The organism is Bradyrhizobium neotropicale, from assembly GCF_001641695.1.
Taxonomy (GTDB): domain Bacteria; phylum Pseudomonadota; class Alphaproteobacteria; order Rhizobiales; family Xanthobacteraceae; genus Bradyrhizobium; species Bradyrhizobium neotropicale.
In genome coordinates this window covers 168,297-221,623 of the sequence record NZ_LSEF01000058.1, presented here as the reverse complement: position 1 = coordinate 221,623, position 53,327 = coordinate 168,297, and the positions used below count along the sequence as shown (strand labels likewise).

At 64.1% G+C, this 53,327-nt stretch carries 52 protein-coding genes and 1 tRNA gene; 16 read left to right on the top strand and 37 right to left on the bottom strand.

The window, feature by feature from the left end; all coding sequences use genetic code 11:
* Nucleotides 1-232 precede the first annotated feature (232 nt).
* Complete coding sequence (locus AXW67_RS19430; RefSeq protein ID WP_063676386.1) at nucleotides 233-1,267, bottom strand: IS110 family RNA-guided transposase; 1,035 nt, start codon at nucleotides 1,265-1,267, stop codon at nucleotides 233-235.
* A gap of 231 nt (nucleotides 1,268-1,498) precedes the next feature.
* On the opposite strand from AXW67_RS19430, the gene AXW67_RS45055 reads away from it, so the two are divergent.
* A complete protein-coding gene (locus tag AXW67_RS45055; RefSeq protein ID WP_082907960.1) occupies nucleotides 1,499-1,804 on the top strand; it encodes a recombinase family protein in 306 nt (101 codons plus the stop codon).
* Nucleotides 1,805-1,944: 140 nt separating this feature from the next.
* Here the strand turns inward: AXW67_RS45055 and AXW67_RS19420 are convergent, their stop codons facing one another.
* From AXW67_RS19420 to AXW67_RS19400, 5 genes are all read right to left on the bottom strand, one after another.
* Nucleotides 1,945-3,732: an adenylate/guanylate cyclase domain-containing protein gene (locus AXW67_RS19420; RefSeq protein WP_063679142.1), complete on the bottom strand. Its 1,788-nt coding sequence runs from the start codon at nucleotides 3,730-3,732 to the stop codon at nucleotides 1,945-1,947.
* 65 nt (nucleotides 3,733-3,797) lie between these two features.
* On the bottom strand, nucleotides 3,798-5,570 hold the full coding sequence (locus tag AXW67_RS19415) for an adenylate/guanylate cyclase domain-containing protein (protein WP_063679141.1): 1,773 nt from the start codon (nucleotides 5,568-5,570) through the stop codon (nucleotides 3,798-3,800).
* A 458-nt stretch (nucleotides 5,571-6,028) separates the two neighbouring features.
* Nucleotides 6,029-6,105: transfer RNA gene (locus AXW67_RS19410), tRNA-His, on the bottom strand.
* Between the two features lie 192 nt (nucleotides 6,106-6,297).
* Entirely contained in the window at nucleotides 6,298-6,732 is a 435-nt protein-coding gene (locus AXW67_RS19405) for a phasin (protein WP_063679140.1), read from the bottom strand.
* 428 nt (nucleotides 6,733-7,160) lie between these two features.
* Entirely contained in the window at nucleotides 7,161-7,544 is a 384-nt protein-coding gene (locus AXW67_RS19400; protein ID WP_063679139.1) for a phasin family protein, read from the bottom strand.
* Nucleotides 7,545-7,909: 365 nt separating this feature from the next.
* Here AXW67_RS19400 and AXW67_RS19395 point away from each other — a divergent pair, with 365 nt between their 5' ends.
* The gene (locus AXW67_RS19395; RefSeq protein ID WP_063679138.1) at nucleotides 7,910-11,350 is read left to right on the top strand and encodes a PAS domain-containing protein; all 3,441 of its coding nucleotides are present in this window, start codon (nucleotides 7,910-7,912) and stop codon (nucleotides 11,348-11,350) included.
* A gap of 115 nt (nucleotides 11,351-11,465) precedes the next feature.
* On the top strand, nucleotides 11,466-11,687 hold the full coding sequence (locus AXW67_RS19390; RefSeq protein WP_027551819.1) for an invasion associated locus B family protein: 222 nt from the start codon (nucleotides 11,466-11,468) through the stop codon (nucleotides 11,685-11,687).
* A 103-nt stretch (nucleotides 11,688-11,790) separates the two neighbouring features.
* On the opposite strand, the gene AXW67_RS19385 is transcribed toward AXW67_RS19390, so the two are convergent.
* A complete protein-coding gene (locus AXW67_RS19385; RefSeq protein ID WP_027551820.1) occupies nucleotides 11,791-12,969 on the bottom strand; it encodes a cytochrome P450 in 1,179 nt (392 codons plus the stop codon).
* 15 nt (nucleotides 12,970-12,984) lie between these two features.
* The gene (locus tag AXW67_RS19380; protein ID WP_063679137.1) at nucleotides 12,985-14,193 is read right to left on the bottom strand and encodes an ABC transporter substrate-binding protein; all 1,209 of its coding nucleotides are present in this window, start codon (nucleotides 14,191-14,193) and stop codon (nucleotides 12,985-12,987) included.
* Nucleotides 14,194-14,319: 126 nt separating this feature from the next.
* Here AXW67_RS19380 and AXW67_RS19375 point away from each other — a divergent pair, with 126 nt between their 5' ends.
* Nucleotides 14,320-14,775 (top strand): MarR family winged helix-turn-helix transcriptional regulator, encoded by a 456-nt coding sequence (locus AXW67_RS19375; protein WP_027551822.1) that lies wholly within the window; start codon nucleotides 14,320-14,322, stop codon nucleotides 14,773-14,775.
* A 67-nt stretch (nucleotides 14,776-14,842) separates the two neighbouring features.
* On the opposite strand, the gene AXW67_RS19370 is transcribed toward AXW67_RS19375, so the two are convergent.
* Both AXW67_RS19370 and AXW67_RS19365 read right to left on the bottom strand, forming a co-directional pair.
* Nucleotides 14,843-16,015 (bottom strand): thiolase family protein, encoded by a 1,173-nt coding sequence (locus AXW67_RS19370; RefSeq protein ID WP_063679136.1) that lies wholly within the window; start codon nucleotides 16,013-16,015, stop codon nucleotides 14,843-14,845.
* Nucleotides 16,016-16,134: 119 nt separating this feature from the next.
* Entirely contained in the window at nucleotides 16,135-17,034 is a 900-nt protein-coding gene (locus AXW67_RS19365; RefSeq protein ID WP_063679135.1) for a LysR family transcriptional regulator, read from the bottom strand.
* 121 nt (nucleotides 17,035-17,155) lie between these two features.
* Here AXW67_RS19365 and AXW67_RS19360 point away from each other — a divergent pair, with 121 nt between their 5' ends.
* From AXW67_RS19360 to AXW67_RS19345, 4 genes are read left to right on the top strand one after another with little or no spacing between them, the layout of a single operon-like run.
* Nucleotides 17,156-18,529 (top strand): 2-hydroxycarboxylate transporter family protein, encoded by a 1,374-nt coding sequence (locus tag AXW67_RS19360; protein WP_082907959.1) that lies wholly within the window; start codon nucleotides 17,156-17,158, stop codon nucleotides 18,527-18,529.
* 14 nt (nucleotides 18,530-18,543) lie between these two features.
* Nucleotides 18,544-19,407 (top strand): HpcH/HpaI aldolase/citrate lyase family protein, encoded by an 864-nt coding sequence (locus AXW67_RS19355; protein WP_245315623.1) that lies wholly within the window; start codon nucleotides 18,544-18,546, stop codon nucleotides 19,405-19,407.
* Nucleotides 19,404-20,669 (top strand): CaiB/BaiF CoA transferase family protein, encoded by a 1,266-nt coding sequence (locus tag AXW67_RS19350; protein ID WP_035684576.1) that lies wholly within the window; start codon nucleotides 19,404-19,406, stop codon nucleotides 20,667-20,669. Before AXW67_RS19355 ends, AXW67_RS19350 begins: the two co-directional genes overlap by 4 nt.
* 12 nt (nucleotides 20,670-20,681) lie before the next feature.
* Nucleotides 20,682-21,617 (top strand): amidohydrolase family protein, encoded by a 936-nt coding sequence (locus AXW67_RS19345; protein ID WP_082907958.1) that lies wholly within the window; start codon nucleotides 20,682-20,684, stop codon nucleotides 21,615-21,617.
* Nucleotides 21,618-21,656: 39 nt separating this feature from the next.
* On the opposite strand, the gene serA is transcribed toward AXW67_RS19345, so the two are convergent.
* The 10 genes from serA to AXW67_RS43240 form a co-directional block, all read right to left on the bottom strand.
* The gene (serA, locus tag AXW67_RS19340) at nucleotides 21,657-23,246 is read right to left on the bottom strand and encodes a phosphoglycerate dehydrogenase (RefSeq protein WP_027551829.1); all 1,590 of its coding nucleotides are present in this window, start codon (nucleotides 23,244-23,246) and stop codon (nucleotides 21,657-21,659) included.
* A gap of 198 nt (nucleotides 23,247-23,444) precedes the next feature.
* Nucleotides 23,445-24,617, bottom strand: coding sequence for a phosphoserine transaminase (locus AXW67_RS19335; RefSeq protein WP_063679134.1), 1,173 nt, complete (start codon nucleotides 24,615-24,617; stop codon nucleotides 23,445-23,447).
* A gap of 79 nt (nucleotides 24,618-24,696) precedes the next feature.
* Nucleotides 24,697-24,903 (bottom strand): hypothetical protein, encoded by a 207-nt coding sequence (locus tag AXW67_RS19330; protein ID WP_027551831.1) that lies wholly within the window; start codon nucleotides 24,901-24,903, stop codon nucleotides 24,697-24,699.
* Nucleotides 24,904-25,060: 157 nt separating this feature from the next.
* Nucleotides 25,061-25,525 (bottom strand): GNAT family N-acetyltransferase, encoded by a 465-nt coding sequence (locus AXW67_RS19325; RefSeq protein ID WP_063679133.1) that lies wholly within the window; start codon nucleotides 25,523-25,525, stop codon nucleotides 25,061-25,063.
* Between the two features lie 15 nt (nucleotides 25,526-25,540).
* On the bottom strand, nucleotides 25,541-26,131 hold the full coding sequence (locus tag AXW67_RS19320) for a glutathione S-transferase family protein (protein WP_063679132.1): 591 nt from the start codon (nucleotides 26,129-26,131) through the stop codon (nucleotides 25,541-25,543).
* 72 nt (nucleotides 26,132-26,203) lie between these two features.
* Nucleotides 26,204-27,082: an outer membrane protein gene (locus AXW67_RS19315; RefSeq protein ID WP_027551834.1), complete on the bottom strand. Its 879-nt coding sequence runs from the start codon at nucleotides 27,080-27,082 to the stop codon at nucleotides 26,204-26,206.
* A 169-nt stretch (nucleotides 27,083-27,251) separates the two neighbouring features.
* On the bottom strand, nucleotides 27,252-28,121 hold the full coding sequence (locus AXW67_RS19310; RefSeq protein ID WP_145927720.1) for an outer membrane protein: 870 nt from the start codon (nucleotides 28,119-28,121) through the stop codon (nucleotides 27,252-27,254).
* 216 nt (nucleotides 28,122-28,337) lie between these two features.
* The gene (locus AXW67_RS19305) at nucleotides 28,338-29,591 is read right to left on the bottom strand and encodes an MFS transporter (protein ID WP_063679131.1); all 1,254 of its coding nucleotides are present in this window, start codon (nucleotides 29,589-29,591) and stop codon (nucleotides 28,338-28,340) included.
* Between the two features lie 97 nt (nucleotides 29,592-29,688).
* On the bottom strand, nucleotides 29,689-31,032 hold the full coding sequence (gene glmM, locus AXW67_RS19300) for a phosphoglucosamine mutase (protein WP_063679130.1): 1,344 nt from the start codon (nucleotides 31,030-31,032) through the stop codon (nucleotides 29,689-29,691).
* 221 nt (nucleotides 31,033-31,253) lie between these two features.
* Nucleotides 31,254-31,421 carry a hypothetical protein gene (locus AXW67_RS43240; RefSeq protein WP_201723691.1) on the bottom strand — a complete coding sequence of 56 codons (168 nt, stop codon included), beginning with the start codon at nucleotides 31,419-31,421 and terminating at the stop codon, nucleotides 31,254-31,256.
* Nucleotides 31,422-31,525: 104 nt separating this feature from the next.
* Here AXW67_RS43240 and AXW67_RS19295 point away from each other — a divergent pair, with 104 nt between their 5' ends.
* Nucleotides 31,526-32,662, top strand: coding sequence for an alpha-hydroxy acid oxidase (locus AXW67_RS19295; RefSeq protein ID WP_063679129.1), 1,137 nt, complete (start codon nucleotides 31,526-31,528; stop codon nucleotides 32,660-32,662).
* Between the two features lie 131 nt (nucleotides 32,663-32,793).
* Here AXW67_RS19295 and AXW67_RS19290 read toward each other — a convergent pair whose 3' ends face one another.
* From AXW67_RS19290 to AXW67_RS19255, 8 genes are all read right to left on the bottom strand, one after another.
* A complete protein-coding gene (locus AXW67_RS19290; RefSeq protein ID WP_063679128.1) occupies nucleotides 32,794-33,420 on the bottom strand; it encodes a single stranded DNA-binding domain-containing protein in 627 nt (208 codons plus the stop codon).
* 77 nt (nucleotides 33,421-33,497) lie between these two features.
* Entirely contained in the window at nucleotides 33,498-34,124 is a 627-nt protein-coding gene (locus AXW67_RS19285) for a hypothetical protein (protein ID WP_027551840.1), read from the bottom strand.
* A 57-nt stretch (nucleotides 34,125-34,181) separates the two neighbouring features.
* A complete protein-coding gene (locus AXW67_RS19280; RefSeq protein ID WP_063679157.1) occupies nucleotides 34,182-35,015 on the bottom strand; it encodes a shikimate dehydrogenase in 834 nt (277 codons plus the stop codon).
* Between the two features lie 172 nt (nucleotides 35,016-35,187).
* Entirely contained in the window at nucleotides 35,188-36,942 is a 1,755-nt protein-coding gene (locus AXW67_RS19275) for a SulP family inorganic anion transporter (RefSeq protein ID WP_063679127.1), read from the bottom strand.
* Between the two features lie 93 nt (nucleotides 36,943-37,035).
* Entirely contained in the window at nucleotides 37,036-37,308 is a 273-nt protein-coding gene (locus tag AXW67_RS19270) for a helix-turn-helix domain-containing protein (protein WP_027551843.1), read from the bottom strand.
* A 368-nt stretch (nucleotides 37,309-37,676) separates the two neighbouring features.
* Entirely contained in the window at nucleotides 37,677-39,725 is a 2,049-nt protein-coding gene (locus tag AXW67_RS19265) for an elongation factor G (RefSeq protein WP_063679126.1), read from the bottom strand.
* Between the two features lie 231 nt (nucleotides 39,726-39,956).
* Nucleotides 39,957-40,436, bottom strand: a complete 480-nt coding sequence (locus AXW67_RS19260) for a DUF992 domain-containing protein (protein ID WP_063679125.1) — start codon at nucleotides 40,434-40,436, stop codon at nucleotides 39,957-39,959.
* Nucleotides 40,437-40,608: 172 nt separating this feature from the next.
* On the bottom strand, nucleotides 40,609-41,811 hold the full coding sequence (locus tag AXW67_RS19255; RefSeq protein ID WP_027551846.1) for a pyridoxal phosphate-dependent aminotransferase: 1,203 nt from the start codon (nucleotides 41,809-41,811) through the stop codon (nucleotides 40,609-40,611).
* A gap of 549 nt (nucleotides 41,812-42,360) precedes the next feature.
* Between AXW67_RS19255 and AXW67_RS19250 the strand changes: the two genes are divergently transcribed.
* The 6 genes from AXW67_RS19250 (at nucleotide 42,361) to AXW67_RS19235 (ending at nucleotide 46,301) form a co-directional block, all read left to right on the top strand.
* Nucleotides 42,361-43,011 (top strand): glutathione S-transferase family protein, encoded by a 651-nt coding sequence (locus AXW67_RS19250; RefSeq protein ID WP_063679124.1) that lies wholly within the window; start codon nucleotides 42,361-42,363, stop codon nucleotides 43,009-43,011.
* Nucleotides 43,012-43,189: 178 nt separating this feature from the next.
* Nucleotides 43,190-43,366 (top strand): hypothetical protein, encoded by a 177-nt coding sequence (locus tag AXW67_RS43235; protein ID WP_198024695.1) that lies wholly within the window; start codon nucleotides 43,190-43,192, stop codon nucleotides 43,364-43,366.
* A gap of 86 nt (nucleotides 43,367-43,452) precedes the next feature.
* A complete protein-coding gene (locus AXW67_RS42005) occupies nucleotides 43,453-43,599 on the top strand; it encodes a hypothetical protein (RefSeq protein ID WP_201723693.1) in 147 nt (48 codons plus the stop codon).
* 127 nt (nucleotides 43,600-43,726) lie between these two features.
* Nucleotides 43,727-44,539 (top strand): PAS-domain containing protein, encoded by an 813-nt coding sequence (locus AXW67_RS19245; RefSeq protein WP_063679123.1) that lies wholly within the window; start codon nucleotides 43,727-43,729, stop codon nucleotides 44,537-44,539.
* A 96-nt stretch (nucleotides 44,540-44,635) separates the two neighbouring features.
* Nucleotides 44,636-45,091, top strand: coding sequence for a GNAT family N-acetyltransferase (locus AXW67_RS19240; protein WP_027551849.1), 456 nt, complete (start codon nucleotides 44,636-44,638; stop codon nucleotides 45,089-45,091).
* A gap of 268 nt (nucleotides 45,092-45,359) precedes the next feature.
* The gene (locus AXW67_RS19235; protein WP_063679122.1) at nucleotides 45,360-46,301 is read left to right on the top strand and encodes an aldo/keto reductase; all 942 of its coding nucleotides are present in this window, start codon (nucleotides 45,360-45,362) and stop codon (nucleotides 46,299-46,301) included.
* Nucleotides 46,302-46,380: 79 nt separating this feature from the next.
* Here the strand turns inward: AXW67_RS19235 and hmuQ are convergent, their stop codons facing one another.
* From hmuQ to AXW67_RS19215, 5 genes are all read right to left on the bottom strand, one after another.
* Nucleotides 46,381-46,704 carry a heme-degrading protein HmuQ gene (gene hmuQ, locus AXW67_RS19230; protein ID WP_063679121.1) on the bottom strand — a complete coding sequence of 108 codons (324 nt, stop codon included), beginning with the start codon at nucleotides 46,702-46,704 and terminating at the stop codon, nucleotides 46,381-46,383.
* Between the two features lie 69 nt (nucleotides 46,705-46,773).
* The gene (locus tag AXW67_RS45050) at nucleotides 46,774-46,902 is read right to left on the bottom strand and encodes a DUF559 domain-containing protein (protein ID WP_430648725.1); all 129 of its coding nucleotides are present in this window, start codon (nucleotides 46,900-46,902) and stop codon (nucleotides 46,774-46,776) included.
* A complete protein-coding gene (locus tag AXW67_RS19225; protein WP_430648723.1) occupies nucleotides 46,899-47,144 on the bottom strand; it encodes a DUF559 domain-containing protein in 246 nt (81 codons plus the stop codon). The genes AXW67_RS45050 and AXW67_RS19225 overlap by 4 nt, the downstream gene beginning before the upstream one ends.
* Before the next feature lie 70 nt (nucleotides 47,145-47,214).
* Nucleotides 47,215-48,429, bottom strand: coding sequence for a DUF1501 domain-containing protein (locus AXW67_RS19220; RefSeq protein ID WP_145927717.1), 1,215 nt, complete (start codon nucleotides 48,427-48,429; stop codon nucleotides 47,215-47,217).
* Between the two features lie 4 nt (nucleotides 48,430-48,433).
* On the bottom strand, nucleotides 48,434-49,999 hold the full coding sequence (locus AXW67_RS19215) for a DUF1800 domain-containing protein (protein WP_063679119.1): 1,566 nt from the start codon (nucleotides 49,997-49,999) through the stop codon (nucleotides 48,434-48,436).
* A gap of 114 nt (nucleotides 50,000-50,113) precedes the next feature.
* On the opposite strand from AXW67_RS19215, the gene AXW67_RS19210 reads away from it, so the two are divergent.
* Nucleotides 50,114-50,302 carry a cysteine-rich CWC family protein gene (locus AXW67_RS19210; RefSeq protein WP_063679118.1) on the top strand — a complete coding sequence of 63 codons (189 nt, stop codon included), beginning with the start codon at nucleotides 50,114-50,116 and terminating at the stop codon, nucleotides 50,300-50,302.
* Between the two features lie 116 nt (nucleotides 50,303-50,418).
* Here AXW67_RS19210 and AXW67_RS19205 read toward each other — a convergent pair whose 3' ends face one another.
* The 4 genes from AXW67_RS19205 to AXW67_RS19190 all read right to left on the bottom strand — a co-directional run bounded on the left by AXW67_RS19205 (nucleotide 50,419) and on the right by AXW67_RS19190 (nucleotide 53,108).
* Nucleotides 50,419-51,117 carry a glutathione S-transferase family protein gene (locus AXW67_RS19205; RefSeq protein WP_063679117.1) on the bottom strand — a complete coding sequence of 233 codons (699 nt, stop codon included), beginning with the start codon at nucleotides 51,115-51,117 and terminating at the stop codon, nucleotides 50,419-50,421.
* Nucleotides 51,118-51,246: 129 nt separating this feature from the next.
* Entirely contained in the window at nucleotides 51,247-51,954 is a 708-nt protein-coding gene (locus AXW67_RS19200) for a glutathione binding-like protein (protein WP_063679116.1), read from the bottom strand.
* Between the two features lie 147 nt (nucleotides 51,955-52,101).
* Complete coding sequence (locus AXW67_RS19195; protein ID WP_063679115.1) at nucleotides 52,102-52,332, bottom strand: hypothetical protein; 231 nt, start codon at nucleotides 52,330-52,332, stop codon at nucleotides 52,102-52,104.
* Complete coding sequence (locus AXW67_RS19190; protein ID WP_063679114.1) at nucleotides 52,329-53,108, bottom strand: sulfite exporter TauE/SafE family protein; 780 nt, start codon at nucleotides 53,106-53,108, stop codon at nucleotides 52,329-52,331. The genes AXW67_RS19195 and AXW67_RS19190 overlap by 4 nt, the downstream gene beginning before the upstream one ends.
* Nucleotides 53,109-53,327 lie beyond the last annotated feature (219 nt).

Below are 53,327 nucleotides of genomic sequence, written 5' to 3'. Positions count from 1 at the left end.
TGTCGATGTCGCTCACGGGCTCGCGCTTCTCTTCGGAATCGGCACCAGGGCCCTTCCATCATGGGATTCGAGGACGAAGTAGAACAATCTTTTGCGCGGCCTTGTCGTTAGTTTGAACGACAGGTTCAAGCGGACATGCGAACTCACCTCATCCATCGTCCCGCGAGGGACATCTTTCCACTGCTGGGTGGATCTCGAGTTTCCTCCTATCGGCTTTGATCCTGAACGGTTTTCATGCTGCTGTCGCGGTTGGCTCCCGGGTCCACCGGAACTCGGTGCCATCGACCCATATGCGGTGCATGATGACGGCCAGCCGACGGGCCAGGGCCACGATCGCCTTCTTCATTCCGCGACGCCTGGCGATCTGCATGGCCCAGGCCTTGAGCCAGGACCATTTCTTCGAATGCAACATGCTCTGCGCTGCTTCGTAGAGCATCACCCGCATCATCTCATCCCCGCAGCGCGATATCCTGCCGCTCCAATCGATCTCGCCTGATTGATATCTGGAGCTCGTCAGCCCAAACACTGCCCCGACCGACTTGGATTTTCGGAATCGGGCTGGCACATCGACGGTCGCGCGATAGGTCAGCGCCACCACCGGGCCGACACCGGGGGTCGTCATCAGGCGCCGGCACACCTCGTCGTCGCGCACGATGGCCAGCAAGCGGCGGTGCAGGATGATGATCTGTTCGCGTAGCGCCCGCCGCACGACGAGCAGCGGTTCCACCAGGATCGCCAAGTCGGGAATAGTCTCGACAAGCTCCTGGATGCGGGCCTCGAACCTCACCATTCCGACTATGCCCACCTTGAGGCCGAAGTTACGCAAAGTCCCTCGCAGATCGTTCTCGATGGCGATGGCCTTCGACTGCAATAGCTTGCGATGGGTTAGCAGCATACGCAGTTTCTGGCTGCGTAGCGTCTTCACATGCACCGGGCGATACACTCCCACCCGCATCATCTGAGCGATGCCGCGCGCGTCATTGCGGTCGGTCTTGTTGATCTGCGCCTTCAGCACCGCCTGCATGTGCCGAGTCTCCACACAGATCACTGGTAACTCGGCTTCGGCGAGAGCGCTGAACAGCCATTGCGATAACGGCCCGGCTTCCAGTCCGATCCGCTTGAAGCGGTAGGCGGGATTCCCCAGAACCTTCAGAAGCGCTTGGGGCTCACTCGCCACCTTCACTTCCTTCAAGATCTTGCCCGTATCATCCAAAATGCAGACACTCGTCTCCTTGACCGATACGTCCAGTCCGGCAAAATGGTCCATGCTGCGCTTCTCCTGATGCTTGAGGCCGTCACCACGGACCTCGTTTTCACCATCAGCCTGAAGCGCAGCACCTTAAATATTCAGCTATCCACAAGCTGGGCCGGCCGATTACCCCATCTTTTATGCCGCTGTTGAGGGACGAGCGGACATCTGGGCCGCCCAAATCAAGCGCTTGAGTGATGAGTACACGCCCTGGCTCCGCAAGATGCCGCGCCATCTGCTCAGCGTCTCATGCCAGCGATGCAATCGGACTGGGGAAGTCCGGATAGCGGTCGCGCAGCGCCCAGGCTTGGGCATTTAGGCGCCCACTTCGCGGCTACCGAGGGACACGAGGTGGCCCGCGAGCTCGTTCAGGTCGAGACGTGCAAGGGCTCGCACGCGCTGGACCGCAGGCCCCAGCTAAAGGCCGCCCTGACTGCAGCCCGAAAGCTCAAGTACCATGTGGGTGTGACGAAGCTCGACCGGCTCAGCCGCGACGTTCACTTCATTTCCGGCCTCAAGGCCCACAACGTGCCCTTCGAGCATAGGGCGTGTTGATTTGGGTCCCCTTCCGGCGGGACCTACGGCGCAGGAATCTCCGACCCCTCCGCTTCAAAGACACGGGCTTCGCTGGCGAACGTTTGTCGAGCTGAAACGAGCCGCGTGTTCGCCACAGGCAGCGAGGCGGAGTACCGGTTTCATTCAGGCAACCCCGCGAGCCGGAGGCCTTGAGCATACTTTTCGACAAATTCGGGCTTTTGATACGGGCCGAGGTAGGACGCCAGACGCGAGACACGAAACTCCGGATCGATGGCGCGCAATCGCGCACCCATTTCGCAGGCGGTGCCTGTCATCTTGGCAACTCCGGCGCTAGCAGCGAAGATCCGCAGGGTTGCATGCCCATTAGGATTTTCCCGAAGCACGCTTTCGGCCCAAGCCATTGCCTCGTCATACTTGTCCAGAAAGAATAGGGCGTGCGCCATTCCATTTCGCATGGACGAATCATGGCATCCGTGCAGCGGGTCGTGCCGCATGGCGCGGGTCAGATGCTCCACGGCCACGGCCGGATTGCCTGACCACAGGTTGATCCAGCCACTGGTTCTCCAAGCATGCGCCAGGTTGGGATTCATCGCTAAAGCGCGATCGACCAGCGACTGAGCATGTGAGAGGTCACGCAAGATGTAGGCGACGGCCCAACTCGTACTACCGAGTGCCGCCGCGTCATCCTCGCCAGTTCGCAGAACGATCCGGGCGAGGTGGGCGACCTCCGCCTTCTCGTCAGCATCCGGTACGTGCCCCCAGCCCCTCCGGTGGGCGTAACACTGCGCAATCAGGCCGTAAGCTGCGGCAAACTCGGGATCGAGTTCGACGGCGTGCCTCAAAAGCGGCATCGCCTCTTCAAGGCTCTGTTTTGATGGGTACTGCAAGTGGGGCAGACTTCGAAGATAGCAATCGTATGCGCTAAGATTTCCAGCCGCCTTGTGCTTCGAACGGTCAATCTCGGCTTGCTCAAGACGCGGCGCAAGGGCCGTGACGACTTTCTCTGTGACCTTATCCTGCAGTTCGAAGACATCTTCGAGGGCGCCGTCGAAGCGGTCTGCCCAAAGATGTGCGCCGGTGCTGGTATCGATAAGCTGACCAGTGATTCTTAGTCGACTGCCTGCCCTACGCACGCTGCCTTCGAGGACGTATCTCACACCGAGGTCGCGGCCCACTTGTCGTATATCGGGCGACTTTCCCTTGTAGGAAAATGATGAGTTCCGCGCTATGACGAACAGCGACTTAAAGCGCGACAGTGCGGTGGTGATGTCTTCCACCACGCCGTCTGCAAAATATTCCTGCTGCGGGTCACCTGACATGTTTTGGAATGGTAGCACCGCGATAGAAGGCTTGTCAGGCAACGGAGGCGGGCTCTCAATCTCAGCAACACGCGCAGGAGCAGCCTCTCGCGACTCGCTTGGCGCACCCACTTGATAGACCCTGACTGGCTCTTGAATGTTCTTCACCTGCTGAACACCAAGGTCCGCGAAGGTCATCGGCAAGACCTTGCGCACCTGATCGTACGTGGCCTCGGAGATGCACACGGCTCCTGGGTTCGCGATGGACTGCAACCGCGCGGCTATGTTCACGCCGTCGCCGAACAAATCCCCAGCGCGCACCATCACGTCACCGATGTGCACGCCAATACGGAAGTTGATGCGGCGATCAGTTGCGAGACCGGCGTTCGCTTCGGCCAACGCAGTCTGCGCATCCACCGCGCACTGCACCGCCTCTACAGCGCTCCCAAACTCGGCAAGTACACTGTCGCCGGCCGTGTTCGCTATGCGGCCCCTGTATTCCCCAATGAGCCTGTCGAGGATAGCGCGCCGTTCGGTCAGTCCTTTGAGCGTGCCGACCTCGTCAGCGCCCATGAGGCGGCTATAGCCTTCGACATCAGCTGAGAAGACCGCGACGAGGCGTCGGATGACGGCTGCAGGGTCTGACATGCGTGCCTCAGTGCCAACTTGTGGCCATCAGTTTGTGTCCCGGTATCCGCCTCAACTAACGAACGTCAGCCCTCAGGCACCCCGGCCAAGCGCATGCCCTCAATGGCTCGGTCGCGCCCAGCAAGGAAGGTCGGGTTGCTGCTCGGCAAATTGGTGCGATAGCGGCGGATGGTGAAATCCGCAAAATACGCAAGTCCCGTTTCAGTAGCGGCCTTTGCCTGATCCAACTGACCGAGAAGCGCCAAAGCAGCTGCAAGAAGGAAATGCGGAAGAGGAAAATCTCGGTAGGTCTCTATACTGCGACGTAACCATACGACCGCCTCGGCATCGGCACCGAGCAACAGCTTGGCGACACCGACGAACGTCATCCATCGAAAGACAAAGGTATCACGCGGAGAAAGTCGGAGCGCCTCTTGGACGTGAGCCTCCGTTTCAGCAGAACGACCCAAATAAACCTTGGCAAGGCCAATCCAACCATGGGCAACAGCCAGATTACGGTCCAAGGCCAGAGCGCGCTCACATTCAGCGATGCCTTGGGCTGCTCGGTTCGATTGAATTTGGATCAGTCCTAACACCGCGTGGGCTAAGGCATGTTGTGGGGCTATAGACAAGGCCCTCACCACGAGCGGTTCAGCTGCCACCAGCCGCGCTGCGCGTTTGTCGTCGAAATAATTCTGAGCGATTGAGGTTTCCGCCAATCCTGTCCCAATGAGTGCCTCGATGTTCTCAGGATCGAGTGCGAGGCAACGCTTAAAGAAATTGAGAGCTTGCGCCATGTTTTCGGGTGTCACACCCCTATTTATGGAAGCTTTGCCTTGGAAACACAGGTCCATCGCATCAGGGTGCGGCGAACGCTCTGCTCGCCGAGCCTCGGCAGTAATGAGTTGGGCATCGAGCGTGTTGGCGAGCCTCGCGACTATTTCATCTTGCACATCGAACAGGTCGGCAACGGGCTTGTCGAAGCGCTCAGCCCAGAGATGATTGCCAGTTTCGGCGTCAATCAACTGCACATTCACGCGGATCCGGTTGCCGCCGCGTTGGACTGAGCCTTCGAGCACATACCGGACGTTCAGCTCATGCCCCAGCTTCTTTACGTCTACGGCCTTCCCTTTGAACGTGAACGCGGTGTTGCGCGCAATCACGAACGCGCCGTTGATGCGCGATAAGTCCGTGGTGAGGCTCTCGGTCACTCCATCCACGAAGTAGTCTTGCTCTGGATCGCCGCCGATGTTGGCGAAAGGTAGAACCACGATGGACAGGTGCGGAGCCGAGAATGGCAGATGAGTGGTTTGCTGAGCGTTCGCGCTTGGGCCAACCGCATATGCACGGATCGGCCGGGCGATGTTCTTGAGGGTCTGCTCGCCAAGATCAGTGAAATCGACCAGGACCTTGCCGTGAACCTGTTCGTAAGCAGAAGAAGAGACACAGATGCCCCCCGGCTCCGCTATACCCTCAAGTCGAGCTGCGACGTTGACGCCATCGCCAAGAATGTCATCCCCGTCAATCAGGATGTCTCCGAGATTGATCCCGATCCGAAACAGCATGCGCCGGTCCAGCGGGATACCTTCGTTCCTCTGGGCCATCACCGCCTGCACCGCCACGGCGCATTCGACCGCATCGACCATCGAGGGAAACTCAAGCAACACGCCATCGCCCGTGGTCTTGACGATGCGCCCCCCGTGTTTTGCCACAAGGGCGTCGGTAACCTTGCGATGTTCTCGGAGTGAGCGGGCGGTGCCGACCTCGTCCAGGCCCATCAGCCGCGAGTAGCCTGCCACGTCAGCCGCAACTATCGCTGCCAACCGGCGTCCGACCCGAACTGGCTGCTCCTGCTCCATGGCCAAGCCGCCCCCAGCGACATCTCGTTTCGTTGCCCGAGATCGCCTTGCTGGCAAGTCTGAGCTTGGCGGCGCGCCTCGTCAACAGATCGAACCTGTGGCTTCCCGTGGCTTGGGCGTGGTCGTGCCAAGGTACGACTTGGAGACCCTGCCGCTAATGGGCCGCAATCCGGCGGCGTGCTCTGCTGCGCCCTAAGCCTCCAGAAGAATCTAGGGAATCCACTGATGGCCGTTTGGGCCGGCCGGCTTCAGATGGGCCTCGCGCTTCACGCCGTATAGCCGCTGGTATTCCTCGCGAACGTCCTCCGGACGACATTGCGGGCGAACCATCAATTGTCTGGAAGTCGGTTGAGCACGACCATTCGCAACGCCATTCGTGCAGCCTTTTGTATTTTAGGCGGCGCAAATACTACTGGTCTATCAGTAAGATGCTGAGAACACGGTGTTATCCGCAATCTTGGTACAGTTGGGTGGGCTCGAACCACCGACCTCCTGTTCCACAGACAGGCGCTCTAACCAACTGAGCTACAACTGCATCCTTGCGAGCCGCCTTTAGGGGGCCTTGAGCAGGCCGAGGCCAAGGGGGCTGGACGGGGCGGAAACTAGGTGCAACGGCCGTTTTTGGCAAGGCCGCATTCCCCTCGAATCACCCCTTAAACGACGTTATTTCCAAAACAAAACCCGGGCCGCTGGGCCCGGGTTTCTTAATTTGAACGGACCAAATCGGTCAGGCAGCGGGCTTGCCGAACTTGGCGGCGCTGGCCTTGATCGGCTCGGCGGTCTCGGTGGCGACGCGCTGGCCGATCTCGAGGAGCTCCTTGGCCTGGGCCTGGAGGGTCTCGAACTGCTTGCGGGTATGGCCGGTCCACAGCTCCATCGCCTCCGTCGGCGACTTGCTGCCGAGCAGCTCCTGGGCGAAGTCCAGATGGGCGCTGGTGTTGGCCTTCATGAACTCCATCAGCTTGGCGGTGTATTCGCTCGCGCCCTTGCTGGCGGTGGTGAACACGGCCTCGATGGTGCCGTTCTGGCTTTCGGCCGCGTCCTTGAACTTGGCGTAGCTTTCGCGGGCCTGCGAAACGCCCTTTTCGGCGAACGCCCGCATCTGTTCCGGAACCTCGAACGGAATGATCGAGGCAGAAAATGGATCAGTCGCACCTGTCATGATTGTCCCTCACGATTAAGTTGCAAATCGAGTGAGCCGTCTGGCGCGCCCGCCGGCCAAGTCGGCGGGTACGAAAACTGCTAACGCTTCAAACGAGAGATGGCTCGCCCAGCGCCAAGCATTCTTCACGGCTATCATGTCAACATTGTGCAACGCAATGTGATCAGAGGTGCGCCGCGAAAATTTAACCCGGCCGGGATGCAGATCCTGGCCCGGGGGAACCCATGGTTGCGGTATCTCGATGCCCTCAGTGCTTGGGTTTGGTCGCGTCGATCGCGGCACGGCGGTGACCTGGAAGCGCGACGGTCAATTCCGTCATTCCGGGGCCCGAGCGCAGCGAGGGAGCCCGGAATCCATCGGGCCGCGGAGCAGGTGGATGAATGGATTCCGGGCTCGCGCCAAGGGGCGCGCCCCGGAATGACATCCCCCTAGTGCTTGGGCCTGGTCGCGTCGATCGCGGCGCGGCTGACGGCCTGGCTGATCTCGCTGGCCTGCTCGGCGAGGGCGCGCATCTGCGCCTGCACATATTCACTGTGCAGCCGCATCACCTCGGAGACGTCCTTGGCGTGGACCAGCGACTGGGCGTAGTCGAGGGAGGCCTCCACATTGGTCGCGGCGAAGGCGATCGCCCTCGTGCCGACGTCCCTGGCGCCGGCGCGCATGGTCGCACCGCGCTCCTCGAACGAGCCGGCCGCGGCCTCGGCGCCGGCGAGCAGTTTCTCGAATGTCTCGCGCGCCTGCTTGAAGCCGGTTTCCGCCATGGATCGCATCTCGGGCGGAATCTCAAAACGTTCATGCGCCTGCTGGGTCATCCCTACCACTCCTGTCCTGTTGGTTTTTTTCGGCCTTTTGCGGCCGTCCCCGACGCGCCCCGGGCCGTCCCTGACGTGCCCACAGTGAGACTAGCAGCGCCGGGTATTGCCGGTGTGACGCGGCGGCCCGGTCCTCGCGAATCTCAGGGGGCTAACGCAGGCGCGCCCTTGCGGGTTCATCCGGATTAAGGTTATCGCGGCTTTGGGGCGCCCCTTCGGCCCTGCGGCCGTGGACCTGCCCGCGCCCGCGGGCGATACTAACCCTTTCTTAAGGCTGCCATTCCGGCAGCGCCCGAAACCCCGACGCCCAAGACACGTGAGAGACACGTGGGAGACGCGTGAGAGCTTGAGAAGCAGCCGGTTGGATGAGTAGTTCGGATTTCCAGTTGCGAGGCGTCGGTGATCCGCGGCTGGCCGTGCATGCGACCTCTCCACTGCCCGCGTGGCTCTGGTCGATCGACGGAACGCGCGTGCTCTGGGCCAATCCGGTCGGCGCAAGGCTGTTCGGCGCGCCCAATGCCGTTGTGCTCGCGGCAAAGGCGTTCGGGCCCGCGGACCCACATCGCCGCCAGGTCGCCCGCCTCGCGCGCCAGCTCGCTGCCAGCGGCGCGGTCCGGCTCGAGCGGCTGCGCGGCTTCGGCGCCCCGCTCGGCGTCCTCATGACCTGCGCCTGCGCGCGGCTCGAATTTCCCGACGGCAGCCACGGCGTGCTCGTCACCGCGATGGACCCGACCGGCCGCGGCATGCCGTTGGTGGAGCGCCTGCAGCGTTTGGTCGAAGGTGTGCACGTGCCGATGGCGGCGTTCACGCCCGACGGCCCGTTCATCGGCGCGAGCGAGGCCGCCCGCCCCCTGCTCGGCCTTCGCGATCTCGGCGAGGCCGGCCTCGATGAAGCCCGCAGCGAGGCGCTGCGGCAGGGCCATGTCGAGACGACGACCGGCATCGGCCACATGGTGCTGTACAGGGTCGGCGTGGGTGCCGATGTCGGCCTCGTTGCGCTGATCGCGCCTTTCGTCCGGCCGGCGGAGCCCGAGGCGGACGAGGTTGCTCCTGAGGTCGTCCAGGATATCGCACACCAGGACTCCGCGCAGCCTGAACCCGAGGCCGCGCCGCCCGCATCTGCGGCCGCGGTGCCGGACTATGAGCAACCGGCGTTGTCGAACGAGGCCCCTGCCGAATTCGCGCTGTTCGATGCGTTTGCCGAGCCGGATGAGCTGCCTGCTCCCGCGCTGAGCGAGCCGGAGCCGGCGCAGGCTGCAATCAAATCTCCGGTTGAAATCCTCAAGCAAGCCATTGTCTCGCCCCAAGCCGAGCCGATCACGGCTGGCATGGTCGAGCCGCCGTCACGACATGCGGAGCCGCCCGCACCGCGCCATCACCCGCTGCGCTTCCTGTGGCAGATGGATGCGCAGGGGCGCTTCGTGCTCGGCTCCGACGAGTTCATCCGCCTGATCGGCGCGCATACGGCAGCCGGCTTCGGCCGGCCCTGGCACGAGATCGCGGAAGAGTTTTCGCTCGATCCGGACGGGCACGTCGCGCAGGCGCTGGCGAGCCGCGACACCTGGGCCGGGATCACCGTGAACTGGCCGGTCGATGGCGACCAGCACCTGCCGGTCGAGCTCGCCGGCCTGCCGGTCCATGACCGCGCGCGCAATTTCGCGGGCTTCAAGGGCTTTGGCGTGTGCCGCGATCTCGACGGCCTCAACCGGCTCGATGCGCTGCGCCGGTTCGAGCTGTTCACCGAGCCGCCGACGCCGCAGCGTCTCTCCGCCGACATTGTCGCGCCCGAACCGGAGGCGCCGCCTGCTCCGGATGAGCTGGCCTCGGCCGCGCCTGAACCGTCCGAGCCTGAACCGCTCGAAGCCGAACCGCCCCAAGAGGAATTGCCCCAAGACGAACTGCCCCAAGACGATTTGAACAAAGCCGAACTGAACAAAGCCGAACTGAACAAAGCCGAACTGCCTGAACCAGCAACCGACGCGAATTCACACCCAACCGATTTGGAAAAATCCGTGGACACGCCAGTGGAAACGCCTCCCAACGTTGTGCCGTTCCGCCCGCACGGCGATGCGAGATCGCCGACGCTCACGCCTGTCGAGAACAGCGCGTTCAACGAGCTCGCCCGGCAATTGTCGGAGCGGCTCGAGCGAGAGCGAGAGACCATTGCGGGCGCATCGTCCGAGCCACTGACGAGCGAGACCGCCGCCGAGCCGCCGCCTGAGGCGGAGCCACCGCGCCTGCCGGCCGGATGGCTGACCGAGCCCGAGCCGCCGGCGCGCGGCGACAGCGCGCGCGACCGCACGCTGCTCGACCTGTTGCCATCAGGCGTCCTGATCTATCGCCTCGACCGCCTGCTCTACGCCAACCCCGCCTTTCTCGCGCGCATCGGCTATGCCGATCTGAGCGCGCTGGAGAATGCCGGCGGGCTGGATGCCCTCTACATCGAGGTGGGCGTCTCCGCGGCGAGCAGCACGTCGCAAGCCGGCACGCCGGTGACGATCAGCGCGAGCGTCGCCGATGGCGACGAGCCGCTAGCGGCCACCGAGGCGCATCTGCACACGATCGCCTGGGACGGCGACACCGCGCATGCGCTGATCTGCGCGCTGCCGCAGGCCGCGCCTGTTGCTGCCGCGCCAGTCGTCGCCGAGCCCGTGGTGATGATCCCCGATGAGCCCGAGCCTGAAATCGAGGCCGGCGACGCGGACGCCGAGGATCTTGCGGCGATCCTCGACACCACCGCCGAAGGCATCATCATGTTCGATGCCGAAGGCAACATCCACGCCTGCAACCGCAGCGCCGAAGCACTGTTCGGCTATGACGGCGAGACGCTGCTGCAGCAGAATCTGCTGACCCTGTTCGCGCCGGAGAGCCAGCGCGTCGTGACCGACTATCTCGAAAGCCTCAGGAGCCAGGACATATCGAGCCTGCTCGACCACGGCCGCGAGGTGCTGGGCCGCGAGAAGAAGGGCGGCGTCCTTCCGCTCGCCATGATCATGGGCCGCACGAGGCCCGACGGCCCGAACTTCTTCGCCGTGTTCCGCGATCTCTCGCAGAGCAAGAAGGGCGAGAGCGAATTGAAGCAGGCGCAGCGGCTCGCCAATGGCGCGGCCAACGCCAAGGCCGACATGCTGGCGCGGATCAGCCACGAGATCCGCACGCCGCTGAACGCGATCATCGGCTTTGCCGAGGTGATGATCTCCGAACGTTTCGGCACGCTCGGCAACGAGCGCTACGGCGAATACATGAAGGACATCCGCGCCTCCGGCGAGCGCGTGATCGCGATCATCGACGATTTGCTCGAGCTCTCGCGCATCGAGACCGGCAAGCTCGACCTCAACTTCGCCACCCTCCACCTCAACGATCTCGTCGAAGCCTGCGTCACGGTGATGCAGCCGCAGGCCAACCGCGAGCGCATCATCATCCGCACCTCGCTCGCGCACGCGCTGCCGCAGGTCATGGCGGATGCGCGCGCGATGCGGCAGATCACCATGAACCTGATCACCAACTCGATCCGGCTTGCGAGCGCCGGCGGCCAGGTCATCGTCTCGACCGCGCTGAACGATCGCGGCGAGGTTGCCCTTCGCATCCGCGACACCGGCCATGGCCTGTCCGAGAAGGAGGTCGCGGCCGCGATGGAGCCGTTCCGCACGCCGCCGCCGGGCGATGCGTCGGACAATTCGGCGCTCAGCCTGTCCTTGACCAAGGCGCTGGTCGAAGCCAACCGCGCCCAGTTCAACATCAAGAGCGCGGCCAATTCCGGCACGCTGATCGAGGTGGTGTTCGCCCAGGCGCTGGCGCGGGCGTAGAGGCGTGATAGACCAGGTTGATTGCTGCCACGCGGGAGGTGCGCGTTGCCCGCGATTGGAACTGTTTGGCGGTTCTCCAGTTAATGCGATTGTTTCCCATCCCATCGAGACAAGCATGAAGAAGCTCATTTTCACAACGATATGCGCTCTTGCGCTTGCGGTTGGCAGCGCGATGGCCCAGACGCAGCCCGCGCCAGAGGCGTCACCCGGCGTCGCCAAGCACACGTCCAAGCACGCGACGCACATGAAGCATGCGAAGCACATGAAGAAGGAGACGACTGGGCAAACCACCGGCATGGCGCCCTCGAAGACCAAGCAGCCTGCCGCGCGGTATTAGGCTCTTGCACGTCCAGATCACGTGCGGCGGGTACGCCCTTGCTCGTGCCCCATAGCGGAGATTGAGATCTCGCAAGGGTCGCCCACCGTCATCAGCGGGGAGGTCAAGCAGCCGTCACACGGACCGGCATGCTTTTGAGACCCCGAAGAGAGTTGTTGAGCATCCGCTCCGGCTCGGCGATGAGTTCGATCGATTTCGCGCGCTTGGCAAGTTCGGTGAGAACCAACTCACCTTCCAGGCGCGCGATCATCTGCCCCACGCAGGCGTGGATGCCCGAACCAAACCCCACATGCCCCGCTGCGGGTCGCTCCACATCGAACCGGTCGGGCTCCTGCCAACGCGCCGGATCACGGTTGGCGGAAGCCATGAAGATCAGCACTTTGCGGTTTGCCGGGATGGTATCGCCGGCTATTTCCACCTCGCGCGAGGTGGTGCGAAAGAAAGTTTGCACAGGCGAGTCATAGCGCAGCCCTTCCTCGAAGGCGTTGCGGGCGAGTTCGGGCCGTTCGCGCAGCCTTTCGAACTGCACTGGATGACTGGCAAGCGCAAGAAGCGTATTCCCGAGACCATTGATCGTCGTGTCGACTCCCGCGGTCAGGAACGGCCGGACCAGATGCGTGGCTTCGTGTTCCGTGATCTCCCCGGCATCCGCAGCTTGGTAGATCATCATGCCAATACCATCGGGCCTGAGCTCGCTACGCGCGCAACGGTCCATGATCCACTTCTGCGCGGCGAGGCCCGGGTCACGAGATCTGGCGAGGATGTGGTTCTCTGGCCCGAAGCTGTTGAAGACGAACGTGCTCCAGGCAAGCAGGTTCTCGCGTCCCTCCTCCGAGACGCCGATGGCATCGGGGAAGACCTTCATCGGATACGCCATGGCGAGATCCGTCATCGCGTCGAAGGTACCGCGCTCGACGAGCTCGCAGATTTTCTTCTCGGCTTCCCTCTGGAAGGTCTCGCGCAGCTTTTTCGCGACGCCCGGTGACATGGTCCGGGCGAGCACCCGACGTCCCTTCTCGTGATCAGGTGGGTCGATCTGCAACGTCATCGGCCGGGGCAGCGCCGGGTTCATCCCCTTCAGGCCGACGCCCTCCCCGCTAATGAAGGTTCGCCAATCCTTGAGAGCGGATTCGACCTGTTCATACCGCGCCATCGCCCAGATGTCGTACTGCTCGATCCTGAATACCGGCCCTAATTCGCGGAACGCATGGTAGACCGGATACGGATCCGTCAGCACGTCGTCAGCGAACGGATCGATCCGGGTGGAGGCAAACTGGCTCATGCCGGCTCCCTCCACCTACTGTTTGCTGAGAGGGCAATTGCCCTCGCTCTCGGGTCTGAAGGCATCTTCGCCCTTGATGGTCCCGACGACCTTCAGGAGGTCCCAACTGGACTTCGATTGGTCGGGCGATTTGACCTGGAGGAGATAGAGCGGATGGATCTTGCGTCCGTCCCTGCGAATGAAGCCTTTGCCGAACAACGGATCATCCGTCGGAAGCTCCTTCATGGCCGCGACGACCGCTTTGCCGTCTTTCGCGCTACCGACCTTGTCGACAGCCTTCAGATAGTGAATGACGGAGGCGTAAACGCCGGCCTGCATGTCGTTGGGGTAGGCCTTGGACGGGATGCGCTCCGAGAAGCGCTTGGCGAACGACCGCGTGCCGTCGTTGAGGTCCCAGTAGAACGGATTCATGATCTGGGCGCCTTGAGCGAATTGCAGCCCAAGGGACGGAATGCCGTTCATGCCCAGAATCAGGCCGACCAGCTTGTGATCCCTGGTCAGGCCGAACTCGGCGGCCTGCTTCATCGAGGTGATCGTGTCATCGCCGGCGTTGGCAATGCCAATGATGTCGGCGCCGGAAGCCTGTGCCTGCAACAGGAACGAGGCGAAGTCCGCCGTCCCGAGAGCATGACGGACAGCTCCAAGGACCTGTCCGCCGGATGCCTTGACCGCTTCGGCCGCTTGCTTCTCCAGATCGTGGCCGAAGGCATAATCGGCCGTGATGAAGAACCACTTCTTGCCGCCCTGCTCGACGACAGCCTTGCCGAGCCCGCGACCGTAAGCGTAGGTGTCGTAAGTCCAGTGAACCGTATTCGGTGTGCACTTTTCCCCCGTCAGGAGCGCCGTGCCGGCGCCCGATCCGACGAACACCTTGTTCTTTTCGGCGCTCATTCCCGCGACCGCCAGCGCAATCGCCGAGTTGGGAACGTCGAAGATTGCATCGACGCCCTCATTCTCATACCAGCGACGTGCGATGTTGACGCCGGCATCGGTCTTGTTCTGGTGATCTGCGCTGACGACTTCGACCTGCTTGCCGCCAGCCTTTCCGCCATAATCCTCGACAGCCATTTGTGCCGCGATGACCGACCCGATGCCCTGGTAGCTCGCAAAAGCCCCGGACTGGTCGTTGAGGACGCCGAGCTTTACCCGTTCCTGCGCATCGGCCGACCCGCAACCAAGCGCGAGTGAGCAGATGCACGTCGCCAATAGGCTTGCCACCTTCATGGATACTCCTCCCAGCTACCATTGCGGTCTCAGGCGCATAATACTTATATTTTATAAGTATCTTGGACGGTGTCAATTCGGCATGCGTCGTGATAGATGCGAAACGAAGATGACCCAGGGGAGCCAATGGCAATCGCAACAATGGCGGCAGAGAAGCAGCTCGATCTAGCTGCCCTTCGCGGCACCCCCGGCTTCGTGATCCGATTGATCCAGTTGAAGTTCTTTGACGGCTTCTACGATACCTTCGCTGAACTCGGACTGACGCCTGCGACCTACGCCATCCTCATGCTGGTGCGGGACAACCCGGGGATCGTTCCTAGTAGCGTCGCGACCCTTTTGCGACTTCACCTACCGAATCTGACCAAAATCCTGCACCAGCTCGAACATGCCGGTCTGGTGAAGCGAAGCCGGTCAAAAATCGACCGGCGCGCGACAGAGATCACTTTGACATCGAAAGGCGAGAAATTGATGAGGGATGCCGTCAGGCTTACGGCGCCCTATAACCGCCGAATGCTTGCTCCCCTCAGTGAGGCCGAACGATCAACCTTGATCGAGCTGCTAAATCGGGTCAGCCCATTCTGATGCAGCGCTCAAACAAAAAGGCACGGCGCTTTGCGGCGCCGTGCCTTTTCTCATTAGCGCGCTTTGATCAGCTATAGATCTCGAACAGGCCGGCGCCGCCCTGGCCGCCGCCGATGCACATCGTCACGACGCCCCACTTGGCCTTGCGGCGCGCTCCTTCCTGCAGCAGGTGGCCGGTCAAGCGTGCGCCGGTCATGCCGAAGGGATGGCCGATCGCGATCGAGCCGCCATTGACGTTGTACTTGGCGGGATCGATGCCGAGCTTGTCGCGGCAATACAGGCACTGGCTGGCGAAGGCTTCGTTCAGCTCCCAGAGATCGATGTCGTCGATCTTCAGGCCGGTGCGCTTGAGCAGCTTCGGGATCGCGAACACGGGACCGATGCCCATCTCGTCAGGCTCGCAGCCGGCGGTCGCCCAGGCGACGAAGCGGCCGAGCGGCTTGAGACCGCGCTTCTCGGCGTCCTTGGCCTCCATCAGCACCACGGCGGCGGCGCCGTCGGAGAGCTGGCTGGCATTGCCGGCGGTGACGAACTTGCCCGGACCCTTGACCGGCTCGAGCTTGGCGAGGCCCTCCATCGTGGTCTCGGGCCGGTTGCACTCGTCGCGATCGACGACGTAGTCGACGATGCTCTCGGCCTTGGTCTGCTTGTCGACGACCTTCATCCTGGTCTTCATCGGGACGATCTCGTCCTTGAACTTGTTCGCCTGCTGCGCCGCGGCCATGCGGCGCTGCGATTCCAGCGAGAACTCGTCCTGATATTCGCGGCTGAGCTTGTAGCGCTCGGCGACGATGTCGGCGGTGTCGATCATCGCCATGAAGATGCCGGGCGCGACCTTCAAGAGTTCCGGATCGATCGATTCCTTCGGCGAGCCGCCGCCGGGGATCGAGATGCTCTCGACGCCGCCGGCGACGATGCAGTCGGCGCCGTCGGAGCGGATCGAGTTGGCGGCCATCGCGATGGTCTGGAGCCCTGACGAGCAGAAGCGGTTCACCGAGACGCCGGCGGTGGTCTTCGGCAGGCCCGCGAGCAGCGCGGCCTGACGGCCGATGTTCGGCGCGCCGTGGGCGCAATTGCCGAGATAGCAGTCCTCGACATAGTCCTTGTCGACGCCGGCGCGATCGACCGCGTGCTGGATGGCGTGGGCCGCGAGAGACATCGGCGGCGTGATGTTAAACCCGCCGCGGGCGGACTTCGCCAGGCCCGTGCGCGCATAGGAAACGATGACGGCTTCACGCATTGGTTTCTCCCTTTTCGGATCGTCGATTGTGGCTCTTCAGACGCTCTTCGTACAGATATCCGGCCAAGGCAACAGAAATCGTTTTCGCCCGATTTTCCGGCAAGCGGAACGGCCCGATATCATCGCCTACCGCTCGACAGCCGTGTCTTGATAATTCCGTAGAGTGCGCTGGCAGCGGGCGACAGCGTCTCGTTGCGCCGCCGCACCAGGGCGATCGTGCGGTACAGGACCGGATCGAGCAGCGGCACTTCGACCAGGCCGGTCGCGACCGTGGTCGCGTTCATCGCTGCGGGGAGGATTGCCGCACCGACATTCTCCCGCGCCAACGCGATCGCACTCGGCGTGCTCTCGACCACGAAGCGGCCTCGCGTCTGCAGGCCTGCCTTGACGAGCTGCGTCTCGACGATGCGGCGGTTGCCGCTGGCGCCGCCGAGCGTGATGAGGTCGATGCCCGCCAGGTTCGACCATGCCACCCGCTTCAGCTTCGAGGCCGGATGCGCCCGGCTGCAGACCAGAACAAAGGGATCGCGCATCAGCATCTCCTCGGAGAGATCGGGGTTGGCCTCCTGCTGGATGTGGATGCCGAAGTCGGCCTGGCCCTCGCGCACCGCATCGGTGACGAGCGCACCGGACCGCTCGAGCAGCTGAATGCGATTGTGCGGATACTTCCTGGCGTACATGCGCAGTGCAAGCGGCAACTGCCGGAACGCGACCGACTGGAGCGTCGCCAGCGTGACGTCGCCAACCCCGAGGCGCGATGTCGTGCGCAGCCGGTCGAGGCCATGGACGAGGTCATCGACGATGCGGCGCGCCAGCGGCAGGAAATCCTTCCCCATCGGGCTCAACGCCGTCGAGCGCGTGGTGCGGTCGATCAGACGGAGCCCGACGAAGGCCTCCAGCCGCTGAATGCGGCGCGTCAATGCGGTCTGGGTGATGAAGAGATGATCCGCCGCCCGGTTGAAGCTGCCGAGCTCGGCGACATGGACGAAGGCCTGGACGCCGTCGATCGGGATCTTCATGCCAATTTCTCATGAAAAATTGCGATTAATGCATTTTACGCAGGCTGGAGCCTCCCGCAAGATCGCTTCCGACGGAAGGATACGCAACCGGCCGCACCTATTTGGAATTTCGGGAGGAACGATGACGACCAATGCGGTGGCCGGCCCCATGCATCCGGTCACGGAGCGCGCGCCCACGGCCGAGACATCCGCCGCCAATTTCCTGCAGCGATTGATGGAGATCAGGGTCGGCATCATCCCTCTGCCGGTCTATCTGCTCCTGCTCGGCCTGATCGCGGCTTTCTCCTTCAAGGGTAAGATTTCCGGCGAGGTCACGGTGATGATCGCCGTACTCGTCGCTGGCGGCTTCACCTGCGCCGAGATCGGGCGGCGGATCCCGATCCTGAACGTAATCGGCGGTTCCTCACTGGTGACGATCTTCCTGCCGTCGTTCCTGGTCGCGCATCAGCTGCTGCCGGCGCCGCTGGTGCAGCAGGTGACGACGTTCACCAAGTCCACCAACTTCATCTATCTCTTCATCACCGCCGTCGTCGTCGGCTCGATCCTGAGCATGGATCGGCGCGTGCTGATCCAGGGTTTCGTCAAGATCTTCATTCCGCTGGTGAGCGGCTCGATCCTCGCGCTTGGCGTTGGTGGTGCGGTCGGCTGGCTGTGCGGGATCGGCTTCTGGCGCTCGATTCTCCACGTCGTCGTCCCCGTGATGGCGGGCGGCGTCGGCGAAGGCGCGATCCCGCTTTCGGTCGGCTATGCGGAGGCGCTGGGCCTCAACCAGGGCGCCATGCTCGGTCAGATCCTGCCGCTGGTGTTCTTCGGCAACCTCGTCGCCATCATCTGCTGCGGAGCACTGAACTCGCTGGGCAAGCGGCGACCGGATCTCACCGGCGACGGCCAGCTCCAGCCGGGCGCCGACGTTGCGGCGGACGCCGTCCGCGACCACGCGCATGCCGGCGTCACCAGCGTCGATGTCGCAACCGTCGCGGCCGGAGGCATCAGCGGCATCGCCATCTACGTTTTCGGCACGCTGATCCACAGCCTGATCGGTCTGCCGGCTCCGGTCGCCATGCTGTTCCTGGTCGTGCTCGTCAAGCTGCTCAAGGCGGTGCCGGCCTCGCTGGAGGAAGGCGCCCGCGTCGTGTTCCGCTTCTTCGTCACCGCGGTGACCTATCCGCTGCTGTTCTCCACCGCGGTGGCGCTGACGCCGTGGCATGAACTGGTCGAAGCGTTCCACCCGGCCAATCTGGTGACCATCATCGCGACCGTCGTGACGCTGACGGCGACAGGATTCTATGTCGGCCGCCTGCTAAGGATGTATCCGATCGAGACCGCGATCGTGAATGCCTGCCACAGCGGTCTTGGCGGCACCGGCGACGTCATGATCCTGACCGCTGCCGAACGAATGGAACTGATGCCGTTCGCGCAGGTCGCGACCCGGATCGGCGGCGCGATCACGGTGACGCTCGCGATCATCGCGATGGCCCACTTCAAGGTCATCTGAGCGGAGGGAAGGGCATGCTGATGCGAAGCAAGCTGTTCGTTCCGGCCTCGCGGCCCGAACTGTTCGACAAGGCGCTGAACTCCACCGCCGACGCGCTGTCGTTCGATCTCGAGGACGCGGTCGCTCCAGGCCAGAAGTCGCAGGCGCGTGCGGTGCTCGCCAAATTCCTGCGCGGGCTGCCGGCAACCCGTAAATCCATCGCGGTCCGGGTGAACGCGTTCGACACCGCCGAATTCAACGCCGACATCGAAGCCCTGGCCGGAGCCGTGGTCGATATCATCAACCTGCCGATGGCCGAGGACGCGGATGCGGTGCTCCAGGCGATCGCGCGAATCGAAATGCTGGAGGCCTCGTCGCGACGGGTCGGCGTGCTGCTCAACGTCGAGACACCCAAGGGCCTGCGCAATGCCGCCGAACTGGCCAGCTCGCATCCGCGCGTGATGGGGCTTCAGATCGGCTATGCCGATCTGCTCGAACCCTGCGGCATCATCAGGTCCGACCGCGACGCACTCGCTCATATCCGCCTTGCGGTACGCTTCGCTGCCGCCGAGGCCGGTATCGCCGCCTATGACGGCGCCTTTGCCGCAGTCAAGGACGCCGACGGCTACCGCGCCGAATGCCTGGCGGCACGAAACCACGGCTTTGCCGGCAAGAGCTGCATCCATCCGAGCCAGATCGCGATCGCCAACGAGACATTCATGCCCGATGCGGCCGAGATCGCGTGGGCGCGCAAGGTCGTGGCCGCCGCTGCGGGAGCCGATGCGCGAGGCATCGGTGCCTATCTGGTCGACGGCCATATGATCGACAAGCCATTCGTCGAACGCGCTCGCGCCGTCGTGTCGCTGGCCGACACAATCTCGACCGAGGCCACGCCATGAGCCAATTGCACGCCCGCGATTATGAGCCCGGCCGCAGCGGCACGCTGGATGGTGTCCGCATCCTCGACTTGTCGCGGCTGTTCGCCGGCAACGTGCTGACCCAGATCCTCGGCGACTTCGGCGCCGAGGTGATCAAGGTCGAGCCGCCCGAGGGCGACACGCTGCGCGCCTGGAAAACCGAGGGCATCGAGACCCACTGGAAGGTCTATTCGCGCAACAAGAAGAGCCTGTGCCTATCGCTGCGCGATCCGCGCGCGATCGACATCATCCGGAAACTGGTGCCGTCGACCCAGATCTTCATCGAGAGCTTTCGCCCCGGCGTTCTGGAAAAGATGGGATTGTCGCCGGAGGCGCTGCTGGCGCTCAATCCGTCGCTGGTCATCATCCGGATTTCCGGCTGGGGGCAGGACGGTCCCTACGCGCAGCGTCCTGGCTTCGGCACCGTGATCGAGGGCGTGTCAGGATTTGCCGCGATCAACGGTTTTGCCGACCGCGAACCCGTGTTGCCCCCGATGTATCTTGCCGACGGCGTCGCCGGCGTCTATGGCGCCTCCGCCGCGATGATCGCGCTCCGCGAGGTCGAGATGAAGGACGGCCGCGGCCAGGTCGTCGATCTGTCGCTGCTCGATCCGCTGTTCGCAATCCTCAGCCCGCAGGCCGCGAACTATCGGCTCACCGGCAAGGTCAAGCCGCGCACCGGCAGCCGCTCCACCAATTCGGCCCCGCGCAACGCCTATCGGTGCAGCGATGGACACTATGTCAGCCTTTCCGGATCGATCCAGAAGATGGCAGAGCGGCTGTTCCGCGCCATCGGCCGCCCCGAGTTGGTCGACGACCCGCGCTTCCGCACCAACGCCGACCGCCTGCGGCATGCCGACGAGCTGGACGCCATCATCGGCGAGTTCATCGGCGCACGGACGCAGGCCGAGAACGTCGCCTTCTTCGAGCAAGCCGAGGTCACGATCGGCCCGATCTACGACACCCCGCAGATCATGGCCGATTCGCACGTCATCGCCCGCGAGCTGATCGCCGACTATCCGGACCCGGACATGGGGCAGCTCCCGATGCACCATGTGGTGCCGCGGCTGTCGCAGACGCCAGGCACGATCCGGACGCCCGCCCCGGCGCTCGGCCAGCACAATCGCGAGCTGCTCAACGAAATCGGCATTGGCGACGACGGCTACGCGGCACTGCGCGAGGCCAACGTGGTCTGCGAAGCCTCGAACAACGCCGCGCCGGCGAAACGCCATTCGAGCGTGTAACGGAGGTTCTCGATGCTGCACCAGATGACGCGAAGGACATTCGTCGCGGCAGCCACCGCAACGGCCGCAGGACTTGCTCAGTCACGTCATGCCGCAGCCGAAACGATCCCCAATTCATCCGGCACCGAGGCTCCGAAGACAAAAGCGCCGGCGAATGCCTGCGACGCGCATTTTCACATCATCGATCCCCGCTTTCCGACACCGGAAAGCGCCAAGCCGGCAGGCTCGACCTTCGATGACTATGTGCTGCATCAGCGCCGCATCGGCACGACGCGCGCGGTTCCGGTGCAGCCGAAATATCACCGCACCGACCATGCCTGCATCCTCGATGCGCTCAGCCGGCTCGGCAAGAATGGACGGGGCGTCGGGGTCTGTCATCCCGACGCGACTGATGCGGAGCTGAAACGGCTCGATGCCGGCGGAATCCGCGGACTTCGCTTCAGCGTTTGGAATCCGAGCGACACAGTGACCACAATCGACATGATCGAGCCCCTGTCCAAGCGCAGCGCCGATCTTGGCTGGCACGTCCAGCTTCACATGTCAGGCGATCAGATCGTCGAGACGTCGGCAATGCTCGGCCGCCTGCCCTGCCCGATCGTGTTCGACCACATGGGGCGGCTTCCGCCGAAACAGGGGCCGGAACATCCGGCTTTCCGCGTCATCGCCGATCTCGCAGGTAAGGGCCGCGCCTGGGTAAAGCTCGCCGGTGCTTATCTCAACACCGAGCAGGGCCCGCCCTATGCCGACGCGACGCGAATCGCGCAGGCCTTCGTCAAGGTTGCGCCCGATCGCCTGGTCTGGGGCAGCGACTGGCCCCATGTCACCGAGAAGCACAAACCTGATGACGCAGAGCTGTTCGAACTGCTCGCGGCGTGGGCCGGCAATGAAAAGACCCGCGACGCAATCCTGGTCGACAATCCGACCCGGCTTTATGGCTTCGATCGCTGACGCTACCGGAGTAGCGCCAGCGCATTCTGCCTATGGGCCTTAGAACGTCAGCGCCTTGACCTGCTTGACCTGCGGCAGCGCCTGCACCTTGGCGAGCACGTCCGCCGGCACCGCGCCGTCGACCTCGACGAGCGCGATGGCATCGCCGCCCTGCTCGACACGGCCGAGATGGAAGGTCGCGATGTTGATCTTGGCGTCGCCCAGGAGCCCCGCGAAACTGCCGATGAAGCCCGGCTTGTCCTCGTTGGTGACATAGATCATCGACTTGCCGAACTCGGCGTCGACGCGGATGCCCTTGATGTCGACGAGGCGCGGCTTGCCGTCGTGATAGACCGTGCCGGAGACCGAACGCTCCTGGCGTTCGGTCGCCACCGTGACGGTGATCAGGCTCTCATAGTCGCTCTGCGCGGCGCGCACGATCTCGTCGACCACCATGCCGCGCTCCTTGGCGACGACGGGCGCGGAGACGACGTTGACCTCGCCCAGCATCGGCCGCAGCAGGCCCGACAGCACCGCGGAGGTGATCGCCTTGATCTTCATCTCGGCGACATGGCCCTCATAGGTGATCTGCACCTTGAGGATGCCGGTCTCGGTGAGCTGGCCGGCGAAGGAGCCGAGCTTCTCGGCGAGCGCGATGAACGGCTTCAGCTTCGGCGCTTCCTCCGCCGTGATCGAGGGGAAGTTGACGGCGTTCGAGATCGCGCCGGAGAGCAGATAATCCGACATCTGCTCGGCGACCTGGAGCGCGACGTTCTCCTGTGCCTCCGTGGTGGAGGCGCCGAGATGCGGCGTGCAGATCACGTTGGGGTGGCCGAACAGCACGTTCGAGGTGGCGGGCTCCTCGACGAAGACGTCGAAGGCGGCGCCTGCGATGTGCTTGGAATTCAGCGCATCGACCACCGCCTGCTCGTCGACCAGGCCGCCACGCGCGCAGTTGATGAGGCGCACGCCCTTCTTCATCTTGGCGATCGCGGCCGCGTCGATGATGTTCCTGGTCTTCTCCGTGAGCGGGGTGTGCAGCGTGATGAAATCGGCGCGCCTCAGGAGGTCGTCGAGTTCGACCTTCTCGACGCCGATGTCCTTGGCGCGCTCCGGCGACAGGAACGGATCGTAGGCGACCACCTTCATGCGCAGGCCGAGCGCGCGGTCGGCGACGATCGAGCCGATGTTGCCGCAGCCGACCACGCCGAGCACCTTGCCGGTGATCTCGACGCCCATGAAGCGGTTCTTCTCCCACTTGCCGGACTGCGTCGAGATATCGGCCTGCGGAATTTCGCGCGCCAGCGCCAGCATCAGGGTGATGGCGTGCTCGGCGGTCGTGATCGAATTGCCGAACGGCGTATTCATCACGATGATGCCCTTTGCCGTGGCGGCGGGAATCTCGACATTGTCGACGCCGATGCCGGCGCGGCCGATCACCTTCAGCTTCGTCGCCTTCTCGATGATCTTGGCGGTCGCTTTCGTCGCGGAGCGGATCGCAAGGCCGTCATAGTTGCCGATGATCTCGGCCAGCTTGTCCTTGTCCTTGCCGAGATTGGGCTGGAAGTCGACCTCGACACCGCGATCCTTGAAGATCTGCACGGCGGCGGGAGAGAGCGCGTCGGAAATGAGAACTTTGGGTTTGGTCATCTGAATGATCCTCTACCTTCCCCTGAAACGAGGGCGGCCTTCGACGGGAGTAGGTTGATGCTGTTTCTCTTCCACTCCCCGTTCTTACGGGGTGAGGGGCAGCCACAGGCAAGGTGCTCGCGGAGAGAGCCCCTCACCCGGATCGCTGCGCGATCCGGCCTCTCCCCGTAAGAACGGGGAGGGGCTAAGAAAGAAAGATCAAGCCGCCTTCGCCAGCGCGGCCTTGGTCTCGGCGAACGCCCAGTCGATCCACTGGGTCAGGAGCTCGACGTCTTTGGCCTCGACCGTGGCGCCGCACCAGATGCGCAGGCCAGCCGGCGCATCGCGGTAATAGGCGAAGTCGAAGCCCGCGCCTTCCTTCTCGACGAGGGCGACCAGCTTCTTGCAGAATTCGGCCTGCGCGTCGGCGGGAAGCGAGGTGATCGCGGGATCGGTGAACTTCAGGCACACCGACGTGTTGGAGCGGATCGAGGCGTCCTTCGCCAGAAAATCGATCCAGGGCGTCTTCGCCTTCCAGTCGGCGAGCACCTTGGTGTTGGCGTCGGCGCGCGCGATCAGCGCCTTCAGGCCGCCAATCGACTTCGCCCAGTTCAGCGCGTCGAGATAGTCCTCGACGCAGAGCATCGAGGGCGTGTTGATGGTCTCGCCGACGAAGATGCCTTCGTTGATCTTGCCACCCTTGGTCATGCGGAAGATCTTCGGCAGCGGCCAGGCCGGCTTGTAGGTCTCGAGCCGCTCCACGGCGCGGGGCGACAGGATCAGCATGCCGTGCGCGGCCTCGCCGCCGAGCGCCTTCTGCCAGGAGAAGGTGACGACGTCGAGCTTGGCCCAGTCGAGCGGCTGCGCAAACGCAGCGGACGTCGCGTCGCAGATGGTCAGGCCTTCACGGCTCGCGCTGATCCAGTCGGCGTTCGGCACGCGCACGCCCGAGGTGGTGCCGTTCCAGGTGAAGACGATGTCGCTCTTCGGATCGACCTTGGAGAGATCGGGGATTTCACCGTAAGCCGCGTTGAGCTTGGTGACGTCCTTGAGCTTCAATTCCTTGACGATGTCGCTGACCCAGCCCTCGCCGAAGGATTCCCAGGCGAGCGTGGTGACGGGCCGCGCACCGAGCAGCGACCACAGCGCCATCTCGACCGCGCCGGTATCGGAGGCGGGCACGATGCCGATGCGATAATCGGCGGGCACCTCGAGCACCTCGCGCGTCAGATCGATCGCGAGCTTGAGCTTGGTCTTGCCGATCTTCGCGCGATGCGAGCGGCCGAGAGCTGCGTCCTTGAGATTTTGGGCGTTCCAGCCGGGGCGCTTGGCGCAGGGGCCGGAGGAGAAATGCGGCACGTTCGGCCGCGAAGCGGGCTTCGCTACAGTCATGATCTACCCTTCCAGATAGTAAGCCTCCCGTTGGGGGGAGGTGTCCCGCCGCGGCTCATACGGGAAACGGGTAGAATCGTCAAGGAAGTTCGGGCGCCTCACGGCGGAGTGATGGCGATTCCGGTGCAGCTTCCGGTGATTCGACTGCGGCCAGCGCATTGAGCAAATCCGTCGCCTCGCTGATCAACTGCGCGGCCCGGCGTCGGCTGCTCACTTTCAAAATGCATTTGTCGCCGGCCTGCACGACGTAGTCGTTGCCGACCTTGATCAGAGAATAGCTTGTCATCGAAATCCCCGAACTTACCGAGCCCGGTGTCAGACGCTACCTAGCACCGTTCGTTCCGGAGCAAACGTGAACGACGGCTCGGTAGTTAATCAGCTCTCAATATGAACGGATGCGCAATCCGATTTTGCAGGCGACGCAACGGCGACGCCGAGCTGGTTCAAAAGCGGACAGTCATGCCCACATGACTCGCCGTGAATCCGAGCCGCTTGTAGAAGCGTTGCGCATCGACACGGCTCGCATGCGTCAGCAGTTCGACCAGATTGCAGCCTTTCGCCTTCGCCTCCGCCACCGCCCATTGCACCAACTGCTCGCCGATGCCGCGGCTGCGACAATCGGAAGCAACGCGAACATCCTCGAGCAGACCGCGCGTGCCGCCTTGTGAGCTCAGGCCAGGCAGGATCGCGAGCTGCAGGCAGCCGACCACCCTGCCCTCGCTCTCCGCGACCACGAGCTGGAGTTTTGGATCGCGATCGACCCGCTCGAACGCCTCGTAATAGGGCGCGGGCAATGGATCCTCCAGCCGCTCGCGCGCTCGGCCGAGATGATCGTCGGCGAGCATCGCCACGATCGCGGCAACGTCGTCGCGGCGCGCGCGACGGATGGAGACGGACTTCGTAGTCATATGTGAACCTTCAAATCAGCGCGCCGCCGGAAGACCGAGACCGGCCTCGGCCTCGCCGATCCAGCGGCGAACGGCAGCAAAGCGGGTAAGATCGAAGCCGCCTTCATGCGCGAGGCGCGTATAGGCGAGCAGTGCGACGTCGGCGAGCGAAATCGCATCCCCAACGAAGAAGCGGCTCGCGGCAAGATGCTGGTCCATGCGGTCGAGCGCCGCATAGCCGCGCTTGACCTTCTCCGGATCGAGCTCGGAGGCAGCCTTGCCGAGATAGACGAGCTGGAAGCGGCACACCGCGATATAGGGCTCGTGGCTGTACTGCTCCCAGAACAGCCATTCATCCATCTTGGCTGCAGCGAACGCATCGCGCGGAACGAGCGCGCTGTCACGGGCGAGATAGCGGATGATGGCGTTGGACTGCGCCAGCGTGCGGCCATCGTCGAATTCGATCGCCGGCACCTGGCCAGCGCCGTTCAGCTTCAGGAACTGCGGCGTGCGCGTCTCGCCCTTGCGGGTGTCGATCTCGATCCAGCGATAGGGCAGCGCGAGCCTGTCACAGACCCACTTCACCTTGAGACAATTTCCGGAATTGCTGTCGCCGTGGATATTCATCGCTGCCGCCCCGCGTGGGAGCGACAGAGCATCAGGACGCCGCCGCCCTGTCAACCGGCTGCATCGGCGCGTCTAGAACTGGTAGCCGGCACCGACGCGGAAGTTGTTCAGGCCGACTGTAATGTCCTTCACGTTCGAGAAGCCGACATGCTCCCATTCCCCGCGAATGAGGAAGTTGCCGCAGATCGCGTATTCGATGCCGATGCCTGCAGTCCATCCGTACATGAAGGCGTTGGAGCGCTGCTCGGCGCTGGACAGTGTGTCTGAACCGGCGGGCAGATGGCGATGAACCGTCGTGACCACGCCGCCGCTGATCACGGCCTCGTCGAAGTCGTCGTATTTCTGCCAGGTTACGGTCGCAAATCGCGAGACTTCAGCGCGCCCGATCGCCAACCCGGCGAAACCATACGGCATGAAGTCGCCGCCGTCCCAGCCGACCCGGCCGCGGAAAGTCGCATAATCCTTGAGCTTCAGCGAAGCACCGCCACCAAGCCTGGTGTCGTAGGTGTAGGTATGGCCTGTGGGAGCCGTTTCGCCGGGGAGTATTCGCCCCATGGAGTCGCTCGCCGTGCTCGATATATTGTTCATGTAGCTGTAATTGGCTTCGACGCCCATCACCGCATCATAGATCTGCCAGTTCTTGCCCACATAGGCGCCGAACCCAGTCGACTGCACGTGGTTCTTCGGCAGCAGCGACCATCCGCCGACCGGCGCCTGAAGCACGCTGTTGCGAAGCATGAAGTCGGTCATCGACTTCGGGGCGTGGCTGAAATCGATGTCGGTCGTGGCGAAGCCGAACTGGCCACCGACATAGAAGCCGTCCCAGTTATGGGAGGCCTTCGACAGGCCGTCGGTGAAGCTGCCGCGCAGGATGGGCAGATCCGGCATATCGGCCGCGTGCGCAGCGGACGCAGTCGCCAACATCGCCGCCATCAACCAAAGCCTACGCATTGCAACGCTCCATCGAACTCGAACTTTCGATGGTGATCATCGCTCGTTAACCTTAACCAATGGTTGCGCGGCGGCATTAATTGCCGCCCAGCAATGAAAAATACGCAAAGCGAAACGGCGCGGGATGATCCCGCGCCGTTAGGAAACCTTAAAGTGATCGAGCTGCCGATCAGCCCTTGGTGACGAGCGGCGGCGGCGCGTAGACCGGCGGGCTGCTCAGATCCCAGCGTACGCCGAGCTTGAGGTCGTGCGATGTGATGTCATTGAACTTGAAGGTATTGCCTCGCGAGAAGCCCGTGAAGTCTGAGATCACGCCCGTGGTCCCGCTGCCGAGATCGACGTAGCTGTAAGCCAGTTCGAGTGTCAGGCTCGGGTTGACCTTGTAAGCCAGACCGGCGTGCGCCGCCCAAGCGAAATTCCATTTCGATCCGCTGGCGGCGGTCGCAAAGCTCGGGAAGGTGCCGTTGTTGACGACGGGACCGGCCGTCACGAGGGGATTGACGGCACCAGTGTCAGTGAAGCCGGAAATATTGACACGCGATGCACCGATGCCTGCACCGATGAACGGAGTTACACACCACCACGTTCCCAGGTCGACATAGGCGTTTGCCAGAAACAGCAATTCCGACTTGCTGGCGTTGTAGTTGTCGATGCCGTTATAGGCGACGCCGTAGGCGGAGGCCGTGAAGACATCGGAGCCTTTGAAGTTGGACTTGCCCCGATACTGAGCCGTGACGTCTGTCCGGAACCAGTTGTTGAAGCGGTAACCGACACCGACATCGAAGATTCCGGCCGTATCGAAATCAGTCGTCTCGTTGAGCGTGCTGATCTGGGAATAGGCGGTCGGGTCCGACTTGCGGATGTTCTTGACGCTCTGATTGCTGAAGCCGATGTCGCCGCGCAGATACCAGCCGCCGAAGTCGGCGGGCGGAGCCGGCGCGTACATGGGAGGTGCCGCGATCGGCATGTCGGCGGCAAACGCCACCGACGAGATCAGGCTTGCCGCACCCGCGGCAAGCAAAGACTTAACGCTACGCATTGGCTTCGTCCTTTTGGCCGGTGAGGCAAAATACGCAGGCCTCACGTTCTGGAAACTCACAGCCGGACGATGGCACTAAATGCTTAAGCGCCACTTAACCCTAATTTTTAAGGTTGATTTTTCCTCACTGCACACGCGCGTGCTGCGTGAGCGTTGCAGAAATGCGGCGCCCAATTGCTAACAATGTATGAAAGCAGAGCGCAGCGAGAGAGGGCGTCAGCGCGCGTGCTGCGGCAGTTTCGGCAGGAACACCGCGAGCAGCCCGATGGCCGGCAGGTAGGCGCAGACCTGGTAGACGAACTCGATCGAGGTGTGATCGGCGAGCCTGCCGAGCACGGCCGCCCCCAAGCCACCGATGCCGAAGGCGACGCCGAAGAACACGCCGGAGATCATGCCGAAGCGGTGCGGCACCAGTTCCTGCGCGAACACGATAATCGACGAGGTCGTCGAGGAGATGATGAGGCCGATGATCACCGAGAGCACCGCGCTGCCGGCGAGACCTGCATGGGGCAGCGCCAGCGTGAACGGCAGTGCGCCGACGATCGAGATCCAGATCACGATCTTGCGGCCGAAGCGATCGCCCAGCGGTCCGCCGAAGAAAGCGCCGACCGCGTTCGCCGCGAGGAAGATGAAGAGATAGATCTGCGCCGCCTGCGTCGACACGCCGAAGCGGTCGATCAGATAGAAGATGTAATAGCTCGACAGGCTCGATACGTAGAGCTGCTTGGAGAACAAGAGCGCCACCAGCACGAGAAGCGCGACCGCAACGCGGCGCGAGCTCGGCCCGCCGGGCTGGGTGTGCACCGGGGCCACCTTCTTCGTGGTGATCTGCGGCGCGTACCAGCGGCCGATGCGCCAGAGGATGAGAATCGCGAGGAACGCGATCGAGGAGAACCAGGCGATGCTGCCCTGCCCGAACGGCACCACGATCAGCGCCGCCAGCACCGGTCCCATCGAGGTGCCAAAACTGCCGCCGAGCTGGAATACCGATTGCGCGAAGCCGTAGCGGCCGCCGGAGGCGAGCCGCGCGATGCGCGCGGACTCCGGGTGGAACACCGCGGAGCCGAGGCCGACCAGCGCAGCCGCAACGAGGATGACGAGATATCGGTGCGCGGCGCTGAGCAGCAGCAGTCCGAAGAAGGTCGAGGCCATGCCGATCGCGAGCGAATAGGGCTGCGCCCTCTTGTCGGTGTAGTGCCCGACCACCGGCTGAAGCAGCGAGGCCGTGAACTGGAAGGCCAGCGTGATCATGCCGATCTGCGTGAAGTCGAGCGCGTAGGTGTCCTTCAGGATCGGGTACACCGAGGCGATCAGCGACTGCATGGTGTCGTTGAGGAAGTGCGAGAAGCTGATGCCGGCGAGCACGACATAGGCCGGCCCCGCGCTCGGCTTGGGGACAGCAGACGCCAATCCGGCCACGGCAACGGGCTCGGTCAGCGTTTCCTCGGAGACGACGACAGGCTTGTTCAAGGGAGGCATCCCGGCGGGCGCGGCGAACCGCCGCACTCGCTAGTTACGATGCCTCCGGCGGCGTAACCACCGCCAATCGCCGATGGCTGGGATGCGCTTAAGCCGCCGCCTGCCCGAGCGCGGAGACGATGGTGTCGACGACATCCTCGACCAGGACGCGGTCCTCGCCCTCGCCCATCACGCGGATCACCGGCTCGGTGCCGGAGGAGCGGATCAGGAGACGGCCGTGGCCGTTGAGCCGCTTCTCGCCGTCGGAGATCGCCGATTTGACGTCGGAATCGTCGAGCGGCTTGCCACTCTTGTAGCGGACGTTCTTGAGGATCTGCGGCAGCGGATCGAAGCGGTGGCAAACCTCGGAGACGGGCCGGCGCAGCCTCTGCACCACCGCCAGCACCTGCAATGCCGCGACGAAGCCGTCACCGGTGGTGGCGTAGTCGGACAGGATGATATGACCGGACTGCTCGCCGCCGAGATTGTAGCCGCCGCTCAGCATCTGCTCGAGCACGTAGCGGTCGCCGACAGGCGTGCGCACGAGATCGAGCCCGTGGCCTTTCAGGAAGCGCTCGAGCCCGAGATTGGACATCACGGTCGCGACGATGCCGGGCCGCGACAGCCGTCCGTCCTCCTTCCAGCTCTGCGCGATCACCGCGAGGAGCTGGTCGCCGTCGACGAGATGGCCGCGTTCGTCGACCAGGATGACGCGGTCGGCGTCGCCGTCCAGCGCAATGCCGATATCGGCGCGCATCTCGCGCACCTTCCTGGCCAGCGCTTCCGGTGAGGTCGAGCCGCATTCCTTGTTGATGTTGAAGCCGTCCGGCTCGACGCCGATCGGCACGACGTCGGCACCGAGCTCCCACAGCGCTTCCGGCACGACCTTGTAGGCAGCGCCGTTGGCGCAATCGACGACGACGCGCAGGCCGTCGAGCGACAGGTCGCGCGGCAGCGTGCGCTTGGCGAATTCGATGTAGCGGTCATGCACGCCGTCGATGCGGCGGGCGCGGCCCAAGCTCGCACTTTGTGCGAGCCTCTTGTCGAGGGATTCGTCGAGCAGCTGCTCGATCTGCTTCTCGACGTCGTCGGAGAGCTTGAAGCCCTGCGGCCCGAACAGCTTGATGCCGTTGTCCTCGAACAGATTGTGCGAGGCCGAGATCATCACGCCGAGATCGGCGCGCATCGACTTGGTCAACATCGCCACCGCCGGCGTCGGCATCGGACCGACCAGCAGCACGTCCATGCCGACGGAGGTGAAGCCCGCGACCATCGCGTATTCGATCATGTAGCCGGACAGGCGGGTGTCCTTGCCGATCACAACGCGATGGCGATGCTCGCCGCGCTGAAAAGCAAGTCCGGCAGCCTGACCGACCTTGAGCGCGATCTCCGGCGTGATCAATCCGTTCGCGCGGCCCCGAATCCCGTCCGTCCCGAAATATTTGCGGCTCATATGATCCCCCACGCAACAATCAGGGATCCCCGCTACAACCATCGGTGCCCGGACGGGCTCCGCATCCCTGATCTGCTTTCTGCCTTATAAAGCCATCAGGGCTAAATTGGCTTCAAAAAATGTGATTAATCGTTACGGAACCGGACGCGCCGGTACTCCGATAACCATTTGTTAACATTGAAATTCCCGCTGAGATGCGGAGGCCGAATGGAACCCGCCCGCTAGTCCGTGCGCTTGACGTGGCCATCGTCCCGGCTCGGCGGCGGCTGGGTGACATTGACGGGATCCGAGCCCGGGAAGGTCTCTTCCAGACCCTCTTCCAGCGCTTGTTCGAGGCGGTGCTTCTCCTTGATCTCTTCTGGCGTCGGTTCACCGCGGGGCCTGCTCATGGCGCCCTCCTCACAAAACGATTTGGCAAACGATTTGGCTGTGCATCCAACCATGCTAGATGACCCCTAAATCTTCTGACGCAAGACGGGCCGGGGGAACGTTCATGAAGCACATCACCTGTATCGACGATCTTCGCGCGCTGCATAAGCGCCGCGTGCCGAAGGCGTTCTTCGACTATTGCGACCGCGGCTCCTATGCCGAGGAAACGCTGCGCGCCAATCGCGAGGATTTGCAGGCGATCAAGTTCCGCCAGCGCATCCTGGTGGACGTCTCCAGGCGCGACACCTCGACCACGATTCTCGGCGAGCCGTCGACCATGCCGCTGATCCTCGCGCCGGTGGGCCTGTTGGGCATGCAGCATGGCGATGGCGAAATTCACGCCTGCCGCGCCGCGCAGGCCGCCGGCATCCCGTTCACGCAATCGACGATGTCGATCTGCTCGATCGAGGACATCGCCGCCAATGTCGAGAAGCCGTTCTGGTTCCAGCTCTACGTGATGAAGGACCGCGGCTTCATCAAGGATCTGATCCAGCGCGCGATCGCGGCAAAGTGCAGCGCGCTGGTCCTGACCGTCGACCTCCAGGTGATCGGCCAGCGCCACGCCGACATCAAGAACGGCATGACGGTACCCCCGGAATGGTCGCTGTCGAAGCTCCTGGATTTCGCCAGCAAGCCGGCCTGGGTCTCCGGCGTGCTGCGCGGCAAGCGCCGCACCTTCGGCAACATCGCCGGCCACGTGAAGAATACCGAGGACCTCAATCGCCTCGCCGAATGGACGGCGTCGCAGTTCGACACGTCGTTGAACTGGAAGGACGTCGAGTGGGTCCGCAGCATCTGGCCGGGCAAGCTCATCATCAAGGGCATCCTCGACGTCGAGGACGCCGAGGAAGCCGCCAAGACCGGCGCGCAGGCACTGGTCGTGTCCAACCATGGCGGCCGGCAGCTCGACGGCGCGCCCTCCTCGATCGAGGTGCTGCCCGAAATCGTCGATGCCGTAGGCTCGAAGATGGAGATCATGTTCGACGGCGGCATCCGCTCCGGCCAGGACGTGATGCGCGCGCTCGCGCTCGGCGCAAAATCCTGCATGATCGGCCGCGCCTACGCCTATGGCCTCGGTGCCGGCGGCCAGGCCGGCGTCGCCAAGGCGATCGACATCATCCAGAAGGAGCTGCTCACGACCATGGGCCTGTGCGGCGTCAACAAGGTTGACGAGATCGACGATCATATCATTGCGGTGTGAGGCGTCGGGCGAGTTGCAGCAGCAATAAGGGCCGTCGTCCCAGACAAGTGAGCGTGTCTTAACCTCTCCCCGTAAGAACGGGGAGAGGGAGTGAGACGGTGGCGCGTCCCTCACTGACGAAGCACCCGCGCTCACATCGGCGGCGTGATCCCATCCCGGCCGACATTCACGCGGTTGGCCTCCAGCGAGCCGTCCTCCTTCTTCGCCGCACCGAAGATGATGAGCTTGGCGCCCGGCTTGATCTCGGACTTGTCGCTGGCGACGAAGGTGACGATCGGCGTGTCCGGCGGCACCACCACTTTCTTCTCGCCGTCCTTGTACTTGACCAGGATGTTCTGCCCCTCGGTGCCTTGCACCGTCTGCGTCACCGTCGCATTCGTCATGGTGGAGTTGGCGCGCGCATCCCAGGGACGGAAGCCTTCGGCCGCACCGCGCTGGTTCTCGGGGAAGATGTGCACCGCGATCGCCCGCTGCGTGCCGTCGGGCTCCGGCATTCCGGTGACGCCGATGTAGGAGCCTTCCTTGATCTCCGACAGCGAGGTCTTGACGACGGCGAAGACGGCGACGTTGTCGGTCATGTTCACCTTCACGTCATTGCCTTCGCGCGTCTTGATGTCGAGCGTCTTGCCGTCGACGCTCTCGATGGTCCCGCGGATGCGTACCGACGGCGGCTGTTGCGCCGTGGCGGTTGAAGCGAGAATAAAGGCGGCGAACGCGGCCACGACGAGGCGTGGCAGCAGGTTGGTCAACTTCGGCATGGCCTTGTCTCTCCTGGACGTTGCGGTGGTCCATCACGGCAACCCCGCAAGACCACCGCTATTCCGCCGCCTCGCGATCACATCGGCGGTGTCAGGCCATCGCGGCCGACGCTGACGCGGTTGGTCTCGAACGAGCCGTCCGGCAACTGCTTCATGAAAGCAACGATCTTGGCGCCGGCCTTCAGTTCGGCTTTGTCACCGGGGACGAAGGTCACGACCGGCGTGTTGTCGGCGACGAACACCTTCTTCTCACCGTCCTTGTATTTCACGAGCAGCGTATGGCCGTCATTGCCGACCACGCTCTCGGCCACCGTCGCATTGGTCATGCTGGAGTTCGGCTTCAGGTCGTAGGGGCGCGAGCCTTCGCCGGTGCCGCGCATGCTCTCCGGAAACACATGCACTTCCACGGCGTTCTGACCGCCGTCCGGCCCCGGCACGGTGGTCGCGCCAACGAAGGAGCCGACCTTGATGTCGGACAGCGCGATCTTGGTGATGCCGGACACGTTCACGTCGGATGCGATGCGGAGCTTGACGTCTTCGCCGCTGCGCGACTTGACGTCCATCACGTCGCCATTGACGCTTTCGATCGTGCCGCGCACGCGCGTCGGCACCGGCGCCTTTTGCGCGATCGCGTAGAAAGTTGAGAAGGCCACCATCGCGACAGCGAGAAGCGGGCGCGCAAGAGTTACACGTTGAACAGTCATGAACGATCTCCGATTGTCCCCACGAGGACAGAACTCCGGAGATCGCCCGCTATTCTCTCAAGATTTTGTGAGATCGGCCTCGACCAGCGCGCGCAGTTCCGCCGTCACCTGCGGCCTTTGGCCAAACCACAATTCGAAGCCGCGCACGGCCTGATGCAGCAGCATGCCGAGCCCGTCGGCAGTCTTCAGTCCGCGTGCCTGCGCCCCCGCGAGCAGCGGCGTGATCAGCGGAACGTAGACGAGGTCGGCGACCACGGCGGTCTGCGGCAGACGTGACACATCAACATCGAGTGAAGGCTGGCCGTGCATGCCGAGCGAGGTCGTGTTCACCAGCAATTTTGCCCGCGGCAGGACATCGTTGATCCCGTCCCAGGGAATCGGATGCACGTTCGGCCCGAACTGCGTCGCCAGCGCCTCGGCCCGCGCAATGGTGCGATTGGCGAGGTGGATACGGCTGACGCCGCGTTCGAGCAGGCCGAACACGACCGCGCGCGAGGAACCGCCGGAGCCGAGCACCAAGGCCTCCTCGGCCTTATCCCAACCGGGCGCGCTGGCGTCGAGATTGTTGATGAAGCCCTCGACATCGGTGTTGGTCGAATGCAGTTCGCCGCCCTCGAACCACAGCGTGTTGGCCGCGCCGACGGCTTTGGCGCGCGCATCGGGCGTGGACAGCGCCAGCACGTCCTCCTTGTGCGGGATGGTGACGTTGGCGCCGACGAATCCGCGTAGCGACAGCCGCAGCACGAAATCGCGCAGATCCTCGGGCGGGACGGCCTCGATGATATAACCGCCGGCGATGCCGAGCGTGCGCAGCCAGTAATGATGGATCAGCGGCGAGCGCGAATGCGCCGCCGGCCATCCGATCAGGCAAGCCGCTGGCGCCTTGGTCACGATCGTCCTCTCAAGCCGCAGACCTGCATGGTCCCTCCCTTTGGTCTCGTGGCGATCCATTTCGCGTCCAGCCTGCCCTGTCAAGCACGCGCGCGTCGCAGGGCGGCGCCCATCGCCGTAATGGGTCGGAGGCAGTGTCGATCAGATTCGCCGGCTTGAGAAGGACGCGGCGCTAGGCGGGGACGGCATCATCGGACGCGGCAGGAGCCGAGGCGCCCTTGATGTCGGCGATCGCGCGCTCGATCGTCTCGCGGTAACGCGCGCGCGGCGGCAACACGCCATGGGTGAGCAGCGCGCGGCGGACCGTTGGCGAGGCACCGGTGACGAACAGCCTGATGCCCTGGCGGTGAGCCTTGGCGGCGACACGCCCCAGCACGTTCGCCGCGGTGGAGTCCAGGAACGGGACCGCAGCGAAATCGACGACGATGCCCTTGCGCGCGTCGGCGACGCCGTCGAGCACGTTGCCGATCGCCGATGCTGCCCCGAAGAAGAACGCGCCCCTGATGCGATAGACCAGTACGTCGCGATCGACCGCGAGGGCGGAATCATACGGCACGCGCTCGCCATTGCCGTCGTCGGGACGGTCGGCGAGCACCAGTGGGGAGCGCTCCTCGATCCCGGTCATCTCGGCCATGCGGTGGATGAACAGCACCGCACCGAGCGCGAAGCCGACCAAAATGCCTTCGGTGAGATCGCGAAAGACCGTGAGCAGGAAGGTCGCGAGCAGCACGACGGCGTCACCCCACGAGGAGCGAAGCAGGATTGCGAACTCCTGCTTCTCCGCCATGGTCCAGGCCACCACCACCAGCACCGCGGCGAGCGCGGCCAATGGGATGTAGCTGGCGAGCGGCGCCCCGATCAGCATGAACAGCATCAGGAAGATGGAATGCAGCATGCCCGCGAGCGGGCTCCTCCCGCCGGCGCGGATATTGGTGGCGGTGCGCGCGATCAGGCCGGTGACGCAGACGCCGCCGAACAGCGCCGAGCCGATATTGGCGACGCCTTGTGCGACCAGCTCGCAATTGGAGCGGTGGCGGCGTCCGGTCATGCCGTCGGCGACCACGGCCGACAGCAGCGACTCGATCGCGGCGAGCAGCGCGAAGGCGATCGCATCCGGCAGCACCGCCTTCGCCTTCTCGAGCGAGAAAGCCGGAAGCGCGGGCGATGGCAATTCGCGCGGTATCCCGCCGAAACGCGTGCCGATGGTTTCGACCGGCAGCGACAACGCAGCGCTCAGCACCGCCGCAAGGACGACCGCAATCAAGATGCCCGGCCAGGACGGCCGCCAGCGCCGCAGCACGGCGATGACGAGAATGCTGACCGCAGCGATGGCGACGGCGGACGGATTGACGGTGTGCAGACCCCCGGCGAGCGCGGCGAGCTTCGGGACGAACTCGCTGGGCTCCTTGGCCGAGAGCGTGATCCCGCCGAGGTCGCGGAGCTGGCTTGCAAAGATGATGACGGCAATGCCGGCCGTGAAGCCGACCGTCACCGGATAGGGAATGAACTTGATATAGGTGCCGACCCGCAGCAGACCCGCGGCGATCAGGAACAGTCCCGCCATCATGGTGGCGAGGATCACGCCGTCGACGCCGTGCCGCTCCGCGGTCACCGCGACCAGCACGATGAATGCGCCGGCCGGTCCGCCGATCTGGAACCGGCTGCCGCCGAGCAGCGAGACGATGAAGCCGCCGACGACCGCGGTGTAGAGGCCGCGGTCGGGCGTCACGCCCGAGGCAATCGCGATCGCCATCGACAGCGGCAGCGCCACGATCGCCACCGTGAGGCCCGCGAACAGATCGGCGCGGAAATCCGCAAGGCCATAGCCCTCACGCCAGACGGTGACGAGCTTCGGCAGGTACAGTTCGGTAAAGGTCGGCTGACGAAACTGCCGCAGTCCGCCTGCGCGCTCGCTGGTAATGCTCATGCCCCACAACGCTCCGCTGCATCGTGCGGCCGCGTGCTCCGGCGCGACGGTGCATTTAGCTCATTTCATTTCCGAGCATGACCGTCTTTCTGATCATGCTCCCACCCGGCGCGGCGGCCCCGACTCCTTGAGGCGAACGCCGCGCCCACCGCTGTCGCTGCGCGCATGTTCGCCGATCAGTTCGACGCCGGCCCGCTCGAACGCCTCGACCACCTTGATCAAGGTCTCGACCACGCCACGCACGTTGCCGGTGCTGGCCTCCATCCGCTGGATGGTCGGCAGCGAAACGCCGGCGAGCTCGGCCAGGGTTTTCTGGTCAATGCCGAGCAGCGCGCGGGCTGCCCGCATTTGAAATGACGTGATCACCTTGGCCTCACGTGTGAAATATTATAATTGATATTTCGCGCCTATACAATGATGTAAAATACATCATCCGGAGCGAAACGCAAGCGACCGTTTGGTGGCGTCGATGAATTGGTCAGCGGGGTATTTGAAGGAGAGATGCATCTTAACGAGAGGTCGGATCGCGCCTGGCGATGCGAAGCATCGTCCGGTGCGATCCGGGTGAGGGGCATGGCACTTCGCTGCCACGATCGAATGTCCATCCGACTCGTGAGGCCATCGAGAGCATTCTATCTACGATTCAGACCGAACTCGTGGAGGCAGCCCCTCACCCCTCCCTCTCCCCGTAAGGACGGGGAGAGGGAGTGAGAGAACCGTGCGTCCCTGACGGATTACGCCGCGTGCTGATGCGCGGCGATGATCTGGTCGGCGGCGCGCCCGGTCACCTCGGCCATGTGGTCGAACTGACGGGTGAAGCTGCCGGCGCCGGCGGTGGCCGAGCGCAGCTCCACGATCAGCTCGCCGATCTCGGCTTCAGGCATCATGGCGCGCACACAATCCCAGCCGCTCCAACCGTCGCGGGTGTCGAAGCCGAGGATCTGCCCGCGTCGCGCCGACAGGATCGCGTTGATCTTGGCGGTGGCGTCGGTCGGGCAGACGATCTCGACGACGTGGATCGGCTCCAGCAACACCGGCTGGCATTGCGGCAGGCCTTCGTTGAGCCCGACCCGCGCCGCCGTGCGGAAAGCCAGGTCGGAGGAATCGACGCTGTGATAGGAGCCGTCGGTCAGCGTCACCTGCACGTCGGTGACGGGGAAGCCGAGCGGCCCGCGCGCGAGCCCGTCGACGACGCCCTCTTCCACCGCCGGGATGTAGTTGCGCGGCACGGCGCCGCCGACCACCTTCTCGGCGAATTTGAAGCCGTCGCCGCGCGGCAGCGGCCTGATGTCGAGCACGACGTCGCCGAACTGCCCATGGCCGCCGGACTGCTTCTTGTGCCGGCCGCGCTGGGTAATCGGCTTGCGGATGGTCTCCTGATAGCCGATCGCGGGCGGATGCGATTTCACGTTGACGCCGAAGCGGTCGCGCAGCCGCTCGACCTCGACGCGCAGATGCATCTCGCCCTGCCCCCACAGCACCGTGTCGTGGGTCTGGGCGTTCATCACGATGACGAGCGAGGGATCCTCCTCGTGCAGCCGCGCCAGCGCCTGGCCGAGCTTGACGTCGTCCTTGCGATCGGTCGCCGCAATCGACATTCCGAGCACCGGCGGCGTCGGCTCCGCGGTGACCAGCCCCGTCGGCTGGGTCTTTCCGCTCGAGACCATGTCGCCGGTCTTGACCGGATCGAGCTTGCCGAGCGCCACCGTGTCGCCGGCTTCCGCCGACGGGCGCTTGGTGTCGTAGGCGCCATTGACGGCGAGAATGCCGGAGATGCGGCTCGCGCCACCTGAGGAGGATTGCAGCGTGGCTCCGTCATCGAGATGGCCGGCGATCAGCCGCGTCAGCGACAGCTTGCCACCGTGCTGGGAGTGCAGCGTCTTGAAGACGTAGCCGAGCGCGTCCTTGGTGTCCGACGCACCGAGACGCTTGGCGGTCTCGGCGATGCCGGGCGCCTCGTGGCGCAGCGCCTTCATCAGGCGCAGCACGCCGTTCTCGCGCGCGGCGGCGCCCAGCAGCACGGGACAGATCAGGCCTTCGCGCAATTCGCGGGCAAGGTCGTCGAACACCGCATCGCGCGGCGGCTGGATATCCTCGAGCAGTTGCTCCATCAGCGCGTCGTCGTGATCGGCGAGCTTCTCCAGCATCGAGAAGCGGGCTTCCTTCTCGCGATCGAGATCGCCGCCCTCGAGCGCGACCACCTCGGACGCCTTGTGCTCGCGATAGACGAACGCGCGCTCCAGCGCGAGATCGACGAAGCCTTCGATCAGCTCGTCCTTCCAGATCGGAATCTGGCGCAGTACCAGCGGCACGCGGGAGGCGGGCTGGAGCGTCGCGAGGGTCTCGCGGATGCGCTTGTTGGCACGGTCGATCTTGTTGAGAAACAGGAAACGCGGAATCTTCAGCTCCTCCAGCTCGCGCAGGATGATCTGAAGCTGCGGCAGCTTCTTCTCGTCGGCCTCGCAAACCACGACCGCGGCGTCGATCGCGGGCAGCGCGGCGCGCATGTCGTGGGCAAACTCAACGGAACCGGGACAATCGAGGAAGGTGTAGCTGTCGCCCATGAAACTCGTGGTGGCAGCAGTAAGGCCGACGGTCATCTTGTGAAGACGGGCCTCGGCACTGGCGTCGCCGACGGAAGTTCCGGCGTCGACGCTGCCGGCGCGCGGGATTGCGCCCGTTCGCGCCAGTATCGCTTCAAGAAGAGTGGTTTTACCGCTTTGGAAAGGGCCCACCAGTGCAATGCACCGTGGACCTCGGGGACTTCTGACGTCTTGTCCCATTCACCGCCTCCCTTGTGTGGAGCTCGGCCCGTGATTGGGTCGGCAAACGTTGATGCTCTGCCCGTCATCCGGGTTTGGCAAGCATCAAACGTCGCTGCGGTGCGTCGTCAGTCAGATCAAGTCTTAGCGCCTGATGAATCAGGTACGACCTATTGCCCCAGGGTGTTCCACCTCTCCCTTCGGGAGAGATGAACTTCTGCTGGCGCTGTCTCAACTACAATTGACCAAGTCTTAGCGACCCGGACGCAGTTCCAGGCTCTCCAGACCGGCTGCGACATTGAGTCCGACCTGGCCCTGCACGCTAAGCGGTTGAAGGGCGATCGAATTGTTGGAGCCGCCAATGAGCACATTGCCTCCTAAGCCGACCCCGACCGACGCGCTGCCTTGCGCGCCCGCGTAATTGCCGGAGAGATCGCCGGGGCCGAGACGGTCGACCGGCGCGAACACGCCCCAGGCCAGCGCGGTCTCCTGGGTGATGCCGATGTCGAGGCCGACTTTACGGATGGTCGCGACATAACGATCGTCAGGTACGCCGTCGGCGCGCAGGACGCAGCCGAGATTGGTCACCGATCCCACCACGAAGCCGACGCTGGCGCCGCCGCGGCATTCGAGCACGCCGACTCGCACCATCCGCTGCTGCGCGCTGGCGCCGGCGACGGAGGCAACGAGGCTCGCGACAGCGAGTCCGGCGAGGAAGATTGAGCGGCGCATGAAATGTCTCCGGCGATGAGGTGATGCAAGCATGGAGGGCGCGGCACAAAGCCGCGCGAGGTTCTATGCCACAATCGTTCCGGTGGTACCAGATCGCGCGGGCGTTAAAGAATGTAAAAGCAAAAGGGCCCGCAGGATGCGGGCCCTTTCATGTCAGATCGTTACTGCGAGCTTAGCGCAGATTGCCGCAGAAGCGCTGGATGCGCTTGCAGGCGTCTTCGAGGTCCGAAGTCTTGGTCGCATAGGAGATGCGGAAGGCCGGGCCGAGGCCGAAGGCCGAACCCTGCACGACAGCGACGCCCTCGGTCTCCAGCAACTCCGTGACGAACTGCTCGTCGTTGGAGATCAAATTGCCCGACGGCGCTTTCTTGCCGATGGTGCCGGCGCAGGACGGGTAGACGTAGAACGCGCCTTCCGGCCGCGGGCATTCAATGCCGTTTGCCTGGTTGAGCATGGAGACCACGAGGTCGCGGCGCTCCTTGAACACCTTGTTGTTGGCGGGGATGAAGTCCTGCGGACCGTTCAGCGCCTCCACCGACGCCCACTGCGCGATCGAGCACGGGTTCGAGGTCGACTGCGACTGGATCGTCGCCATCGCCTTGATGAGCTGCGCCGGACCACCGGCATAGCCGATGCGCCAGCCGGTCATGCAATAGGCCTTGGACACGCCGTTCACGGTGAGCGTGCGGTCGTAGAGGCTCGGCTCGACCTGAGCGACGGTCGTGAACTGGAAGTCGTCATAGACGAGGTGCTCGTACATGTCGTCGGTCATCACCCAGACATGCGGATGCCGCACCAGCACGTCGGTGAGCGCCTTCAGCTCGGCCTTGGTATAGGCAGCGCCGGTCGGGTTCGACGGCGAGCACAGGATGACCCATTTGGTCTTCGGCGTGATCGCGCGCTCGAGCGCCTCGGCCTGGAGCTTGAAGCCGGTCGCGGCGGTGCAGACCACCGACACCGGCTCGCCGCCGGCGAGCGCCACCATCTCGGGATAGCTGACCCAGTACGGCGCGGGGATGATCACCTCGTCGCCCGGATTGATGGTCGCCATCAGCGCATTGTAGAGCACCTGCTTGCCGCCGGTGCCGACGATCACCTGGTTCGGCTTGTAGCTGATGCCGTTCTCGCGCTGGAATTTCGCGATGATCGCTTCCTTCAGCTCGGGGATGCCGTCGACCGCGGTGTATTTGGTCTTGCCGGCTTCGATGGCGTGGATCGCCGCGAGCTTGATGTTGGCGGGCGTGTCGAAGTCGGGCTCGCCGGCGCCGAGGCCGATGACGTTGCGGCCCGCCGCTTTCAGCGCGCGTGCTTTATCCGTGACCGCGATGGTCGCGGACGGCTTCACACGGTCGAGCGCAGCGGCAAGGAAGGACATCATCATCTCCTGGCGAGCGTCGTGAACCCTTGAGGTCTCACGACTCTGATTGTGGGAATACGACACCCTAAAACGGGCGCCGCTGCACCGCAAGAAACTTCGGCCCGATCTTGAAAAAGTTTACGAATATGGGGCGTTCTGAGCACGGCGGAACGCAATATTTCGCAACTTTGCCGCCTGAATCCCTCATATCCGGCAAGCACTGTCCTCGGAGCAATTTAGCGCTTCCAAAAGGCCAAGGGACCGCCATGAGACTGACGTCAGGCTGACGCCGCGAGCCCGCGCTCGATCGACAGCACCTGATGCGATCACGCTCATTCACCGCTCCTACACGATCGCGCGGAGGCAAGCGCTTACACGTTGACGCAAGCGTGATCCGATTTGCATCATGCTGCGGAAATGATTTTCCGCAGCGTTGCAGTGCGGTAGGGTTTTCGAGTTTTTCTATTGATCAGGCCTTGCGGCGGATTCGCAACGGCATCATTGTTTAGCCGCGTTGCGGGGCAACAAGCGCCGCGCCTTCACGTCCTCGGAATCGAATCCTCTAGAATGTACAAGCTCTATTCGATGCAACGCTCCGGCAACAGCTACAAGGTCCGCCTTGCGCTGGCGCTGCTGAACGTGCCCTACGAAGCGATCGAGGTGGACATTCTGCGCGGCGAGAGCCGCACGCCGGACTTTCTGTCGAAGAATCCGTCCGGGCAAGTGCCGCTGCTCGAGGTCGGCGACGACCGCTACCTTGCCGAATCCAACGCCATCCTCTGGTACGTCGCCGTCGGCACGCCGCTCGCGCCGGAGAACCGCATCGATCGCGCCGAGGCGCTGCAATGGATGTTCTTCGAGCAGCACGCGCTCGAGCCGAACCTCGGCGCGGCCTATTTCTGGCTGTCGCTGGTCAAGGGCGGTCGCGACCTCCAGACCCACGCGCTGGAGGACTGGATGGAGCGCGGCTATGGCGCGCTCCAGGTGATGGAAAATCACCTCAAGACCAACGCCTATTTTGCCGCGCGCCAGCTCACGGTCGCCGACATCGCGCTCTACGGCTACACCCACGTCGCCGAGCGGTGCGACTTCGACCTCTCGACCTTCCCGGCGATCCGGGACTGGCTGCAACGGGTCGAGGAAACGCCCGGCTTCGTCACGATGGACTGGCGGCCGGCCGACATCGACGATCCCGCCAGCATTGCGGCCGGCGCCTGAGGGCCCCGGCTGGGATCGAGGGGAATAGCGGGCATATCGGGGAAATAGCGGGCATAACGGTATTCCTTGCCGCAATCCCGCCACGATCAGCGCGATAGCCGCCCCAATGTTGCCGGTTGAAACTGTGAAATTGTTCGGCGTCGCGGGTGATTCGCTCGCACGCTGAAGGATTTAGACCATGATTCGGGCGTCCGGCACGGCAGGCTTTCAGGGCCGACCCGTCATCGCCGCCTCTTCCCGGTTGACCAACGCCGTCGCGGCCTCGCTCGCGATCGCGGCGCTTTCGCTCTGCCTGATCGTCACCCTGACGGTGCTGTCGACCAAGGCGACCATGGCGATGGGTCTTCCGGTCTGATCCCCGTCTCATCCTGGACCAGCCTTCACGGCGCCCTGTGACGACCCGCCGATCGGCAACGCGACAGGGCTTCGATGAAGTCACCGGTGATACTCGTTGCAATTACCCTGACCGCGGCCATCCTGGTCGCGGCGTCGCTCTTGATTTTTGCCGGCACGCGCAAGAACACCGGCACCTCGACGCTGAACGCGCCCACGCTGCAACGGCAGCTGATGCACGCACATTTGGCCTAAAATCATCCGAAAGCTTTGCGCTTCCGCGCAGCTCCCCCTTAAGCGCGATGCACGAAACACATCGCCTTTCCACAACAATCGGTCAGTCTGACGCCCTTCCTCGTTCAGGGAGGAGCGAGACAGGGCCATGCGGTTCGGCTGCCGTGCGATCTCCGGTCCGGTGCTGACGGCAGCGGTTGCGCTGCTGGCGATCCTGCTCGATCGATCGGTCGCCGTCCCCTCGCCCGCGCCGCTGTTCGTCTGCATCGTGGCCCTTGCCGGATCGCTGTCGGGCTTCGGCTCCGCCGCAACCAGCGCGGCGATCGCGGTGATCGGTGCTGTGCTGTTCTTCTTCAATCACCGCGCCATTCCCGGAATCACCTTGATCGATCTGGTCCGGCTCGGCCTGCTGGCGGCAACGACTGCCGGCACCGCCGCCATCACCGGGCTCATGCGCGAGCGCCTGCTCGAGACGTTCGCCGCCGAGCGCCGCAACCACGCCATCGCCGCACGTCTGTCGGCGGCGCTCGACCAGGTCGATATCGGCATCGTGCTGCTCGATGCCGAGACCCGCGCCGAGTTCATCAACCGCGCGTTCCGCGACTATTTTGCGCTGCCCGACGCCAAGGCCGACGGCAAGCCGCCCTTCATCGCGCTGATGTATCACGGCCGCGACACCGGCGCGTTCGAGCTGCCGGAGGACGAGTTGAGCGCCTTCATCGCACAACGCATGGAGATGGTGCGGATCGGCGACGCCACCCCGATCAACATCAACTTGCGGAATGGCGAGGTGCTGCGCTTCGTCTGTACCGCGCTGCCCGACGGCGGACGCATGCTGAGCTACACGCCGGTGACCGACCTCGTGCGCCACACCGATACGCCGGCACAGGCCGACTACTACCGCTCGCTGCGCGATCCATCGAACCGCAACCTGATCCGCTATTTACGCGTTGCGGAGTAGCGCGAGCGCGGATTGATCGGCGCGGCCATCATCACGTATGAAGGACGCGTCACGGAGGCCTCGCGCCTCTCCTCCTTTGCATCGCGGGATTTCGACATGTCGCTCACCATTCGCTCCGTCACGCGGCAGGATTACGATCAGTGGCTGCCGCTGTGGGACGGCTACAATGCCTTCTACGGCCGCTCCGGCCCGACCGCGCTCGCAGCCGAGATCACGCACATGACGTGGCAGCGCTTCTTCGATGCCTACGAGCCGGTGCACGCGCTGGTCGCCGAGAGCGAGGGCCGGCTGCTCGGGCTGACGCATTACCTGTTCCACCGCAGCACCACCGCGATCGAGCCGTCCTGCTATCTGCAGGACCTGTTCACGCTCGAAGCCTCGCGCGGCAAGGGCGTCGCCTCGGCGCTGATCTACGGCGTCTACGAGCGGGCGAAGCTCGCAGGCTCGCCGCGCGTCTATTGGCAGACGCACGAGACCAACCTCACGGCACAGAGCCTCTATGACAAGGTCGCGGAGCGCTCCGGCTTCATCGTCTACCGCAAGCTGTTCTGATCCCGGGGGGCGCACGCCCCTGTGGATAACTTTGCCTGTCACCCGCACGTAACAGTAGAGCGCTAGGTTGCGGCTGCGTCTGATCCGGCCCCCCGTCACCGATCAAGCGCCCCAAGCGGTCCCCGTCAGTCGCCGCGTCTGACAGGGGCCGCATTTTTTTGCCTGCAATTTTCTTGTCAGCATGGCCGCAGCGCGGGCAGCGCATTTGCCGGCGCGGTGCTCGGCGGGTCACAATGCCATTGCTGCTTCCCCTTGATCAGGATCTCCCATGGAAATTCGCAATCTCGGCGCCTCCGGCCCGCGCGTCTCTGCGGTCGGGCTCGGCTGCAACAATTTTGGCCAGCGCACGGATCTGGAGACCTCGCGCAAGGTGATCCATCGCGCGCTCGATCTCGGCATTACGCTGTTCGACACCGCCGACATCTATGCGGGCATGGGGGGATCGGAGACCGTGCTCGGCACCGTGCTCGGCGATCGCCGCAAGGACATCGTGCTTGCCACCAAATATTCCAAGCCGATGGCGACCGACGGCACCAAGCAGGGCGCCTCGCGCCGCTACATCATGAACGCCGTCGAGGCCAGCCTGACGCGGCTCAAGACCGACTACATCGATCTCTACCAGCAGCACGACTACGACCCGCTGACACCGATGGAAGAGACGCTGCGCGCGCTCGACGATCTGATCCGCCAGGGCAAGGTCCGCTATATCGGCAATTCCAACTTCCCGGCCTGGCGCATCGCGGAGGCCGAGTTCACCGCGCGCGCGATGAACGTCAACCGCTTCGTCTCCTGCCAGGACGAATACAGCCTGGTGGTGCGCGACATCGAGACGGATTTGTTGCCGGCCGCGCAGGCATACAAACTGGGCCTGCTGCCGTTCTTCCCGCTGGCAAGCGGCCTGCTCACCGGAAAATACCAGCGCGGCACCGCTGCGCCCGCCGACACGCGCTTTGCAAAGGCGCCGGCGCTGCGCGACCGCTACGTCACGCCGCGCAACGAAAACATGGTCGAAAAGCTCCAGGCCTTTGCCAAGGCGCGCGGCCACTCCATGCTCGAGCTCGCCTTCTCCTGGCTCGCGGCGCGCCCGCAGGTGTCGAGCGTGATCGCAGGCGCCACCCGCGTCGAGCAGATCGAGGAGAACGTGAAGGCGATCGCCTGGCAGCTCAGCGCGGATGATCTTGCCGAGATCGATCAGATCACCACGGTTTGAGCATGCAGCGGTTTTCCCTCGCGACAAACGCGGAACGCGTTTGCGCGGAGATCATGCTCAAACAACAAACAGCGAGGCGCTATTTCGCGCCGCGTCCGACCGTCTGCATCACCTCAAAACCTTCGAACTGCGGATGGCCGAGATAGAGCGGCTTGTTGTCGCCGGCCTTGTGATGCGCCGCGCGAAACGCCTCCGACTTGGTCCAGGCCTCGAACGCCGCGTGGTTCGCCCACACGGTGTGGGAGGCATAGAGCGTATGGTCCTCGAGCTCGGGTCCCCTCAGCAGATGAAACTCGATGAAGCCCGGCACCTTGTCCAGGTGCGTGTCGCGCGTGAGCCAGACCTGCTCGAAAGCGGCCTCCGATCCCTTAGCGACGCGGAAGCGATTCATGGCGATGTACATTCCTGATAACTCCTGTGGAGGTACACGATCGTGAGGAGACCGCCGCTCTCTCACTCCCTCTCCCCGTCCTTACGGGGAGAGGGTGGGGTGAGGGGCCGTCTCCGCGAGCCCCGTCTGGATTGTGGCGAGAACGCCCGCGATATTTCGAAGCACGTCATTGTTCCAGAAGCGGAGTACCTTGTACCCCTTTTCTCTCAGACGTTCATCTCGGATCGCATCCGCGGTCGATTCATTGTGCTAGCCGCCATCGACTTCGATGACGAGGCGTTCTCCCGGCAGACGAAATCGCATATGTAGCCGATGATCGGCTCTTGCCCTACGAACTTGTTCCCGTCGATTCGCCGGTTGCGGATACGATTCCAGAGGACTGTCTCCGCATCGGTTTGATCGATGCGCAGTCGTCGTGCGAGTCGGATGGACTTCTCATCTTGGCCGGGCATTGCCTTGCCCCTCACCCGGATCGCTGCGCGATCCGACCTCTCCCCGCTGAAGAGCGGGGAGAGGTTTAAATCAAACAACCAACCCCTTCATCGGCCGCGCTGCGGCGCTATCCGGAAACACCGTCTCGGCCAGCACGCGATCGGACAGGCCGAACTGGCCTTGCAGCGCGCCCTTGATCACCGAACGCAAATCGGTGGTGGGCTTGAGGTCGCGGCCTTCGTAGAGGTTGGCAAGCTTGAGGCCGGGCCAGTCGGAGATCACGCGGCCGCCTTTCACGGCGCCGCCGGCGAGCAGCGCGATGGTGCCGGTGCCGTGGTCGGTGCCGTCCGTGCCGTTGATGCGCGCGGTGCGGCCGAACTCGGTTGCGACGAGGACGACGGTGTCGCGCCAGCGCTCGCCGAGGCCGCTCTCGAATTCGGCAAGCGCACCATCGAGGCCGCCGAGCAGGAATGCGAGACGACCGACCGGACCGCCTTCGTTCGCGTGCGTGTCCCAGCCGTCGAAGGCGAGTGCCGCGATCCGCGGACCGTCGTCGGCGGCCATCAGCTTGGCGGCGCCGCGCGCCACCTGCCGCATCTGCATGGCCGCATTGCCGGGCTTCGGCTTCATGTCATCGCCGCTCGCGGCCTTTTCGAGCTGTAGGCCTTGCGACAGCGCCGATGCCAGTACGGGATCGCGATGGCGATAGAGATCGACGAGCCGCATCGCGGTGTCGTCGTCGGCCTGCGGCAGCGCGACCGGCGCCCAGCCGACGGTCGGCGCCGCGCCGCGCAGCACCAGCGGCGTGGTGGGGCCGACCGCGAGCGCGCTGGACACTCGCTCACCGCGTGGCAGCGCTTCCAGCGCGCGGTTGAGCCAGCCGGACTGCACGCGGCCCGGGCCGGCATAGCCGCTTTCGAGCACGTCCTGGCCGTCGAAATGCGAGCGGTCGCGATAGGGTGTTGCGACAGCATGGATCACCGCGGCGTGCTTGTCGCGATACATGCGGGCGAATTCCGGCATCGCCGGATGCAGGGCGAAGAAGGTATCGAGCATGATCGCGGGATGCGCACCATCCGCCGCGAGCGCGATCGATCCGTGCAGGCCGGCGTAATCGGGATCACCGACCGGCGCGACGGTCGAGAGCCCGTCGAGCGCGCCGCGCAGGATTACGACGACCAGGCGGGGATCGCGCCCGTCCGCCGCGCGCGCGAATTTCGGCAAGTAAGCCCAGGCCGCGAAGGAGGCGCCGCCGAGGAGGAGGCCGCGACGCGAGGTGAGGAGCCGGTTCTCGGTGCAATCCATCACATCATCTCCTCTGCATTTCCGGCGACATCAACAGCAGTGCGAGCGCCTGTTGGCGCGACTCCGCCCGCTCGATGGTTCGCCGCGTTTCGATGGAGGCCGCGTCCGCGGCGGCGAACTCCAGGAGGTCAAGCGGGTCGATGTTGTTGCCGAGCCGCGCGCCCATCTGCGCGGCGATGTCGAGCCGCAGCTTCATGCCTTCGGGCGCCGCCCAGGCGGCGCTGGTGTCCGGGAAGCCATTTGGCCCCGCAGGCGACCACAGCGGCTGGCCGAGCAGGTTGAGGCTGTTGAGATATAGACCGGGGTCCTCCGGCACGCGCGCGAGCAGCCGGCCGCTCGCAATCAGGAAATCGTATGGACTGCGCATCTTCGTCAGCGGCGCCTTCCAGGCTTCGTCGGAATCGACCAGCGCGGTCGCAAGCGCCTTGAGATCGCCGTCGGTCCTGACGAAGACGTCGCGTAATCGCGCCACCAGCGCGGGCGGCGGATCGTCGGCGACGAAGTGTCGGGCGAATTTGGTGGCGATGAAGTTCGCGGTCGAGGGATGGCGCGCGATGTCGGCGAGCGCCGCCTCGCCCTGCGCAAGGCCGGTCGCCTCATAGGTCTTGCCGAGCAGCAGCTGCGGCCCGGGCTGGTGCGCATTGGTGTTGAACACGAACGAGCCTGGTGTTCCCAGCTGTCCCTGCCGGCCGGCAAAAGTCCAGCCGGTGATGATGCGCGCGAGCGAGGTGACGTCCTCCTGCGTATAGCCTCCGCCGACGCCGAGCGTATGCAGCTCCATGATCTCGCGCGCGAGATTCTCGTTCAGCCCGCGCTTGCGGTTCTGGCCGGCACGCGAATCCGGTCCGAGCGATTGCTGGTTGTCGAGAAAGAACAGCATCGCCGGGTGCTGCTCGACCGCCTTCAGCATGTCGGCGAAACGCCCGAGCACGTGCGGGCGGATCGCCTCGCGCTCGAACGCGCCGGCCCACATCCGCGCCAACTCGCCCTTGCTGGCGGAGATGCAGAGATGGTTGGACCAGAACACGACCAGCCGCTCGGTGAAGCCGCACTCGACCAGCGTCGCGCGCTGCAACCGCGCCAGCGCTTCGGCACGGAAAGTCTTCTGGATGACGTTGAGCGGCTGCGGCGCGGGCTTTGCGGCGGGTGGCGCGGCCGGGTTCGGCTGCATCGTGTCGGGCTTCGCCGCATTGTCCGCCGGCTTCGCCTCGGCCATCTGGCCGGCGATCTCGGTCGCCGCACTGTTCAGCGAGAGATTGCGACGCAATTTGGTGTCGGGCTTCGGATCGGCGGGCGCCTGGGCGGGCAGCGCTTCGGCGGGCGCGGCGGCCTTCGCGGCCTCGCGCGCCTGCTTCACCTGGTCCTGATAGGCGAACACGGCCTGACCGAGTTGCGGCGTCGATTGCAGGCCCGGCGCCTCCAGCAGCACGCCGTTGGGACGGCCGAGTTCCGCCTTCACGAATCCGCGCGGATCGGAAGCCGCGTTGATGAGATCGCCGGAGGCCCCGCCGCGCGCCCCGAAACCGAACCGGTTGAGCGCAACGAGGGCGGCTTGCGAATCGCGGGCCATCGATGTGTCCTCTGCCCCTTGCCAGACGCTTCCCGGGCGTATGCGCGAGGTTTAATATATCGCGGCGGGAGATGAACCCGACATGAAAATGACGGCGAAGCTTCGGCGTAAATCATGACAAATCCGAAAGACTTTCCGTTGCAGCCGCCGCGACGCCTCGCCTGTTCCCGCTGCGGCACCGAGTTCGGCTGCGACCTCTCGGGCACCTGCTGGTGCGCGGAGGAGGTCGCGCGGCTGCCGATGCCGGTCGAGGGCGATGATTGCTTGTGCCGGGAGTGTTTGCGGAAGGCGGCGGCGAAATAGTCCTCAACGTCGTCCTGGCAAAAGCCAGGACGACGTTGAGGAGGGAGTGTACGCTCTCTCAACGATATTATTGCGGCCTGCGCCGGGACGACATTGGGGGAGAGCGTGGGTGACAACTACACCGCATGTCCCGGCGACTTGCGCGCCATGCCGTCGAACGCGTCGAGCAGCTTCTCGCGCCACGCATGGACAGGATCATCCGCTTCGAGCAGCTTGAACGGGCTGACGACGCGCGCCCATTGGAAGCCGCCGAAGACGATGTAATCGGCATAGTTCGGCGCACTGCCGCCGAGAAAGGGTTGCGTCTTGAACGTCTGGCGCATCACCTCCAGCGACTTGCGGAACGCGACCACGCCGGTGTCGCGGCTCGCCATGATGTCTTCGAGCGCCTTGCCGCCGAAGCGCGCCTCGCGCGACTTGCGGAAATAGGCGGCGTCGACCTCGGCCAAGTTCTTCGGGATGTCGGCGATGATCAGCGGAAAGATGCCGCCGACGATGGCGATGTCACCCCAGGCATTGAGCATGCGCGCCATGGCGCGGCCGCCCTCGCCGCCGAACAGCGACGGGCGGTCTGGAAAATTGTCTTCGAGATAATTCGCGATCGTCCAGGAATCGACCACCGGCCTGTCGTGATGCAGCAGCACCGGGACCTTCTCCGAGCCATGCGGTGCGATCGCGCTTTTCTCGGTGAAACGCCACGGCAGCGATTCCGCCGACAACCCCTTGTGCGCCAGCGCCATCCGCGTGCGCCAGCAGAACGGGCTGAAGGGGCGACCGGCGTCGGTGCCGACGAGTTCGAAGAGCTTGAGTGACATGGAGCGCCTCCACTTGCTCCGTCATTGCGAGGAGCTCTGGCGACGAAGCAATCCAGACTATCGCCGCGGAAACATTCTGGATTGCTTCGCTGGCGCTCGCAATGACGATGTGAGGAGACAGTCGTCGTCCTACCGCACCACCGACGCGGTCTGCCCGAACAGGATCTTGCGTTCCTCCTCGGTGCGGATGGCGGGCTTGCCGAAGTTCGGATTGACCTCCTCGGCGAGCGCGTAGGCGCGCTCGGTGGCGGGGCGCGCGCGGATGGTTTCGAGCCAGCGCTTCAGATGCGGGAAGTCGTCGATGTTCTGGCCCTGGTTCGCATAGCCGACCACCCAGGGATAGGACGCCATGTCGGCGATGGAATAGTCGCCGGCAACGAATTCGCGATCGGCGAGGCGCTTGTTGAGCACGCCGTAGAGACGGTTGGTCTCGTTGACGTAACGGTCGATCGCATACGGGATCTTGTCCTGCGCGTAGTTGCGGAAATGGTGGTTCTGGCCGGCCATCGGGCCGAGGCCGCCCATCTGCCAGAAGGTCCACTGGATCACGTCGTAGCGCGCGTAAAGGTCGGTCGGGAGAAACCTGCCGGTCTTCTCGGCGAGATAAAGCAGGATGGCGCCGGACTCGAAGATCGACAGCGGCTTCGTGCCGCCCTTCGGCGCGTGATCGACGATGGCGGGAATGCGATTGTTGGGCGCGACCGCCAAGAACTCCGGCTTGAACTGCTCGCCCTTGCCGATGTTGACCGGGATGACCTTGTAGCTCAGCCCGGTCTCTTCGAGAAACATCGTGATCTTGTGGCCGTTCGGCGTGGTCCAGTAATGCAGGTCGATCATGGCTGGATGTCCCGGGCTGGAGGGAGGCGATCGCAGAAAGATGCGATTGCATGAAGTTCGCGCCAAGCCCTGCCCAAGTCAATGGTTCCGCTGATGACGGCCGCGTGATTGCCTTGCCTCACATGCAAATGCGGAGAGGCGAAGACATCACCGCCCGTTGGCGCGCAGCAGCTTCTCGCCGTCCTCGGTCACCGCAATGATCAAGCCCATGCCGGGCAAGGTCTCGCGCGCGACGTAGCCGCGGTCGGCGGCGTCCTCCCAGATGGTGAGGCGTGGGCATGACGTCTTCCAGGTCGAGACCACCTCGGCATAGGCGCGCGGCTCGCGCGCGATCCATTCGACGAAATCGAGCACCAGGGGATCGGCCGTCTCGCTCATTGCAAACCTCCCTTGTCGAAGGCCGCCAGCACCGGCGTGCGGAGCAGGAGCCAGCTTCCATAGGCGATGTAGTAGCAGGCGATGGTGGTGATCAGCCGCGTCGCCCAGACCCGGTATTGCTGATCGGTCATCGCTTCGAGCAGCCGGCGCGCAAGGCTGGTGCCGAGCATGGAGGCTGCGATCGCAACCCCGGCCAGCACCGGATCGAGCGTGGCGGCCTGATCGATGATGCCGCCGAAATAGAGCAGCTTGGTGAAATGGCTCGCGACCTGGCAGGTCGCTTTCGTCGCCACGATCTCGCGCCGACCGAACTTGCCGCCGAGGAAGAACGTGTCCATCAGCGGCCCCGAAACGCCGGTCATCAGCATCAGGCCCATGCAGATCGAGCCGTAGAACGTCCCCTGCCAGATGCTGTCCGGATTCGGCTTGATGCCCGCGGGCATCATCCGCGCCATGAACGGCGTGACGCCGAGCAAGAGCAGCGCGACCGGCTTGTCCGGCACGTAGCGCGTGATCGACCACAGCGCCAGGGCCAGCGCGCAGCCGATCAGATAGACGAACACCGGCCGCCAGCGGATATGTGCGCGCCACAGCACGGCGCGCCAGCCGTTCGAGGCCATCTGCGTGATCGCATGCAGCACCATCGCGGTCGGCAGCGGCATCAGGGCCAGCAGCACGCCGATCAGGATCAGCCCGCCCGCCATGCCGAACAACCCCGACAGGAAGGCGGTGGCGACCATCAGCAATCCGAGGGCAGCGATCATGATGGGCGTCACGAAGAGGTCTCCTGTGGTGGCACGTCAGGGACGCAAGCTGCCCATTCTCCCTCTCCCCGTTCTTACGGGGAGAGGGTTGGGGTGAGGGGCTGCGTCCGCAAAGACGCGAGCAGTTGGACTCGCGGAGGCTCCCCCTCGCCCGGAATTTGCGCTTCGCTCAATTCCGGCCTCTCCCCGCAGGCGGGGAGAGGCGAAGAGGCGGCTTCCCTGATCGGCAAA

Coding starts and splice junctions, on each gene's coding strand:
- AXW67_RS19430 (WP_063676386.1), bottom strand. CDS start 1,267: ATGGACCATTTTGCCGGACTGGACGTATCGGTCAAGGAGACGAGTGTC.
- AXW67_RS19240 (WP_027551849.1), top strand. CDS start 44,636: ATGTCGCTCACCATTCGCTCCGTCACGCGGCAGGATTACGATCAGTGG.
- AXW67_RS19365 (WP_063679135.1), bottom strand. CDS start 17,034: ATGAAGATCCCGATCGACGGCGTCCAGGCCTTCGTCCATGTCGCCGAG.
- AXW67_RS43240 (WP_201723691.1), bottom strand. CDS start 31,421: ATGAGCAGGCCCCGCGGTGAACCGACGCCAGAAGAGATCAAGGAGAAG.
- AXW67_RS19245 (WP_063679123.1), top strand. CDS start 43,727: ATGCGGTTCGGCTGCCGTGCGATCTCCGGTCCGGTGCTGACGGCAGCG.
- AXW67_RS45055 (WP_082907960.1), top strand. CDS start 1,499: ATGCCAGCGATGCAATCGGACTGGGGAAGTCCGGATAGCGGTCGCGCA.
- AXW67_RS19200 (WP_063679116.1), bottom strand. CDS start 51,954: ATGATCGACCTGCATTACTGGACCACGCCGAACGGCCACAAGATCACG.
- AXW67_RS19330 (WP_027551831.1), bottom strand. CDS start 24,903: ATGACAAGCTATTCTCTGATCAAGGTCGGCAACGACTACGTCGTGCAG.
- AXW67_RS19380 (WP_063679137.1), bottom strand. CDS start 14,193: ATGAAGGTGGCAAGCCTATTGGCGACGTGCATCTGCTCACTCGCGCTT.
- AXW67_RS19310 (WP_145927720.1), bottom strand. CDS start 28,121: ATGCGTAGCGTTAAGTCTTTGCTTGCCGCGGGTGCGGCAAGCCTGATC.
- AXW67_RS19195 (WP_063679115.1), bottom strand. CDS start 52,332: ATGAGCGAGACGGCCGATCCCCTGGTGCTCGATTTCGTCGAATGGATC.
- AXW67_RS19420 (WP_063679142.1), bottom strand. CDS start 3,732: ATGTCAGACCCTGCAGCCGTCATCCGACGCCTCGTCGCGGTCTTCTCA.
- AXW67_RS19385 (WP_027551820.1), bottom strand. CDS start 12,969: ATGAGCCAGTTTGCCTCCACCCGGATCGATCCGTTCGCTGACGACGTG.
- AXW67_RS19370 (WP_063679136.1), bottom strand. CDS start 16,015: ATGCGTGAAGCCGTCATCGTTTCCTATGCGCGCACGGGCCTGGCGAAG.
- AXW67_RS19220 (WP_145927717.1), bottom strand. CDS start 48,429: ATGGATTGCACCGAGAACCGGCTCCTCACCTCGCGTCGCGGCCTCCTC.
- AXW67_RS19335 (WP_063679134.1), bottom strand. CDS start 24,617: ATGACTGTAGCGAAGCCCGCTTCGCGGCCGAACGTGCCGCATTTCTCC.
- AXW67_RS19295 (WP_063679129.1), top strand. CDS start 31,526: ATGAAGCACATCACCTGTATCGACGATCTTCGCGCGCTGCATAAGCGC.
- AXW67_RS19235 (WP_063679122.1), top strand. CDS start 45,360: ATGGAAATTCGCAATCTCGGCGCCTCCGGCCCGCGCGTCTCTGCGGTC.
- AXW67_RS43235 (WP_198024695.1), top strand. CDS start 43,190: ATGATTCGGGCGTCCGGCACGGCAGGCTTTCAGGGCCGACCCGTCATC.
- AXW67_RS19315 (WP_027551834.1), bottom strand. CDS start 27,082: ATGCGTAGGCTTTGGTTGATGGCGGCGATGTTGGCGACTGCGTCCGCT.
- AXW67_RS19250 (WP_063679124.1), top strand. CDS start 42,361: ATGTACAAGCTCTATTCGATGCAACGCTCCGGCAACAGCTACAAGGTC.
- hmuQ (WP_063679121.1), bottom strand. CDS start 46,704: ATGTACATCGCCATGAATCGCTTCCGCGTCGCTAAGGGATCGGAGGCC.
- AXW67_RS19260 (WP_063679125.1), bottom strand. CDS start 40,436: ATGCGCCGCTCAATCTTCCTCGCCGGACTCGCTGTCGCGAGCCTCGTT.
- AXW67_RS19350 (WP_035684576.1), top strand. CDS start 19,404: ATGAGCCAATTGCACGCCCGCGATTATGAGCCCGGCCGCAGCGGCACG.
- AXW67_RS19290 (WP_063679128.1), bottom strand. CDS start 33,420: ATGCCGAAGTTGACCAACCTGCTGCCACGCCTCGTCGTGGCCGCGTTC.
- AXW67_RS19345 (WP_082907958.1), top strand. CDS start 20,682: ATGCTGCACCAGATGACGCGAAGGACATTCGTCGCGGCAGCCACCGCA.
- serA (WP_027551829.1), bottom strand. CDS start 23,246: ATGACCAAACCCAAAGTTCTCATTTCCGACGCGCTCTCTCCCGCCGCC.
- AXW67_RS19285 (WP_027551840.1), bottom strand. CDS start 34,124: ATGACTGTTCAACGTGTAACTCTTGCGCGCCCGCTTCTCGCTGTCGCG.
- AXW67_RS19375 (WP_027551822.1), top strand. CDS start 14,320: ATGGCAATCGCAACAATGGCGGCAGAGAAGCAGCTCGATCTAGCTGCC.
- AXW67_RS19390 (WP_027551819.1), top strand. CDS start 11,466: ATGAAGAAGCTCATTTTCACAACGATATGCGCTCTTGCGCTTGCGGTT.
- AXW67_RS19210 (WP_063679118.1), top strand. CDS start 50,114: ATGACAAATCCGAAAGACTTTCCGTTGCAGCCGCCGCGACGCCTCGCC.
- AXW67_RS19255 (WP_027551846.1), bottom strand. CDS start 41,811: ATGTCCTTCCTTGCCGCTGCGCTCGACCGTGTGAAGCCGTCCGCGACC.
- glmM (WP_063679130.1), bottom strand. CDS start 31,032: ATGAGCCGCAAATATTTCGGGACGGACGGGATTCGGGGCCGCGCGAAC.
- AXW67_RS19325 (WP_063679133.1), bottom strand. CDS start 25,525: ATGACTACGAAGTCCGTCTCCATCCGTCGCGCGCGCCGCGACGACGTT.
- AXW67_RS19215 (WP_063679119.1), bottom strand. CDS start 49,999: ATGGCCCGCGATTCGCAAGCCGCCCTCGTTGCGCTCAACCGGTTCGGT.
- AXW67_RS19355 (WP_245315623.1), top strand. CDS start 18,544: ATGCTGATGCGAAGCAAGCTGTTCGTTCCGGCCTCGCGGCCCGAACTG.
- AXW67_RS19405 (WP_063679140.1), bottom strand. CDS start 6,732: ATGACAGGTGCGACTGATCCATTTTCTGCCTCGATCATTCCGTTCGAG.
- AXW67_RS19415 (WP_063679141.1), bottom strand. CDS start 5,570: ATGGAGCAGGAGCAGCCAGTTCGGGTCGGACGCCGGTTGGCAGCGATA.
- AXW67_RS19225 (WP_430648723.1), bottom strand. CDS start 47,144: ATGCCCGGCCAAGATGAGAAGTCCATCCGACTCGCACGACGACTGCGC.
- AXW67_RS19395 (WP_063679138.1), top strand. CDS start 7,910: ATGAGTAGTTCGGATTTCCAGTTGCGAGGCGTCGGTGATCCGCGGCTG.
- AXW67_RS19275 (WP_063679127.1), bottom strand. CDS start 36,942: ATGAGCATTACCAGCGAGCGCGCAGGCGGACTGCGGCAGTTTCGTCAG.
- AXW67_RS19400 (WP_063679139.1), bottom strand. CDS start 7,544: ATGACCCAGCAGGCGCATGAACGTTTTGAGATTCCGCCCGAGATGCGA.
- AXW67_RS19205 (WP_063679117.1), bottom strand. CDS start 51,117: ATGTCACTCAAGCTCTTCGAACTCGTCGGCACCGACGCCGGTCGCCCC.
- AXW67_RS19265 (WP_063679126.1), bottom strand. CDS start 39,725: ATGGGACAAGACGTCAGAAGTCCCCGAGGTCCACGGTGCATTGCACTG.
- AXW67_RS19320 (WP_063679132.1), bottom strand. CDS start 26,131: ATGAATATCCACGGCGACAGCAATTCCGGAAATTGTCTCAAGGTGAAG.
- AXW67_RS19360 (WP_082907959.1), top strand. CDS start 17,156: ATGACGACCAATGCGGTGGCCGGCCCCATGCATCCGGTCACGGAGCGC.